This is a genomic window from Corynebacterium sp. c7Ub_26 (assembly GCF_053760365.1).
In genome coordinates this window covers 115,344-173,014 of sequence record NZ_JBSNBL010000001.1, presented here as the reverse complement: position 1 = coordinate 173,014, position 57,671 = coordinate 115,344, and the positions used below count along the sequence as shown (strand labels likewise).

Sequence of the window (57,671 nt, the reverse complement as noted above, 5' to 3'; positions counted from 1 at the left end):
GGATAAGACGCGAGGGTACTCGCGCTCCGGGCGCATCGACAACGATGACTGCGTCGCCGCCCCATCACTGTTTTCGGTAGCACCGGAATCCGCGCTCTCAGAGGACTCATGATCGCTTCCATCGTGCGAACTCAACGCAATATCATCGGTAGCAATCTCCTCCAAAAACCGAGAGCGCGTATCTGCATCGCTATCAACTTTTCCATCATCCGAAACATGAGGCCCTACAGCTGTCACCAACAAGGAGCGTCGTGCACGTGTCACTGCCACGAGGAACAGACGGCGTTCTTCGGCCAAACGATCGTCATAACGGCCACGTCTATTCCCGGGCAGGCCCGGTTCAACATCACTATCCACCAAGTCAATAAATTCTTCTTGGCGGAAAATAGTGCCTGTTTCAGACAGCGACGGCCATACGTCTTCCTGCAGCCCAGCAACGACGACGGTATCCCATTCTTTTCCTACAGTGGCGTGGGCCGGGGACACGACGACGGCGTCGCGCACGGGACCACGTCGATCACGAGCACCCGTCGGTAATTCTTGATCACGCATGAACTGCAAGAACGTGGTGATTGTGCTGGATGGGTGGCGTTCAACATAGTCGCCGGCAGCGTCGAATAAGGACATGACAGCATCGAGATGCCGATCGGCCATCGACCCTACAGCACCACCACGTAACGATTGATCAACCAACGCATCCGACAAGCCCGCGGCATTCCACACTTCCCACAGGATTGTCTCAATGCTCTCACCGTTGCGATAAGCCATCTGACCAGCTTCAATGACACTGCGTACCCGCATGATCAGATCTTTTTCACGGGCAGTGAGGTTCTTCGTGAGATCGGCAAGCTCACCACCTAAAAGAATGAACCGCAAAGCATCAATCGCGCGGAAAACTGGGGCGCCGTCACCTTCATCGTCGGTCGTAATCGCCGCTGCCAACTTCGACGCAGCTACGGGATCATCGAACTCTAATCTCATGAAACCCCGACGAAGCCCGCGCAAAATACGGCGGAATGTTACTGGATCACCACCACCGATGGGGCTGAGCACCATTCGTTCTAGCTCGTCGTTCGTGAGGTTCGTATCAACAGCACCCCGGACAACGAGAAGAAGTGCTCGAACCATCGGTTGCTCAGACAGGACGATCTCAGTTGGATCATCGGCTACTGGCACACCTGCGGACAGCAATCCCCGCCTGATTGGAGCAGCCTGACTCTTTGACCGAACAATAACGGCGATGCCTTTCCACGGAACATTATCGACAAGGTGAGCACGCCGAACACGGTCCACCACCGCGGCAACCTCTGCTGACGGTGATGTGAGAATGCGGATATCAGCCTCGCCGCTGTCGGTAACGTCATTTGCAGAGTTCGTGGCAACCTGCTGCCGGATTTGCTTCGCCCAATTTACGCTTTCGAGGCGGCCTATCGTATCGGCTACGCCAGCAGCCAGTTCCGCCACCGGAGGTGCCATTCGTTTCGTCCCCGGCAAGTGGATAGTCTTTTCTTTGTCCACTAGGTTCTTCGCGTACTTCGTGCTGCCACCACGGAATCCAAACACTGATCCTGATTCCGCGCTAGCGACCAACGTGAGCCGCGCACGAGATCGGAAGCGTTCCACCAGAGCCGAGGACAGAGGATCGAAAAACTGGGAATCGTCGATAAGGATGACATCGAAGTTCAGCGGCTCCGATAATTCCTCATCATTGTCAAGTGCGTCGACGGCGGCGCGGATCAATTCTGAGGCATTAAGAGCATTCGCCCCCATAAGGCGAGCCGTGGAGCGATAATCATTGTAAAAGTCGGCGGCGGCAATCCATTCCTCACGAGAAAATCTCTGGCCATACTCACGAAGTTTCTCGGACGTAACCCCACGCTCAGTCACACGCAGCAAAAAGTCGCGCAGCTGACGGGCAAACCCCAGAGTTGTCAGAGCAGGTTTCAACTTGTCCGGCCATATATCCGAGCCCTGTTCCGCCTGTTCACGGAGCAGGTCTTGGACCATTGCATCGTGTTCCGCGCCCGTCAATAAACGCAGCTTCGGTGCTCCGGGGTTGCGCGCCGCTTGGTCTCGCAATACGGCGAATGCAAACGAGTGCACTGACCGGGCGATCGATCCGGAAAAGACTCTTTCTACCGCGTTATCTTTATCAAACTCTTGTTCGATTGCACTTAAAAGCCACCGATTAGTTTCAGCAGCAGCCTCTTTCGACGCAGTGAGAAACAAGATGGAATCCGGATCTGTGCCGGCCATAATCTCTGCCCGGGCAACATCCCGTAAAAACGACGAACGACCAGAACCAGGCCCACCCTGGACTACAAAAGTGCCTGATGAGGAGCCTGCAGAGCTAATAAGATCAGACGCTTGCCCTTGCCAATGGAAGTCAGCATGGACGGGAGCTTCTTTAGTCAGATGAATGTGGAGGGGACTGCGTGAGGGGGTCGATGTCAACATAGTGCTAATTATTGCACTTGGTTAGGACACGCTAGCTCGGTTTCTGTTCACATCTCCCAAAAACACACTGCGCAACCGTTGCCCTACGACGTGCGCGCCCCAGAACCGCGACGCGCACGGACGACCTCAACCATGCGCCCCAGCCCCACGAGTGAGCTCTCCTTAGCATCGGGATGCAGCGCGTGGACGAACAACCGATAGAGCACCGCGCGAACCATCATTTCGTCGAAGTCCGGCAGGTGTGACCACCGCGCTGCTAAACCATCGTCGGCATTTCCCCAGGCCATACCGTCGACGACGGTCAAAGCAACGGGCCATGCATGCGGGTGAAACACCGGCGGGATCTCAGTCACGACGGCCGGCGAGGACCCATCGAACACGGTCGTCCCGACCATGTCGGAAGACACCACACGGTTGGGAGCCTGCACTTCGTCGCGCAAAGCCGCCACCGACGACGCCAGCTCCAAGGCTTGGGCAACGGTGGAACTCGCCACTGCGGAGACGTCGAGACCCGGCGCGATCACCTGCGATGGATCCTCGGAAAACGCCGCCTGATCTGCTGCGGCGAAGAGGTGTTGCGTTGTCCACGGGCGTTCGTCGAGGTCGATCTGCGGAAGTGGGTTCTCGCTGAAGCGGTCGTTTCCGCCCACCCCCATCGCCTGGTCGATCGATTCCGACAGAAGGAGCGATGCGGCGGCGATTTCATCAAATCGAGGAGCGGGATGCCCCTGTACCCATGTGTCCGCGTGCCACCCTCCGAGAATGTAGCGTCCATCAGACGAGCTCAGCGGGCGAACAACGCCGATCCCCGATGGCTTCAGTTTGTGGCGCATCTTCGCCGACCAAATTGCCGTATCCGCGTGATGTGCGCGTCGAAGAACGGCAGATTGGACTTTCCACCCGTACCCCCATTCGCGCCCCAAGAGTTCGGGGGTTCCGCGATCTGCCCGGAAGCCCATCAGGATGGGGTCCGACGGTGGGGCCATGTCATGAAGTGGTGTCGGCTCCGCTGAAGTCATGGGTTCCATCCTTAAGTACGTTCTGTCCCTTACGCACTACGATTTCGACGCTTGCGGGTACGGCCATGCATTGTATTTACAGGCTTTATTGTCCTCGGGGTACACCTGGGCGGATTCTTTATCCAGCTTATGCAATGGGTTATTGGCCAACCCCAGTGTCTGCTGCATCATGATAGGCGCCAATCCACCATCGTCTTCACATGCTTTGTGGTGAGCGTAGCCAATTCCGTGCCCGACCTCGTGGTTGATCATGTACTCGCGATACGACCCCAGATCCCCATTAAAAGCCCCGGAACCACGAACCCACCGGGCTTCATTGAGAACAACACGATTACCTGCAGCAGTAAAACAGCTGGTTTCTATTTTGATGCTATCCCCACAGGCCTGGCGGGCGGTTTCCGGACTGGAAATCTGGATGCGCAAATCGGGCGTCTGGGTGGGGTCATCGATATCGATGTGCTCAAACGCGATGTTCTTATCGTGTGTCCAGCTCCGCGGATCAGAAAGAGTGCTATCAATCATCGTCGAGACCGCATCGTCCCCGCCGTAGCTATTCGTATCGAGCCCTTTTTCAGCCTCAATAACAAATTTCACGCGCTTGGTTTTGCCCTCGCCGACCTTCATCCCCGGCCTACCAATCGCGCGATACGTCCCCTCACCGGCCTCGGTGTACGGGCCACCCTTGGGCAACTCCTTCTGCAGACCTTTTTCCAACTCCGGCGACGATGGAACCGGATTATCACCCAACCCATGCGGGCCATCGCCTTGCGCTCCATCACCATCACCCTGGCTAAATGGGGAGTCTTGCACTGTCGACGCCCGAAATGGATTCCCCACCCCTGTCGTCGCAGCAACAACCAGCCACACGACAAGCACGGTGACGACGGGAATAACCAGCGCACCCCACCCCCATCGACGGGCAAGCATCACTGGCGTGGGTTCCGCAGGCGTGGCCGCCCCCGACCGAGGTTTCTTCCTCAACGGGGTACGGGTCATCGGCGCAGGACCATCGGGGTCGACAGCAGAGTTATTGACGTGGCCGGCATGGGCACGGTCACGGTGCACGTCGATGTTGTGGCTCATTCGATAATGACTCTTTGGAGATACCTCGTGGGGCGGAAAGGCGAAGGCAGCAGACGGATACTAAACGGGCGGTATTAAAACACGATTGCTAAAACAGCTGGCGCGTGTTTTACGCGAAGCCGACGGGGCGAGCCGACTCAGAACCGATCTCTACGTAAGCAATTGCGGCACGGCGAATCAAATGGGTGTGTCCTTTGGCATCGTCGATGCTCAACACGGCGCTGGTATCCGTCGGCTCGGACAAGGCGTCGTTAATTTTGGTGGTGATTTCTTCTTTCTTCCCCTTGGCATTAATGACCAGCTCACGGGGGTTATCTGTAAAACCAATCTTGATTTCCATCATCCATCCTTATCATCAACGTCGGGTTGTCTCTATGCCGCCTATAGCCTCACCATGATGGCTATATGACGGCACCATAACGGCTATTTTTCGGCAGATGCGAACACGCCTCACCAGCCCAGCACCGGCCATTGTAGGCACCACGATAGGATAACCACCATGACGGACAAGCAGCGTTCGCAGCAAGCACGTACATCATCGCGACGGCGGAGAGCTGTCCGGCGTTCATCACGCTCGGCAGCGCCTCAGACGGCATCGCCTAATCAAGGGACGAACAATACCACTCCCGGGGCCACCTTCGCTCCCAAAGACGCGACTGCCTCCACAAATGCGCCCGCCGATGATCATGCGGCCGCTTCCGACACGGCATCACAGCCCGCCGACTCCGCACAATCCGGAACACCGACGTTTGAGGAACTCGGCGTCGCGGCAGAAATCGTCGACGCCCTGGCCGAACACGGTATCACGCACACATTCGCCATCCAGGAGCTCACTCTCCCGCTGGCCCTCGATGGCAAAGACCTCATCGGACAAGCCCGAACCGGTATGGGGAAAACGCTGGCATACGGAGTGCCGCTGCTCGACCGTATTTTTGACGATGCTGCCATCCCAGAGCTCGACGGAACGCCCCGAGCATTAGTCGTCGCCCCCACCCGCGAGCTGGCCTATCAGGTCTCCGATGACCTCACCCTGGCCGCGAAACACTTAGCCAATTTCAATGATGAGCATCGTTCGTTGCGCGTGACCACGATTTGCGGCGGCCACCCCTTTGAGAAACAGATTACGCAGCTCCGTGAGGGAACCGACTGCATCGTCGGCACGCCCGGTCGGCTGCTGGATTTGTGTAAGAACCGTGAGCTCGACCTCTCCCACGTCGCCGTTCTGGTGCTCGACGAAGCCGACGAAATGCTAGACCTCGGGTTCCTCCCCGATATCGAGAAAATCCTGCAGCAGGTGCCTGAGAAGCGCCAAACCATGCTCTTCTCGGCGACGATGCCGGCACCAATCATGGCGTTGGCCAGGACGTTCATGAACAAGCCCGTTCATATCCGCGCTGAGGGTACGGATGATTCGACGACGCACGCCACCACGAAACAGGTGGCGTTTAAGAACCACAAGCTCAACAAGTTGGCCACCTTGTCCGCCATTCTGCAAGCGCACAATCGCGGCCGGACCATCATTTTCACGCGCACCAAACGCTCCGCCGCCGACGTGGCCGACGACCTCGCCCAGCGCGGTTTCCTCGTTGGCGCGGTCCATGGGGATATGGCGCAACCCGCGCGGGAAAAGTCCCTCGACGCGTTCCGTAGCAAGAAGATTGAAGTTCTCGTCGCGACGGATGTTGCCGCCCGCGGTATCGACGTGGACGACGTCACCCACGTCATTAACTATCAGGTGCCCGACGACGCCATGACTTACGTGCATCGCATCGGCAGAACTGGCCGCGCCGGACACACCGGCACCGCGGTGACCCTCGTCGGATGGGATGAGGTCACCAAATGGAAAGTCATTGACGACGAACTCGACCTCAACGTCGGGGAACTCGATGAATGGTTTTCGACGTCACCCGAGTTGCGTGAGGCGCTAAATATCCCCGACGACGTGGACGAACGTGTCGGAGAATCCCGCCCGGTCTATGGTGGCGCCAAGGTGCTCAGCCCGCAGAGGAAGAGTGCGAATAGAGCCTCGCGCCCGCGTCGTGATGACCGGCGCCAAGGCGATCCCCACCGACGGTCGGAGTCGCGGTCGCGTCGTTCACGGTCCGGATCGCGGTCGCATTCTCGCTCGCGGTCCCAGCGTCGTAAGTAACGATCCCGGCGTCGGATCCCAACGTCGTAAACAACAGTGAAGCCCAATGAGGGCGGTGCTGACAACACACGTAAGGTCAAAGTGTATGAAGAGATTCAGGCCCCGGGTTCCTGCGGAACGTTCCACGCGCACTGACCGGATTGCAGTAGCTGTTATCACGCTCATCGTGGTCGTGTGGGTCCTCGGCGTGTGGGTGACATCTGAGGCGCGCCATTCTCACCTTTCCACCGCAGATGGCACGCCCCAAGCTGAGGATCAGCTCACGAGTGTGCCCGCTGACCTGTACCAAACGTGGACTCACGAGATTTCCGGGCCTGCCCCCGAAGGCCCAGTTGTCAGTGGCCCGACGGTTCTGGCGACGGGGGAGAAAAAAGTGGAAGGCCTGGACCCAGCTACAGGGTCGGTCCGGTGGTCATACACCCGCGACCAGGACCTGTGCGGGGTAACAGCATCATTTTCCCAGTTCATTCCCGTCTTCAAGGGCCCTGCGGGCTGCGGTGAAGTCAGCTCTCTCGACGACGCGACCGGCGAATACTCACACAGCCGCGAGTCGGCCAACTCAAGCCCCGTGTCGATGGTTCGCTCCAACGATAACGTCGGCGTCGTCACGCCTACCCGGATGGAATTGTGGCGTAATGATCTCGTGCGCACAGTTGAATTCGGCGATGTCGAAGACCAAGCCGAGCCTGAAATGCAGCCCTTCCCCCACTGCACAATTCGTTCCGCGTTGACCCGGTCCGATTTGTTCGCCGTCCTCGAAAACTGCCCTGACGACAAAGACAGCGACGGCCATGCCATGCTTCGGCTGATGAAGGCTGTACCGGACGATTCTCGCAAGCCCGAGATGATTAAGTCGTACAACTTGGGTGCCGACACCGCGCAGATCGTTGCCATCAGCGAAAACAAGGTTGCTGTATATGTGGCTGCGAGTGAACCCCGCATTGACGTCGTGGACAAGAAAGGCCACGTCACGTCATCGCAGCGAGTGAAACCGTCACCTCTGATCGACGCCCATACGCGTGCGAATGCGGATGCGGCTGAGAAGGGTGATACTCAGAATACGTTCGAGCCCGCCATTAACGATGGTCCACACAACATGTTCTGGTGGGATGGAGAGCGGCTCTACGCCTTTGACCCCGATGACCTTTCCGTCCAGTTCGTTGTGGCCGATGCGCTGGGGACTGGGGATGTCGTCGGCGATAATCATCTCTTGGTGCCCGTTAAGGGAGGCATTAGCGTCGTCGATACTAAGAAGGGCGAGGCGGGTAAAACGATCCCCGTCGAGAGGACTTCCCGCGGTGATGCCGTGTCTACCGGTGGGGATGACTCCACAGCCATTGCCGACGCTGTGAGCTTGCGCGTTGCGGGCAAAACCATCGTCGAGCGGCAGGGAAATAACCTGGTGGGATATCGTTCCTAGGGCGCGGATTAATGCAGGCTAGTGGCGGTCTATTGGCCGTACCGTGATGCCGCCCACGACACTGCGGCGGGATTAAAAATCAGCCCGAGTCCGACCAAGGACACAAGAAGCGTTGGAGTGCCCAGGTCCGGCCGGGACGAGGAAAACATGTACCAGGCCACCGGCAGCAGAAGCATATTCAACATCGCCACCGGAGCGCGCCCCCACCGCTTACCACGCGTCAAGGCCCATCCAGCCGCAGCAACAGCGCCGAAAATGATGACGAACCACAATGCCGTTCCGTAACCACTGCCCCAGCTGGCGAGCACTCCCTCAACCTTCGCGTCGCCATCGCCGTGTCCCCGGGCCGTCTGAATGACCATCACGATCGCGGCAATCAGCCCCACAGCACCTTCTATCAGGCCGACGTAACCCGCCCACTTCACGGTCGACGGGAGCGTCAATTCTGCCTCTCGGGCGTCGTGCTGATGGTCGTGCGCTGGCTGAACATCCTCGCGGGGCTGTTTTGGCGACGGCCGCTGGTCAGACCTCCGCCGCACACCACGATTGACCGAACGCTTCTTACGGGAACTAGACACACGCTCACTGTAGCAACCCCGGCACCGACGACGCCCCACGCGCGGGTTCGTCGTCGTCAATAGCCGTCGGCAATGAAACCGCAACCAGGCTGATTACCGTGCTGCAACCACATCAGGCGGAACATCGGACTGAAAGATGGGCATATACGACCCTACCACCCCCATAGCTACCCTGTGTTTACCTTGAATTTCTGTGATATTCACCTGAATATCCAGCGCTTTTAAGGTGACACTCTGTCGCTTTTTAGGCTTAAGGAAGCTATTGCAAACAATCCAAATAATGCTAGAGGTTGACGGCTGACTGTCAAAAACAGTTCCTATGACGTTGGACACATTTTACCCCCGAACCCTAGAAATGCTGGCCAAGCCGTGCCATAGTTTCCAAGTACGCACATCAGCGAGACAAACGTTTCTGCTGACGAGGGTGCTGTTTCGAGGACTAGTTTCCGGATTTCCCCCGATCGTCCTCACCTAATCCACTTTCGACGCCATGGCAATGGCTGCTTTTGGCGTGCCTGCCGGCCGGAGCATCGGTCGAGTTAGCGATAACCGGACATAGCACCCGCCACCCCCACCGCACGTAACAAGGAGAATTTCATGGATTGGCGCCACAAAGCCGTTTGTCGTGACGAAGACCCCGAGCTTTTCTTCCCCGTCGGAAACTCCGGCCCCGCACTGGCACAGATCGCTCGTGCAAAAGTTGTCTGCAACCGCTGCCCAGTGACCTCGCAGTGCCTCGCCTGGGCCATCGAGACCGGCCAGGACGCCGGCGTCTGGGGTGGCATGAGCGAAGACGAACGACGCACTCTGAAGCGCCGCCGCAACCGCAACAACTCCCGTCGTCGCGCTACGGTCTAAGCTCCGTTAGCTCACTGACGACGGCTCAGCGCGCGTGGGTTCATCAGGCGATCCGTGGTACATAACTGAAGCCCGGGATCAGACCGCGTTAGCTATCACAATGACCATTCGATAAAATCACCTTCCTATGGCGTCGTGACCGCCCGCGCGTGGCTCGGCCCTATGAAAAGACACGACGTGCACTGCACGTCCACTGCCCCAATCAAGTAAAGGAGAGCCGCGATGAGCAAACGTGGACGCAAGCGCAAGGACCGCCGCAAGAAGAAGGCTAACCACGGCAAGCGGCCCAGCGCATAAAACACCTCGCGTGAAACATCTAGTGCAGCTGCCGAATAGCTGACACAACTCATAACAAAAAGGGTGAACCTACCATGAGGTTCACCCTTTTCTCGTCTATAAATATCGTCGACACTCCCCGTGACGGACGAGCAGCACAACCCACTCACTCGTAGCGAATTTGCTCCGTGATCGCCACGTGAATCCGGGCACGCAACTCGCGTGACGCAGGCTCTGAACAGCTACGACGGAGAAGACTACGCACGGTTTGCTCAATCCCGTAGGCCTCAAAATACTCCGGGCAGCTATTCACCCTCTCCATCAGCGCCTGACGGCGCTCCGGATTACACGGTTCGTCCAAAAGATCATTCAACTCGTCGATAATGTCGTGACAACAACTATCGAGTGCATACCCACCGGCAGATGCTGAGGAGTCTGACGCGCCAGGCTCCTCATCCTTGGGTTCATTCCCGCAATGATGAGTCATGGGGTCGTTCCTTTCATACACGTGACGGTACTTATTCTTGACGGTACTTTTCGGATTTATTTATGTGTTTCAGCAGATCCAGCAGTTTGGACGCCGCCTATGCCACGTTCCGAGGCCACTTCCTTTAACGCTTCCCGCAGCTTTTTTCTTCCGCGGTGAAGGCGACTCATCACCGTTCCCACCGGAGTACCCATCACATGAGCGATCTCCTTATACGGCATCCCCTCAACGTCGGCGTAGTAAACAACCATCCGATTGTCCTCGGGAAGATCCATGAGAGCATCGCGGATGCGATCGTCGGGAATGTTTTTTAGTGCTTCGACCTCGGTTGACTCCAGACCCGTCGAGTCATGCTCCGCGTTGGCAGCCAATTGCCAATCGGTGATCTCATCAGTCGGCGATTCCGTCGGCCGGCGCTGGGCCTTGCGATAATCATTGATGTACGCATTCGTCATAATGCGGTACATCCAGGCCTTCAAATTCGTGCCTTCTTTAAAGGACCCGAAATTGCGATACGCCTTCATATAGGTTTCTTGAACAAGGTCTTCCGCGTCCGGTGGATTTCGTGTCATCCGCAGCGCACCCGCATAGAGCTGGTCCAACAGCGGCATTGCTTGCTCTTCAAAATCGGCTTGATTAGCCACAGAGAACCTCCTCACGACGTGCACCTTGAAGACTCTCTTCTGTGCTTAGACTCGCGAACGAGCAGCGTCGGCACGCAACGCGGTTGCCAGCGGGACGGCCCGATTGGTTATCCCCAATCACCAGCCGAGTTCCCGACATCGATCGACACAAAACAGTCGCAACATTCGCAGTCATCGTTCTTCATCGTAACCGACATGATCGTAATCGACATGCCCCCACCGTGTATTTACTTTCGGTGACGGTGTACAAATAGCAGCCACGAGTGGCAAGAAGGGTCATGGGAAAGCAGCGTCCGGGAAGAAAACAGGCCGAGCCGCGACTCCCGCATTGCAAGTGTGCGCAGATGCCGGCGTCGATCATGAGGTTCGGGAATTCGACCATCACACCACTAATTACGGCGAAGAAGCCGCCGAGATGCTGGCGAGTGAAGGAATCGAAGCCGACCAGATTTTCAAAACCCTGCTCATCGACCTCGCTGCCGGGAAAGAACCCAAGCCCGACCTGGCGGTAGCGGTGGTCCCCGTCACCGGGAGGCTATCTCTCAAACACGCTGCCGTGGCTTTGAAGGAACGCGGATACGGGCACGGGAAAGCCAGCATGGCGAAGCCCAAGGATGCAGAGCGCAGCAGCGGATATATCACCGGCGGGATCTCTCCGCTCGGCCAAAAGCATCGCCTTCCTACCGTTATCGACGAAACCGCCCTTCTGTGCGACACCATGTACGTCTCTGGGGGCAAGCGCGGCCTCAATATCGGCTTATCCCCGCAAGACCTTATTTCACTCACCGACGCCACAACCGCCGACATACTCGAAGGTCACTAGGTGTGCTGCTGGGGCCCCGCCATTTTCGGCCTCACACGGAACCAACCCCCGCCATGACGCACTTCTATGCAGTCCCCCGCCGATAATGCAACAATGACAACCGTGAAAGCGCAGTCACCCGACACCCCACTGTGGGAGGCCCCCACTCCCCGACACCCTGTCACCGCCACCGTGACCATCCCCGGTTCCAAATCCATGACGAACCGGGCGCTCATTCTCGCGGCATTGGCGTCGGGCCCGTCCACCATCACAGGTGCGCTGCGCAGCAGGGACACTGACCTCATGATCGCGGCTTTGCGGGCCATGGGGGTCAGTATCGAGGAGAGCGATTCGTCGGCAGACTCATCGTCGGGCTCGTCGTTCGCTCCGTCGTCAACAGACAATAATTCCCGACGAACACCACCGGCATCGTTTTCTCTCCTCGTCACGCCGACGCCTCAGCTGCACGGAGCAACCGTCGACTGCGGACTTGCTGGAACAGTTATGCGCTTCCTACCTCCCGTCGCGGCTCTTGCCGACGGGCCAGTTCTTATCGACGGCGACCCGCACGCGCGCAAACGCCCGCTGAAAACCATGGCCAACGCGCTGCGTCAATTAGGCGCCACCGTCGAAGGCGACTCGCTGCCACTACGGATTGAGGGGGCGTCGTCGGATGCGCACTCAACGACCGAGAATCCGCACGCATCACACCTCGGCACTACTGAGGGACCGCGCGGGGGAGCTATACGCATTGATGCGTCATCAAGCTCGCAATTTATATCGGGCCTACTGCTCTCGGCGGCGCGCTTCACTCACGGGATTATGGTGACGCACACAGGGGCCACGCTCCCCTCGCAGCCGCATATCGAGATGACCATCGACATGCTGCGGGACGCGGGTATTGACGTCACGATGCCGGAACCCCACACGTGGCAGGTCGCGCCTGGGGATATTCAGCCGAACCGGTGGGTTATCGAGCCCGACCTGTCCAACGCCACCCCTTTTATGGCTGCCGCCGCGGTCACGGGTGGGCGCGTCGTGATCCCGAACTGGCCGACCAAAACAACTCAACCGGGAGACCAATTCCGCACCATCCTGGAGAACATGGGGGCTCATTGTGATCTCGTCAGCCACGACCTCGTCGTCACTGGTCCTGATGCGCCCGCAGACCGCCGCTCATCCGGTACCGGCCTGACCGGAATCACGATGGACCTTCACGACATCGGCGAACTCACCCCCACCATCGCAGCCCTCGCTGCCCTCGCGGACACCCCCTCCCACCTGTACGGAATCGCGCATCTCCGCGGACACGAAACCGACCGCCTTCACGCCCTGGCCACCAACATCAAGGCACTCGGCGGCCAGGTCGAGGAAACCGACGACGGCCTCATCATCACCCCGGCCCCACTTCACGGCGGCACCTGGCCCACCTACGACGATCACCGCATGGCCACAGCCGGCGCCGTCATCGGTTTGGCCGTGCCCAGGGTTCGCGTCGAAAATATTGGGACTACTTCGAAAACCTTCCCCGATTTTGCACGGACATGGCTGACAGCCACGAATTCTGCAGAAGGCGGCCATGAATGAGCGCACGACGACGCCCCTCACGCGACTGGGATGAAAGCGATGTCCACATTCGCCCAGGAAAAGGCTCCCGGCCCCGCACGAAAGACCGCCCCTCCCACAAGAATGCGCAGTGGGGCATGGTCATCACCAAAGACCGCGGACGATGGGGAGTTGTCCTGGACGACAAGCCCGACGACGCACGCGCCATCGTGTGCATGCGTGCCCGCGAACTCGGCCGAACCCCCATCGTCGTCGGCGACCGTGTGGGCGTGGTCGGCGACACGTCGGGGAACCCCGGGACGCTCGCGCGCATCGTGAAACTGGCCGACCGGCGCTCCATCCTCCGGCGCACTGCGGACGACAACGACCCCTACGAACGCATCGTCGTCGCCAATGCCGATCAGCTGCTCATCGTCTCGTCCGTCGCGGATCCTCCGCCCCGCGCGGGATTCGTGGAGCGCGCCCTCGTGGCCGCTTTCGCCGGCGGCATCTCCCCCATCCTGTGCCTCACCAAGAGCGACCTCACCAATCCCGCGCCCTTTGCGCACGAATTCGAGGATCTCGACATCCGCATCGTCATCGCCGGACAAGAGGACGACATTACCGACGTCCGACGCCTGACGCGCGGGCATGTCACGGCACTCATCGGGCACTCGGGCGTCGGCAAATCGACCCTGGTCAACCGCCTCGTCCCGGATGCTGACCGAGCTACCGGGGAAGTCTCCGGCGTCGGCAAGGGAAAACACACGTCCACGCAATCGGTGGCCCTCCGCTTGCCGACGGGCGCCACACCCGCCCCGTCGGACGAACCAAGCGATGCCGGGTGGATCATTGACACCCCAGGAATTCGTTCCTTCGGCCTGGCCCACGTGGATCCCGATACGGTCATTGCCGCGTTCGAGGACCTCGCCGAGCTCATCACCGACTGTCCGCGGGGGTGCACCCACATGGGGCCGCCCGCCGACCCCGAGTGCGCGCTCGACACCGCCACCGGCGCAACCGCGCGGCGCGTCCACGCGATTCGGTCCGTCTTAGAGACCCTGCGATCCAATGACGAGTGGGACCTCAATCGGGATGTCTCGTAGTCGCCGCCTCGCCGTCCTCAGTCTGTGCGTTGCCGGGGTGTCTGCGCTCACCGGAGTATCCGCAGCACTCCTGACCATCCTTTTCCTGGCCGTCGAGAAACTCTCTTTCGGTGCCGACGAATCCACCGCGACAATTCCTACCGACGCCACCTCCCCCGGCCGAATTCTGACCGTGTACATCGCATCGGGCATCGTCGGAAGTATTGCGTGGTGGGCCCTTCAACGCTGGGGACGTCCGCAACCATCAGTGCCGCAGTCGCTCGACGGACAACCATCCCCGGTACCCGAGACCAGCACGAATGTTGCCCTCCAGGTGGCGCAAGTCGGCACCGGCGCGTCCGTGGGTCGGGAGAACGCACCGCGCGTCGCTGGTGCATTATGGGCCGACCGCGTTGCCGCATGGGCGCGCATGTCTCCCGAACTCCGGCGACTGCTTATTGCGTCGGCCGCAGGGGCGGGACTTGCCGCCGCCTATCACGTTCCCTTGGCGGGTATCGCGTTCGCCATCGAATTGTGCGGGGTGGGCATCCGACTTCACAAAGTCATCGTCGTGAGTGCGACCTGCGTGATCGCGACCGTCATATCCGCTCTTATCGAGCCCACCGGGCAGCAATACAGCGCGCCGCGAGTGACCTGTTCATGGACAACCTTGCTGTTCGCCATCGTGGTTGGCGTGATCATCGGCCCTTTGGGCAGCGCGTTCCGTCGCCTTGCTCGGTGGTGTCAGCACTGGGCCACCCACGACGCCCGCATCCTGTACCGCATGCCCGCCGGGTTCGCCCTGGCCGGCATCGCAGCAATGAGCCTCCCCGCTCTTGCCGGCAACGGAAAATACGCGGCGGTATCCGCGTTCGACGCCTCGATAGGGTGGAAAGCTCTTGCGTTGTTGTGTGCGCTCAACATCCTCGTCACGCTCATCAGCCTCGCTAGCGGAGCATTCGGCGGAATCCTGACCCCGAGCTTCTCTATCGGCGTGATGGCGGGGGCATTAGCGGGCGTTGCTCTCGCAGGGGTCATGGGCACCGTCGGAAATACAGGAAGCACGACAACCGTCCTCACTGAAAATGTCCACGGAACACCAATCCTCGCATGCGCGGTCCTCGGAGGGGCAGCCTTCCTCGCCACCGCGCAACGCGCTCCCCTTTTCGCCCTCCTCATCACCGTGGAATTCACCGGGCAAGGGCTCTCCAGCATTCCTGCCATCGCCGTCGCGGTGATCGTCGCAAGTCTGCCCCTGATCTACCCCACATTGAGTAAAAAATGTCGCGGGGCAGGCACCTTTTCTTTCTTGACACGCCAGTGAACCCTTAACCTATTTTCATGTGGTGGCGCAGGGTGGTGAACAACTGGCAACAGAGAAACACGCGCGCCACCGACTCGTCGGGCGAACATCCCCTTCGTACCCGCTTGCGGTCGTACTCCATCGCGTCGGCCGGCGATGATGACATCTCGCAATTCCCGCCCGTACCCACCTCCAGCGTGTCACGGTCCCCCATCGGACTCGTCGCCGTCTACGCCACCATCATCGGGATTATCGTGGGCGCGTTCATCGCCGGAGTGGCCCAACTGATCTTGTTCACCGAGCGGTTGGTGTACGGCTCCGACCATCAACACGAGATATCTCCCCTCGATTCGCTCGGCCCCACTATCAATCTGCTCATTCACCTCGTGGCCGTCGGATTCATCTCCGGGGTGGGGTGGGCCGTTTTGCACTGGCGATCCACCCGGCGCGTCTCTATCCCCCAAGCCATGCAGGGCACCACCATGCCCGTCGGCTCCACGCTCTCTAGCTCATTGCTGCAGATCATCAGCGTTTCTGCGGGCGTTCCCATCGGCCGCGAGCAGGCTCCCCGTCAGATCGGCGCCCTCATCGCCTCCGCGTTCTCTCGACTGTGGGAGGTAGACCGACGGACCCTCCGCCTCCTCGTTGCGTCGGCCGCCGGGGCAGGCATGGCGGCGTCATTCCACCTCCCCTTGGCCGGTGCGTTGTTCACCATCGAGCTGCTCCTAGTGTCCGCCTCCGTGCGAGCAGTCGTGACGACGATGACCTGCTCGGTGGTCGCGACGACGGTCTCGGGGCTCCTGGGCGCACCGCGAGTCACCTATAACGCGGCACAGTTGAACGAAAGCGCACTGACTTTGCTCTGCGCTATTGTCGTTGGCTCGATAGCTGGCCTGGCCGGCGACTATTTCGCGCGCCTTGCTCATCGGGCATCTGCGCGGCCCGTGTCCGCACGCTGGCAGTCGCTAGCCACGACAGGCGTGATGGCGATCGTCGGGGTTCTGTCCCTCTTTTTCCTGGGCTCCAGCGGTAATGGTGCGTACTCCGCCAACCTGGCGCTCACCGCGCGGGTGACACTCGGCGGGGCCATCGCGGTCTTCGTCATCCGCCTGGCGGTGACCTGCGCAAGCTTCTGGGCGGGCGCGGTCGGAGGGATTCTGACGCCCTCCTTCGCCTTGGGCGCACTGCTCGGCTGCGTGTTGGGCTACGCGGGGCAATGGATGTTCCCCAGCGTCGACCCGCGTGCGTGCGCACTGTTGGGAGCGGCCGCATTCCTCTCGACGACGATGGCCGCCCCGCTATTTGGGCTGTTCGCAGCCGTCGAGTTCACCAATCAGGGTGCCGACGGTTACCTCGCGATGTTCGTCGCTGTCATTGCTGCAGCACTCGCTGTCCGCGCCACCCAGAAGGGCCAGAATTGGCTATTCCGGCGCACGGTCACACCCAATAAGGCCGGCGTCGCCACTGCTCAGCATGGTCCGTTTGCCGACGATATGCGGTCGCAAAAGGCTGCTCGGCCGTCCCGAAGCACTCACACCACAGAGCCGGGCTGGCATCGGGTTGAAAAGGTGACGGAAGACAGCGCCCAGGATCAGGGCACGCACTCTCCGTCGGCAAGTTCTACAAAAGCTGGACCACCATCGGCAGCTCCTGGGGGTCGTACCACGCAAGATCGTGATCCTCGCAGTTAGCCAGGAGATGCTCCGCGTCGTCGTCGCCCAGGTCGGCTTCATCGATGACGCGTAGCGCCTGCGCTGTATCCTCTTCAGCCTGTTTGACGTCGATATGAATGGACGCAAGATCGTCGGCAGATAATGTCGGTGGATCCAACCGGACCGTTGATTCGCCCGACGTCGGGTCCGGAGTCACTGTGGACTCATCTACCTCGAAAGTGAAGATGACACGGCGGTGAGGAAAGCGGTCCTCGTCCCCCACCGAGAGAAGCCGCAAGGAGGCCCGGCCTGCATCTAAATACGCCTGATAGCCCAGCTCTTCGTCGTCACCCGAGGTGAAGTACTCGCGCAAAGCCGGGGTCACGGCAAAGGCGACACCGCTACGTACCGGCATAGATTTGTTCTCCGCCAGTTCCTGCAACGTACTGAACGTGGCCGGCACGTAAATCCGCATTGTTGCCAACCTAGAAGTCACCATCCAGACCGAACAAGCCCGTCACCTGCACAACCGTCCGGTCAAACTGCTGGTACAGCACCCCGACCATCCCGGATTCGACGGCGCCCTTGACATTCTCGATCGAATCGTCCACCAGAACACAATCATTCAGTGGAAGTTCAATGGCGTCGGCGGCTGCCTGGAAAACTTCCTCCGACGGCTTATCCGCCCCGACTTCGCCGGAAAGGACGACGGCATCGACAGTGCCGGAGCGTTCCCACTCGCGAATGGGATCTGCTTGGGGTCCGCCGGGATCATTCGACAAAATAGCAGTGGCCACGCCATTTGCTTTCGCTGCTTGGAGCAGGGCGCGCCACCGGTCCGCGTCCTCCTCGGACACGTCTAAAACGCCACAATAATCCACAATCAAACCTCTCATGTCGCACTATCGTAACCGAACTTCGGGTTCGATGCCCTGTCTCAGTGTGGGCGTGGCATATATCGCGCCGGATGGAACCGTCAGCGCATTTTTACGTCGAATCAAGTATGAACACCGCAACCACCATGAACTCAGCAGCTGAAGAAGCGATAGCCACCGAGTCGAATGCCATTGCTCCCCCTTCGGCCCGACCCTTCATTGAACCGGACTTGCTAAAACCGATCCCGGGGTTCACCTTGTTGCATCACGTCACCAGCCGCGCAGTTCTGGATGCCAGCGAACACCCCAATGATCACGTAGACACCAACAAGTACGTGGCCACCAACGAATACGTGGGGAATCCCCCAGCACAAGCCGCTCTTCTCGGCCCAACGCCGTCAGAGACCAGCTACTCACCGATTCCTCTGGCAACCCCCACGGCCGTGATCCGAAGACTCGTCACCATCGCGCTAGAGACCGCGAGTGGCCACCGGCCACCATCCAAACTATCCCCCGACGATTTCGCCCCCGTTGTTCGGCAATCACTCACAACGCTATCCCGACTGAGCACCAGCCCGCATGCACCCATCGTGGCGGGGCGGCTCATCATGGTTCACTGCTCGACGAACGAGGCAGAAGGAGAGCGCCCCCGCTTTGTTGAATTCTGCGGAACGTGGCAAGCACGAGGCCCGCGGTCGCACCAGCCAGGACGAGTGCGAATACTGGCTGGTAAAGCAGCAAAAACCCGAACGTCCTACCGAATAACGACGCTGCGGTTCATGTGAACGTCCGGGCCCTCCACGCGGGAAAACCCTCCACGCGGGAGGGCAATCAGTTACCGGGCGTGACGTCCGCTCTTGCGCTGAGCCCGAGCAGCCGCACGACGCTCACGGCGGTTCTTCGGCTGAGCCTCCGCGTCACCCTCGTTCACTGCCGACGCAGAACCGGTCTCATCCGGCCCGGAGTAGCTCATCTGCACTTCCTGGCGCTCGCCCGCGAAGTCCGTCGCATCGACTTCGCCGTCACCATTAACGTCGGCATTTTGCTGCATCTTGTTCGCTTCGATCTGCTGGCGAACCATGAACAGCTGCCGGACGGCCTCTTCCTTGATGCCATCCTCCATCTTGCGGAACATGTCGCCACCCTCGCGCTGATACTCCACAAGGGGATCGCGCTGGGCCATCGCGCGCAAACCGATACCTTCTTTGAGGTAATCCATCTCGTAGAGGTGCTCGCGCCACTTCTGGTCCACGACGTTCAATAGGGTGTAGCGCTCGAGGTTACGCATCTGCTCGTCGCCACCGATGGCCTCGACAACCTTCTCGAGGTCCTCGTACTGGGCCAACGCGTCATCAATCAATGCCCGGCGCAGATCTTCAACAGGAAGCTCCCCGGCCGGACCGTACTCCGACGAATCGATAAGAGACTGCCAGCTCATCGTCGGCCCATAGAGGCTCTCCAGGGCGTTCCACAATGCACCCAGGTCCCAATCCTCGACGTACCCGTCGGCGGTCTCCGCGTAGACGTACGCGGAAATGGTGTCGTCGATCATGGCGCGAACCTGGTCGCGCAAATCCAGGCCCTCGAGAATCTGACGACGCTCTGCGTAGATAACTTTGCGCTGCGAGTTCATGACCTCGTCGTACTTCAAGACGTTCTTGCGCATCTCGAAGTTCTGGCTTTCGACCTGCGTCTGCGCGCTCTTGATGGCGTTGGTCACCATCTTCGCCTCGATCGGGACATCGTCCGGCACGTTGAGGCGATTCATCATGGCTTCCATGGACGGCCCAACGAAGCGGGTCATCAGCTCGTCGCGCATCGACAGGTAGAACCGCGTTTCACCGGGGTCCCCCTGACGCGCACAACGACCGCGCAACTGGTTATCAATGCGGCGAGACTCGTGACGTTCCGTGCCCAGCACGTACAGGCCACCGGCCTCGCACACCTCTTTCGCTTCCTTCTTCGAGGCATCGCGAACGCGGGCGATCTCCTCATCCCACGCCTGCTCGTACTCTTCGGGGGTCTCCACCGGGTCGAGCCCGCGCTGACGCAAGTTAATGTCCGCGATGATGTCCGGGTTACCGCCGAGCACGATGTCCGTACCACGACCAGCCATGTTCGTCGCGACGGTGACCGCGCCCAAGCGACCGGCCTGCGCAACAACCTGCGCCTCTTCCTCGTGGTGCTTCGCGTTCAGCACACTGTGCCGCACACCCTTCGACTGCAGCAGGTGCGACAGGTACTCGGAGCGCTCAACAGAGGTCGTACCGACCAGCACCGGCTGCCCCTTCTGCACGCGCTCTTCGATGTCGTCGGCCACGGCGCGGAACTTCGCTTCCTGCGTCTTGTAGACCAGGTCACTCTTGTCGATACGCTGGTTGGGCCGGTTGGTCGGGATCTGGTTCACGTCGAGCTTGTAGATCTGGTGCAGCTCGGACGCTTCGGTCTCCGCGGTACCGGTCATGCCAGCCAGTTTGTCGTACAGACGGAAGTAATTCTGCAGCGTAATCGTCGCCAAGGTCTGGTTTTCGGCCTGGATCTCTACGCCTTCTTTGGCCTCGATGGCCTGGTGCATGCCCTCATTGTAGCGGCGGCCTGACAGCACACGGCCGGTGAACTCGTCGACAATAAGGACCTCGCCATTGCGGACGATGTAGTCCTTATCGCGAACAAACAGTTCCTTCGCCTTAATGGCGTTGTTCAAGTACCCCACTAATTGCGAATTCTGCGGCGCGTACAGGTTGTCGATACCCAGCTGATCCTCAACCAGCTCGACACCTTCCTCGCGAATACCGACGGTGCGCTTGCGCTCATCCACTTCGTAGTGAATATCGCGGGTCATCCGGGGCACAATCCGCGCGAACGCCGTGTACCACTCCGACGTTCCCTCTGCGGGGCCGGAGATAATCAGTGGCGTACGTGCTTCGTCGATAAGAATGGAGTCAACCTCGTCGACGATGGCGTAATGGTGACCACGCTGCACCAACTCGTCCAAGGAGTGGGCCATATTGTCGCGCAAGTAGTCGAAACCAAACTCATTATTGGTGCCATAAGTAATGTCCGCGTTATAGGCCTGGCGGCGTTCCTCCGGGGTCATGCCGGAGAGAATGACATCAACTTTCAGGCCCAAGAAACGGTGAACACGGCCCATCCACTCCGAGTCACGTTTAGCCAGGTAGTCATTCACCGTCACGACGTGCGCGCCTTTGCCCTCCAGGGCATTCAGGTATGCGGGAAGCACACAGGTCAAGGTCTTACCTTCACCGGTTTTCATCTCGGCGACGGAACCGAAGTGTAAGGACGCCGCGCCCATCACCTGCACGGGGAAGTGCTTTTGTCCCAGAACTCGCCACGACGCTTCACGAGCGGTGGCGAAGGCCTCCAAGAGCAGGTCGTTGACCGTTTCGCCATCCTTGAGGCGCTGTTTGAATTCATCGGTCTTCGCGGCCAATTCCGCGTCACTCAACGCTGCATAATCATCTTCAAGGGCGATGACGCGGTCTGCGATGTTCTTCAGCCTTTTGACGGCGCGTCCTTCGCCAACACGGAGGATCGAGGAGAGTCCAAGCACAGGGAATGGTCCTTTAACAACTGTCGATTATGGATGGATAACGCTACCAGCGAGTGTATGCCCCACCAGGTGAGCATAGATAACACGGGCAGTCTACTCGGTTGGCAGTATACGGTGTTGGCCACTAACGGGTGAACCACGCCAATTTATCTGGTGGCTTATCTGCCAACTTGTCTTGGGCCACACATAGGAAAACCGGCCCCACGAAGGAGCCGGAGTGAGCGCTTCGTCAACGCTGCACGGCAGGCTGTACAGCAATAATGCTACCGCCGTGCAGTGTTTCCACTACGCAGAGACGTTACTTGTCTGCGTCGGCAGATTCTGCCGCAGCCTCTTCCTCAGAGCCGAGGGTAATCAGACCGTAGTCAAAAGCGTGACGACGGTACACAACCGACGGCTTGTTGTTTTCCTTATTCACGAACAGGAAGAAGTCGTGCCCAACCAATTCCATCTCGCTGAGTGCTTCGTCGACACTGATCGGTGTCGACGGGTGAGTCTTGCGACGAACAATCTTGCCCGGCTCGAAGTCCGCTGCGTAGGGATCAACGTCGTACTTGCCAGGCTGCTCTGTCTTCTGCTCATCCTTGGCGTCTTGCACCAGTTGGGCCGTCGCCTCGCCCACGGAGATCGGTGTGCGGTGGCCAGAACGGCTAATCTGCCGGCGCACTTTCACCTTCCGGAGGCTACGTTCCATGCGGCCAATTGCACTTTCCAATGCCGCATAGAAGCTATCTTCCTTTGCTTCCGCCCGAGCGATATGACCTTTGCCAGACGCCGTGATCTGAATGCGATCAGCGCGGTCAGCGCGGCGCGGGTTAGGTTCATGCAGCAGCTCGACGTGGAAGGAGGTCAACGTAGGATCCAGGCGTTCAATTTTGGCCAATTTCGCGTTAACCCTATCGGCGAAGTGATCGGGAATGTCAACGTTACGGCCAGTGAGGTGTACCTGGGCTTGTGGTGTGACAGCCTCATCTTTCTCAGCAGGTGTGGTCACGAGCTCTACCTCCAAAACTAGGGGCGCCAGTGTCGCACGGACTGAATCGCAATAGCCTTATAGGACTTTTATCCAGCTCTTTTCCTGCGGCACTGTGTATGGCGCCGGTTCCACGGCAACCCAATGGTTGCCTTCAAGGACACTTTCAAGACTACCTGGACGAGCTCGAACTCGGGGGTGGGGGTACCCACAATCACGGCCTTGAGGAGCACTAAACGGACATTATCAAGGGGGTTTAGTGGGCTACGCGCTACACAACGCTACCCCCATCACCGGATGCCACCCATGCGCGCGAAGAACGAGCACCGATTCCGCGCATGTCGATCCGGTTGTGACGACATCGTCCACGAGGATCACGCGGGGCGAATGAGGACCGGTCTGCCCCATGTTTGCCCGCGTATTCCTGGTGTGCCGCTCCCACTCACGGGTATCGACGGTCACTGCGCCGGACAGATTCTCCCGCCGGGCGGTGGCGGACAGTCCGACCTGATCTCGCTTGGTCCCTCTGCTTCGCAACACGGGGGCGACGCTGATATCGCCAGATATTCCCTGGGCGCTGTCCTGGCACCACCGTGTCACCAGGTCGCCTCCCCTTTGGCGCGACGCACGACGTGTCGTCGGCGCAGGCACGAGCACCCACGGCCCCACCCTCGGATCAGGCAGGTACCCGTTAGCCCACAGCCAGCGGAATGTGCCCACCATCAGCGCGCCGCACACATCCCGTGCATCGCGTCGGCCACGCTCCTTCGCGCCCAAGAGCACCTGGCGATGCACTCCTCCATAGGGCCCGCTCACCACGATGGGAATTCCGGGGTCCAGGCGTGGCGTCGTGAAGAAGGGAGGATCCTGCTGGCACAGGCGCTCGCACCGAATGCACAACCCCGACGGTTCCCCCGGCACCGTGGGATGCCCGCATCCCGGACAATCCACGGGGAGGAGAAGATCCATTGTCGCGCGCGCGACCGAGCCAATCGTCCACCGCACTGGCATCATCCCCCGCCGCTTCGTCGCCTGCGTTTCCCCCGCGTCGTGCTCCAGTCGCGCTACCGGGAAACGATCGGCTGGGCGCGAATGCCTTGCAGGCCTGGCACTTCACGCCAGTTCTGCGTCGCCGTATCCGACGAGTTGTTCCGTTCCAGCTGCAGCACAGACCGCGAATCGGTGATATAGAGCTCGTTGCGCGTGGATGCCACGGCCGACACCGGTGCCTGCACGTTGTTCGAGGTCAACCTGGTTGCGTCGGAGCCGTCCGGTTGAACACTCCATATCGGCGCATCCTGCGACTGCGTGCCGATTAAGAGCGAACCATCAGGTTGCCAATCCAAGCTCGTCGCGGTGTCGCCCACAAAAACCTCACCCAGCTCGCGGGGAGACATGATGCGGCTCTTACCGCCCTCGCCCGGCGCGATAATCGCGGTGAACACGCGGCCACCGATGATCATGGCCGCCCGAACACCGTCGTTGGCGACGCGGAATTCACTGATCTTGTGGTCGTTATTCTCGTCGTCGCCGTCGTCGTCGCTACGAAGTTGGGCTCGGAGAGCGTCGTTATCCACGATGTATTCATTCTTGACGCTCCCGGACCCGGATTTGCTGTCCATCCCGGTTTGGTATTCGACGCGGTGGATTTCCTTACCATCGGCGACGGTCCAGGCCACTGTGCCGTCTTCTGACCACGACGGCCGGGTGAGCGTCCGACCACGCACAATGGGTTGAGCCGCCCCATCGGCTTCCTCCAGGCTATTCCGGGTGTCGGCGTCAGTATCCATCACGTGCCCGATGCGCAAAACACTACTGCCACTGCCTGACTGGCCACGTCTTTCGTCATCATCCCCGGTGTTGTCGCGTTCCACGACTGCAGCTAGACCACCATTCGGCGTGATCCCGGCAGAGAGAATCTTGCCGTCACGCCCGAATGGGCCACGATCACCAGTGGCGCCCGAAGCCGAGATCGTCTCGAGGCTTCCGTCCGCAACGGCGTGAAGGGTGTTCATCTCCGGCGGTTCGGGGTTGAGGTCTGAAACGTCGGACGCGCTCAGCGACTTGTGCGCCTGGTCCAGAAGGGGCGCTCCGTCCGCCATGAGGGTAAACGGTCCGCGAACATCGGCGTGAATGAGCGTCCACACTACTTGTCCCGCGATCTTTTGGCGATCGTCGCTACTAACTTGCGACAGCCCCTTGATATCGACGGTAGACCCGCCGACTTTGTCGCTCTTCGCGGTGATCGACGTTCCCGCAGGTAGAGCGGTACCAATGCCGGGCGCGAGTTCCTGACGCGGCCCACTGGCAAGGAGCGACATGAGGCTCGACTCAATCGTGTCTTGCTGGGAATAGATCCACCGTCGGTCGGATACCAAGTATCGCCCAGTGTGGTCCAAGAAGTACACCGAGTAGGCCCGATAGGTCTGTTCGAAGTCGACGCTCTGCAGGATGATGCCCTCAGGTACCGACGAGATCCTCCATTCCCCGTTCACCTTCTTTAGTTTGAATTGTGACCGGTAGGAGCCGCTCCGTGGGGTGAACGTCCCCCCATCACCCAGGACGCCAATTGTGGAGCCCGACACATCGAATGTCGCTTCATCATCCAACGGTTGACCCGACGAATTAATGTTGAGCTGCTGGACGATGAACGCATCATTGCCGTCTTTCCATGCATCTGACGACTTGCTGGTCAGGAATGCGCGAGCAGCCTTGTGGCTATGCGACGGGTGAGCTGAGGCGGAGAAAAAGCCGCGGAGCACTTCGTCGGGGGCGTCGCCCTTTTGGGGCCCGGGAACAGTTGTCCCCGACTCCCCCGGCGCGTAGGAATGGATAGCTTTCGGATCGCTATGGCTGGGCAAGGTGGCACACCCTGACAATGACGAGGCCACCCCGAGGCAGAGTGCAGTGCTGACGGCGATCACACGGCCGCGTCGCGACGAGGGCCACGGTTTGTTCATCATTGGTCCTCCTCAGCATCGGTGTGAGCGGTTTCGGTATGGGCGTCAGCATTGCCGGGCGTGTCGACGGGCAGCGATCCAGATGGTTCGGGATCGAAGTCGTCCATTTCGGCGGCCGCGCGGAGTTCTTCTTCGCTGATTTCCTCTAACTCCGTACCGTAATAATCATCCTCAGCAGGATAATCATCCCCACGGCCGTCGGCACCTGCACTACCGACAGCTTTCTCGCTGGCGGCAGCACTATTTTCGACGTCACCACCGGTGGCGGAGTCGCCAGCGGATCCGGAATGTACCGTCGGCCACTCTTCACTCGGGGCGATTTCGCCTGAGGCGACTTCGTCCGCAGTTACGGTTGGTTGTGCAGATTCGGCTGATGGTGCGCTCTCAGCAACCGAAGCACTAACCTCCCTCGGCTGATCTAAATCCGAGCTTTCTGCATGAGCATTCTGTGTGGATCCGCTCAAAGACGACTCCGCCGACGGGGCGAATAACGCCTGTTGGCCATCCGATGGCACTCCGCGTTCATCGGCCACACCAGCGTCGGCAGCGCTAGCACCAACCCCAGCCGCACCGACATCACTCAACTCGCCACCAACGTAAGCGTCGCCGGCAGCGTGAACATCATCACCAGCTGAGACGTAATCACCAGCACTCGCCTCGTCGCCGTCGGCAGGCTCAATGACAGCGTGATCAACAGCGCCATACGTCTTCACGGCCAGCTCCGGATAGGCCGCTAAGGTCGCGTCGGCCTTCTCCCCCACTGCGAGATCCAAGGCAGCATCATTCGCCGTAACCGGAACGTCGGGGTCGATCGGGAGGGTCAGCCGGAAACAGGAACCGACCTTAATTTCACCAATGGCGTCAAGCTTCCCGCCATGCAAGGCAGCATTCTCGCGGGCAATGGCCAGGCCCAGCCCGGTGCCCCCACGGTGGCGCACGCGGGAGGGATCGGCACGCCAAAAGCGGTTGAACACGAGGTCTTCTTCGCCCGCTTTCAGCCCGACACCGTGGTCCAACACGATGATCGACACCGCCCGATCATTGCGTCGAACAGCGATATCGACGGGCTTCCCCTCGGCATGGTCCAGCGCGTTCTCAATGAGATTGCGGAAAATACGTTTGACCCGTCGAGTATCAATGGGCATAAACAGCGGCTCACTGGGCACATGGAACCGAACAAGGACGTTGAGTTTCTTCGCCAGCTGAACGTTCAGCAACCAGGCATCATGCAACGCGCCCAGCAAATCCACCTGCTCGAGAGACAACTCCTCAACACCCGAATCGTGACGGGAAATATCCAGAAGGTCGCTGAGCAGCCCCTCGAAACGCCCCAATTCCTTATTCATTAACGACGACGCACGACGCATTACAGGGTCAAGGTTGTCGGCGTTGTCTTCGATGATGTCCGCAGCCATCCGAACCGTTGTCAAGGGTGATCTTAATTCATGAGACACATCCGAGGTGAACTGTTTTTGCAGGTCACCGTACTCTTCGAGCTGTTTAATCTGCTTAGATAACGAGTCCGCCATGGAGTTAAAACTCGTGGCCAGACGCGCCATCTCGTCGCGGCCATTCACCGCCATGCGCTCACTCAAGTGCCCTTGAGAAAACCGTTCAGCAGTCCGGCTGGCCGTGCGAACAGGGGTCGTGACCTGCTGCGCGAATGTCCAGACGATGCCGACCAACACGACAAGCAGGATAATCCCGCCACTGGATATCAGCCCGCGCATCAGCGCCAAGGTTGACTCATCATTATCCATTGGCAAGATCAGGTACAGCTCTAATCCCTGCACATCAGAGGACACCGGCGAACCAATAATCAGAGCTTTATACCGACTTCCATCGGGGCGTCGCAGCGTATCGAACTGGTACGCGACCTGATTGTCGTGAATAAAATTCCTGAGGCTTTTCGGTATCTGAACGTTATCGGGAGAAACGACGTCCTCGCCATTGATATCCGGCGCAATCAGAACCGGCTCATAAGCCGAATTGACCGGGCCTGATGACGAATCCGATGCCTCGGATCCCCCACCGCACTCGGTCAAAGCAGTTCTGGCCGCGTTGATACGAACCTGAATCGAGTTCGAGGTGTCCGACGCATCAATCTGCTGCTCAACAGCTCGTCCGGCCCTATCGATACCGTCTTGGGCAGCCTCCACTTTGGCTTGGGTGAGCCGCGTCGTCATGAAAGAAATAAGCGCGAAGCCCAAGATGAAAAGAACGATCGCCGACGCAATAAACATCCGCCCCACGGTTTTTACCTGGGCGGATGTCTGCCACTTGTCGATGATTCGACGCCACAAACGCCGGATGCTCAGTGGCCAGCGGCTGTGGCCGTCTGAGTCGTTATCACGCAGCGAAGGGCGGACAAGTGCACTAAGCCCCTCTTGATTTTTCGGATCAAAGAGGGGATGTCGTAATCGTCCCGGACGGGACTCTGGATTTCCGCTACTCACCGATCTTGTAACCCACTCCTCGGACGGCCTGGATCAGCTTCGGATTCTTGTGATCCTTCTCGACCTTGAGCCGCAAGCGGTTGATATGAACATTCAACACACGGGTGTCCGTAGGCTGCTTGTATCCCCACACTTCCCGCAGCAATTCCTCACGCGTGAGCACTTGCTTCGGCCGGCTAGCCAACTGGGTAAGCAGATCGAACTCGATGGGGGTAAGTGGAATCTCTTTCCCATCGCGCTTCACGATGTGCCCCGGAACGTCGATAACCAAATCACCGACGTGGATGGTGTCCCCCGTGGCCTGCTCACGACGCCGCAACTGCGCACGAACGCGCGCCACCAGCTCTTTCGGCTTAAACGGCTTATTGATGTAATCATCCGCGCCGGACTCCAAGCCCAGGACAACGTCGACAGTGTCGGTCCGAGCACTCAACATCACGATGGGCACCCCTGACGACTTCCGGATAGCCCGGCACACGTCCACCCCGTTCATACTGGGCAGCATGACGTCGAGCAAAATGAGATCAGGATCCTCGTTGGATGCGGCGGTCACGGCCTCTGCACCATCACCCACCACGACCGTATCGAACCCTTCACCTTGAAGGACGATCATGAGCATTTCCGCAATGGCCGGGTCATCGTCGACAACGAGGATTTTTGTCTTCATATTTCTATATTCTGGCATATGGCTGTGACACAGTCGCAGCAACTTACGATAGCTCCGGGTATTACCCTTCATCAGATCCTGATAAAAGGAGTGTACGGTGCGGTTTAGCATCAAAATGCGGGCGAGCGCGCGGGTCTCGTCATCACCCAGCACCAGCGACGGTGCATCCTGTGATCACACTGAATCACGTGATCGTGCTGATCGACATATTTCTGGTGCGGAGCGCATCGTGTCCGCATCGGACATTATGCGTACGGTGTCTGAGTTGGAGCACCGAGCCTGGACACACTCGAATGGGCGACCCGATGATGTTGTGGTCAGTGTCCACCGCGTCGACGAGGGCGAGATCACACATATTCCCGCTCTCACCCGAGAGACGCGCCATACACAAACTGTCGACGACGCTCACCGCACGATCACGGAGATTCTTCGCGACGCGGGAATTCCGGCCGCGGAGCACGCGCTTAACGCGCTGACACGTATCCGGGGGATGCGTGGCGCGATGCTCCTTGACGCCGATACCGGGGCGCGCCGGGATACGAAAGATATCCGTGGTGTTCGTGTGACGGCGTTGGATAATGACATGTCGACGGGGGCCGACGCTGCCGAAGAAATGTCGTCCTCGGCGGCGGCGAAACCGTATTACTGTGAGGCGCTGACCCTAGCGTCGAAAGTGCAGTACCACCCCGCCGTGTGCGCGGAACTGTGCATTTCTGATGACCCCGATTACACAACTGGATATGTGAGCACACCTGGGCGCTACGTGCGGATTGAGAATATCAAAACCTCGGGCAGCCCCCAGGGCGGGCGTGTTTTTCTTGTGCGGGGAACTGATGACGAGATTGCCGACTGCATCGATTACCTCGAGAACACTGCGGTCATTGTGCACGGTATCCCTTGGCCACCGCAGGATACACACTCGCTACAGGATGCTCATTCACCGCACAGCGATACATCCGACGCCACCCCTACGATCGACCTCACAACGTTCGCCGAAAAATCCCTCACCACGTGGGAAAACCGGGGGTTGCGACGCTATCCGCTGGAATTCTCGTCGGCACCCACGCCACACACCACAGTGTCCGGAGCCGAGACAGTGCTCTTCTCCTCCAGCAACTATTTGGGGCTCAGCGAACATCCCGATGTCATCGCTGCCGCGACAGAGGCCCTTAAGCAATATGGCGCCGGAACTGGTGGTAGCCGTCTGACCACGGGAAACTTCACCATCCACACCAGTGCGGAGCGAACTCTGGCCGAGTTCACCGGGTATGACGACGCCGTCCTTTTCGGCACCGGGTATCAAGCAAATGGCGCGATTCTGGCCACCCTGGCTACTGATATTCCCGAGACCCCCGGCACCGCCCCCACCAACACAGCCGGAATGACCATTTTCTCCGACGAGCTCAATCACGCGAGCCTGATTGATGGAATCCGAATGGCTACCCGGGGCAACGCCGAGGTACACATTTACCCTCACAAGGACATGGAGCACCTCGCGAACGCACTCGCCCAGTGCGCAAGCCCCAGGACACTCATCGTGTCGGATGGCGTGTTTTCCATGAACGGCGATATAGCCCCGTTCCCCAGCATCATGCAACTGGCCCAAGCTCATGGTTCGTGGGTTCTTATCGACGATGCGCATGGCACGGGAACGCTGGGGCGAACTGGTCGCGGCATCGTCGAGTATTGGAGCGACGCACGACAACAGGATGGTGGCGCGGATTGTTCGCCCGACGCGGATACCTTGCCCGGCGCGGATACCTTGCCCGGCGCGGAATTGCCGGATGACTCTGATTTGCGCCCGGACCTGCTCGTCGTCACCGCGTCCAAGGCCCTTGGATCGGAGGGCGCTGCTGTGTGTTGTTCCACCCCTGTGGCTGAGTTCTTGCGGAACCGCGCGCGAGGCTATGTATTTTCCACGTCTTCAGCGCCGGCCTCGGTGGCGGCGACACAAGCTGCGGTGAGGACAATTCTGCGCGAGCCCGAACGTGTCCACCAACTGCAGAATAATTCCCTTTACCTGCGCAATCAGCTACGCGAACACGGTATCCCACTGGTCGACGGAACAAGCGACAGCACCCCCATCATCCCGATTTTTATTGGCGACGAAGCCGATGCCGTTCGCATTGCCCAAGGGCTATCCGACCGCGGATTCCACGTCCCCGGGATTCGGTATCCCACGGTCCCTCGCGGTCGGGCGATCCTCCGCGTGACGACGATGGCCACTCACACGCGAGACGATCTTGATCACTTAATCGCCGCTCTGCGCGACCTGATGTCTCAGTGAGCGTGATGTCGCAGGATGGCATCGACAACTTCGGTTGCCTGCCGGGTGACTTCACCGGGTTTCACAACGACCCATGGAGACTGCCACTGATCGCGTGCTAAGGCTTCATACGCTGCAGCTGTCCGTCGCTGCAGATCACTATCCTTCTCAAACGCGTCGCGAGCGCGGGACGCATCCTCGCCCTCGCGGGCCACGGCTCGCTCAGAAGCCAGGCGCGGTGGCGTCGATAAGAAAATATGGAGATCCGGAACCGGAATACCTAGCCGTTCGAACTCGAGCTCGGCAATCCACGACACCGTGGGATTGTCCTGCGACGGCGATTGCCCATCCCACCCCGACCGCGCTGCGGTGTATGCAGCATTGGATGCGACGAAACGGTCAATGAGCACGAAATATCCGTCCTCCGACAACTCGGCGATGTCATCGGCGATCTCCGCGCGATCAAGGGCAAACAACGTAGCCATCCCGCACGCCGAATCGACGAGATCCCCCATCCCCCCATACAGCGCGGACTGGGCCAACTGGGCATGGACAGAATCGTTATAGCGGGGAAAAGACACCAGCGCGACGGGCTTTTCCCTCTCCACCAGCTCTTTTTCTATGGCCGTGACCAAAGTGTTCTTGCCCGCGCCGTCGATGCCCTCACACGCAACAATCATGCACCGAGCCTACCGCGCGGCTAGGACATGGCCGGCAATGAGGCCGATGCCGACCTACACCCGACCAAGAATGTCGAGCGCAGCATTAGCCGCCTGGACCGAGGAATTATCAACTTCATCAAGGTGCACGGACGTCTCAGACTCCCCAATGACGTCGGTCACGGACCGCACTGAGATAAACGGCGTCTCATGAAGAACCGCCGTCTGCGCGAGAGCCGAAGATTCCATATCAACGACGGACGCGTCCGGAAAAATCTCGCGGATCGCGGCAGCCTCGGGGATGCCGACAAAGCGATCCACGCTGACGAAGCCGAGCGCTTTGGCTTCCATGGCATCTGCAGCTGCTAACAGGTCGCGGTCACCCGGGTAACCCGCGGTAAGGCCCGGCACCTGACCGCGCTCGTAGCCGAATGCCGTGAGGTCGAAGTCGCCCGGGACAACTTTCTCGCTTACCACGACGTCACCAATTGAGGCACGACCAGGTACAACACCGGCTGTGCCGATGGACATCACGCAGCCGATCTCGCCGGGCTCGGCGGATTGGCTCGCTGCGCCATTCGCGGATCCGTCGTTACTAGTTCCGTCGCTCACTACGGACGGCCCTAAACACAACCCAACAGTGGCCGCGTGCGCCGCGTTCACCAGCCCAATACCGCTGAGAAGCAGCAGGATGGTCTTGCCACCATGACGGCCCACTACAGCGTCGTGAATACCGGGAAGGTGGACGCTGTGAGCGTCGTCCAAGCGCGCTTTCAGCGGCTCGAATTCCTCCGGCATTGCCGCAATGAGCAGGGCTACGGATGAATCAGATTCGCTATAGGTACGCCCCGGGCGTGGAACGTCGGACATGACCGATGGTTCGTCACCGCTCACGCAAAAACCTGATTCCACTCATCGCTGTGGGCATCGAACTCTGCCAGCTCTTTCTTGGCACCGTCGAGATCATGGTGCTCCGCCCAACCGCACGACTTAATTCCCGCGCCGGGCACGGAATCCCACTTCTCGATATCCGCGATAGCCTTCTTGACAGCGTCGGCAACTTCGTCCCAGGTGGGGCCGTCGGCAGTCGTATCTACGGTCAAGTAAAAGCCGGTCTGGCACCCCATTGGGCCGAAGTCAATGACTCCCTTTAAGTGGTCGCGGAGCGCCTCGGCCATGCTGTGCTCGATCGCGTGCATCGTTGACATCTCGATGTGCGACTTGTTCGGCTGGCGGAACCGTAGGTCGTACTTAACGATCGTGTGGCCATCAGCGATCTCGTAATCGGATGCGCGCCGGATGTAAGGCGCAGCCACCTGCGTGTGGTCTAATTCAAAGCTTTCAACGTTCTTTGGCACAGTGTTCACTCCTATCATGGTGGGTAGATATCAAGTTACCGTTGTGTTTCGGAACACCTATTGAAGTAATTTTCATCACATTATAGATCATGTGATGTCCCATTGATGGCTCTCTATCCACGCTGCAATCCAGGCTATCACTGCTTTGCCCTGACCTTCGTGGCCTGATGGTGCAATAACGCGGCCGGCCGACGCTACCCACATAAACCAGCACGTCCGTAGCTATTTTGTAACTCTTTTGTTATTCTCTTCCGCAGTTATTGATGCGAGTACCAATTCCCGCGGAAACAAGGGATGACGGCCGTCACTCAAGGGAGGCCACGGATTGACCAACAACAATCCAACCACGGGGAATAATTCCGAGTCCGAGCGACGCGACGACTCTCCACGCACGAATTCCTCGTCACAATCGACGCCGTCATCACGCTCAGCATCATCGGCATCATCTTCATCATCGTCACCAATTGCCGACGGTTCCTCGCTCTCTGGTTCCAGCGACGGAGCTCAAACAGTGTCGTCGGAACGCGTCGTCTATAACGGCACCCCGCCGTCACGAGGCCGCCTCCCCATTTACACTTTCGTCGGAACTGGCCTGGTTTTCGCGTGTGCGATCGGAGTAGGCGTCTGGAAGCTCTCCTCACCCGAGACAGCTTCGTCGACCACGAAGCACCCCACCACCGTCGAGACAGAGTCGGTGTCTTCAAATGACAAGACTAACGACGTTGAAGCCGCTGGTTCACAGGGGTCGAACGGTGGTGGCACGTCCAACTCTGGTCAGGGGAATAAAAACTCCGGGAACGCTGAGAGCAATGGTTACACGCAGTCAGATAACCAGTCCGGCAACGGTGTTACCAGCGGCGATAAGAATAACCGCAGCTCGAGCGGAAATAGCTCCACCGGAAACGACTCGAACGAAAATAGCTCCCAAGGGAACGATTCACAATCCCACGAGCAGTCGAACGCCAACACTCAGTGGGACGAGGACCCCATCTTGCCTCCCGGTACCAAGCGGGGCGAGACACACCTCGGTGCGCTCGGCATCCCGCGCGACAACGGCAACACCGCAATAGGGCAGCACAGTGGCACATCTGATGCCGGCGAGTCCACGGACGATTCGGATAGCGCGCCGGGGATTGGGCTTTGGTTTACCAAGACGCCAGAGAGCCTGCAACGCGTCCTGAGCAGTAGTCAGGTGCAGCAAGCTCGGGAAATTATCGACAATTCGGTCGCGCAGGCACAGTCCGAAGCTGTCCCCATGCATCGAAACAAAGATGGAGTGTGGGTAGCCGACGACAACGACGAGAAACCCACCCCGAGCAGCGAGACCCCCAACCCCTCGGAGGCACACAGCGTCCACCCGTCTAGTGGTGCGAAGCCCACCGATTCTGCGGATTCCCCCGGGTCATCGCAAGCGCCGGCGCCATCCGAACCATCTGCTCAGCCGTCGCAAGAACCCACTCCGACGGATACACAGAATGGCACGAATTCTCGAGGTGGAGCAGCCCAACCGACAACGACCCACCCGAGTGCAATACATGAGGGCAACCAGGGTGGAGCGCCGACGCAGGAGCCCACTGGCACCGTTCCGCACACTACCGCCGTTACCGGGCCGAACAGCGCCGACGACGATTCTAGCGAGTAGTAGCCGGGGACGGCGCTTCTCACGGGCGGCCCGGCGAATAGTCGCTCCGACTAACCTGCGACCGTCGCAACGAAAACTTCAGCGAGTTCATCGCTGGTATTCGTCATGAGAGTGCTTTCTGCATCGTCGGGGATCCACGCAGCCTGGCTGGGGGTGAGATCCAGCGGTCCAAAACCATCACCGCGAATGTGGTCATCACCCTCCGACGCTGGTGCGTCATCAGCCGACGGTTGCGAAACATGAACAGTGCCGCGCGTACACAGAACAATCGCAGGCCCAACCAATTCCTCCGACAATGACTTCCCATCGCTGGCCACACTCGATACTGCAACCGACTGACCCGAATTCAACTCCCAGCGCTGCAGACGGAACTCAGGCGCCGGCGTCGGATAAAAAACACCCTGCACAGAGGACTGCGAGCCTGCGGACTCACCCGAGGCCGAGCCGCCGGTCGTTAATTGATTCGGAGTAATCACCGGATCCGGCAGAGGATCGAACGAGAGCACGCGAACCAACTCGGGAACATCAATATGCTTCGAGGTCAACCCACCGCGCAGTACATTATCCGAGTTCGCCATGATCTCCACGCCGAACCCGTGAACATAGGCGTGCAGCTGGCCCGCGTTGAGGTAAATCCCCTCCCCCGGCTCAAGACGAATGTGGTTCAGCAACAACGCGCAAAGGACGCCAGGATCGGACGGGTAGCGGTCGGCCAGCTCGATCAGATGGTCGGCAACCATCGCGAACTCCGTCTTACCGCTGTCACGGTAGGCCCGAGCCCCCTCCACAACGGCAGCGATCAACGTTTTGCGCTGGTCAGAGGGAAGAGTAATCCACGTCGTGACCAGGCTGCGCAACCCTTCAGAGGGAAGAATCCCGGAGATCAGCACACGATAGCGCTCTAATTCCGGGACGGACAACGCGTCGAAAAGCTTAAGAGTCTGCTCAATCGGGCGGAAGCCGCACATCGCGTCGAACTGAGTGAGCGCCACGATCAATTCGGGTTTGTGATTATCATCGCGGTAATTCCGCTCCAACGCATCGCGCGCGATACCCAGGGTGTCCTCCCGGGCACACCCCTCTTCCGCCTGTTCCTTCGTCGGATGAGCCTGCAAACTCAACGGTTTATCCGCCGCGAGCAACTTGAGCAGGAACGGCAACCGACCCTCGTAGGCTCGGGACATGCCAGCGCCCAGGGCACTGACGGAGTCCGACGCGATGAGAACATCCAGGGGTTCGCCATCCACTGTTGCCGGGGCTCCCGGGTGGGCACCAAACCACATTTCCGCCTCAGGGTGATCCGACGGCGTTGGCCGGCCAGCCATCTGCGCTATCGCCGTGCGCGACCCCCACGGATACGTACGAATTGCCCCAGTGAGCGGCTGAACCATCTAAACCTCCATTAAAAATATCTATCGTGCAGCGTGACGTACTGGTCAAAACAATGTGCTGGCCACAAAACTTATGCAGACAAGCTACCTACACCGCCATCACTCCTGAGCAACAACATAGGCAGCAGCGGCCGCGCACCGCGCAGCCAATACACAGATGTACGCGACCGCGGAGTGAAGATCCGACGCCGTCAGATCCACCACCGTCACCGGCCGCACATCAAAATACCTCTCGAGTCTACTGAGCTCCTGCTCGGAAGGATATGCCCGCGACATCCCCGCATCAGGCTCCTCATTCCTCCCCCGGACCGAATATCCCCCGAGACCCGGCACTACCACGGCAGCCAGCGGCTGGACCGCGGGAGCATCCAAGAATGGATCATAAAAAATTGACTTATCGACGTCACTACTGGCGCTGCCCGACCCGGTACCCGTTTCTCCCGACGAGTCGATGGCCGTATCCATCGACGTCCCCCGGTGAAGGTCCGAATAAAACCGAGCAAGCTCAGCGGTATCGGCGGTAGCAGCGACAATCCCATGATGAAGAAGCCGCATCGCGGCGAACGAAGCAACATGCCGAGTAGCACCATCGCCTGCAATGACCACTCGATGATCCTTCATACGCAACCCCAGCTGACGTGCAGGATTCACGGACTCATCGCGCTCGGGACCACTAGCTTCCATCTCACGATCGACGGCGTCTGCCGCATAATCCAACACGCCTTGAATCGGCAGCTGGCCGACGAGACCACATCCGCCCGTCACGGTGGCAATATACCGACCCCATGAATCTCCCGTGACACCCGGAATGTCCGGGACAACAAGGCCATACCCTGTGCCTGCCTCCGCAACAGGTCCCGACGTCGGTGCAGCCACCATAACCATCGCCCCGACCTGCCGGCACCGCACCACAGCTTCCTCCGCTTCACGGTCCGCAGGATCCGGCGTCAGGACAATCACGCAGTCCATTGCTCCCACGTACCGAGGCAGACGGTCCACCACCACGATGGGGACCGACGGATCCGGAATCAGCGCGACCGCGGCACGGGCAGCGTGAACTGCGGTATCCGAACACGCCACAATCACGACGCCGCGGGCAACGTCGGGAATACTTTTCGCGAAGGAACGGAGATCCTCAGAGGAATCGTCGGTCGTGTCGTCGGCAATACCGAAAAAGTCGGAGCGCAGGCTTTCTGTGCTGGGGCCGTCGGGCGTGCTCTCTATCGTCGGGCGGTCAAGGACTGACATAACGTCAGATAGTGACCGAGCGACGGCGCGGATGCGCGCGCCTTCTTGAGCTACCGTTACAAGCGTTTCGCGGGGGTACACAACGGCCTATTCTAGGCGCGAATAACCGCTAAAACATCCGAGGTGAGGGCATCGACGGCCTCACGGGTCTTAGCCTCTGCGTTCAACCTGAGGAGCGGTTCCGTGTTCGAGGCACGCACATTGAACCACTCACCGTTCCCGAGTTCGACGGTGAGGCCGTCGAGTTCATCCATGCTCTCGGCGCGGTCGGCGTACGCGGCGCGGACCGCCTCAACCCGCTCCCACTGGGCCTCGGCAGAGTCCAGACGCGAGTTGATCTCGCCGGAAGCCTCGTACCGCGAGTAGTGGTCCATCAGCTCCGACAGGGGCTTATCCTGCGATCCCAGCGCGGCGAGCACGTGGAGTGCCGCCAACATTCCGGAGTCGGCGTTGAAGAACTCGGTGAAGTAATAGTGAGCGGAGTGCTCGCCACCGAAAATGGCGCCCGTCTCTGCCATCGTCGCCTTGATGAAGGAATGGCCGACGCGGGTACGCACTGGTTTCCCACCGTTCTCCGTGATCATTTCGGGGACGGTGTGGGAGGTGATCAGGTTGTGGATGATGGTCGCGCCGGGCTTCTGGCTCAAGTAGCGCTCGGCGATGAGTGCGCAGATCGCGGACGGAGTGACAGGGTTGCCCTTTTCGTCGACCACGAAGCACCGATCGGCGTCGCCGTCGAAGGCCAGTCCGATGTCGGCCTTCTGATCAACCACGAATTTCTGGAGGTCCACAAGGTTCTTCGGCTCCAGGGGGTTGGCCACGTGGTTCGGGAATGTTCCGTCGAGCTCGAAATACAGAGGTCGAATATCCAGAGGAAGGCCACCCAGAACGGCGGGGACGGTGTACCCACCCATTCCGTTGCCGGCATCCACCGCGACAACGAGGGGACGCGAGGAAGTCAGGTCGACGAGGCTATTGAGGAACTTCGCGTAGCCGGGCAACACATCTTTGTCCGTGGACTCGCCACGGTCACCGTCATAAGCCGGAACGCCCTGCACGAGGTCATCTTTGATCTCAGCCAAACCGGTCTGCTCCCCCACCGGCCGAGCTCCCGCGCGGCACATCTTGATGCCGTTGTACTGGGACGGGTTGTGAGAGGCGGTGAACATTGCTCCCGCCCACTTCATGCTCCCGGATGCGTAGTACAGCTCATCGGTCGAGCACAGATGGACCTTGACGACGTCGAGCCCCTGATCCATAACTCCCTCGGCGAAAGCGTCGGACAGCGATGGTGAGCTTTCCCGCATATCGTGCCCGACGGCGACTGTGGATTCCCCCTCCGACCGGAGCAGACGAGCAAACGCGGCGCCGACCTCTTTCACAAAAGCTTCATCGATGTGCTCCCCGACGACCCCCCGGACGTCGTAAGCCTTGATAACGGAGTCAACAAATGAGCGATCGCGCGCAGGCACGGGAATCCTTTCGTCTGAATAATGTTCGCAGTTATCTTACACGGGCTTGACTTATCGATGTCACCTATCGCCATCCGGATCCGGGTCCGGAACGGCGTGGAGATGGCCGCGCTTACGCCCCGGAATGTTATGCAACGACGGGTGCCGAACTTCCGACGAGTCCTGTGTCCGCGACCACCCCTGGGCGGGCTCATGTGGTTCTGAGTGGTTCGACGCTCCCCGTCGCATCGTCCTTGCCGACGGTTCCTGCTCGGTCCCGGCGCGGTGGGATTCAGCCCGGTTATGGGGTGCGACGTGTGACGCGTGGTGGTTATCCGGCCGCCGGTGACGGCCCGTTTGGCCCGTCGTGATGACGGACCTCCCGTAGGAGGACTCCACGGCGGGTTCTTCCCCGCGGCCACGCCACATGCGACGACGACTCTCCCGCTCCTTCGCTGCTTGGAGAAGGGGGGATTCGATCTCCCACTCGGCGTCATCGTCGGAGTCGGTATCGCCGTCGTTGTTGTAGGCGTCGGCTGCGTGGCCGTCGGGTGCGGACCTCATGCTTGACGGTTCCGTCGAGAATGTTCTTTTCTCGTTGTGATGGCGTGTGGCCTCACCGCGGTGTCCGTTTAAGCGCGAAATAGTGTCTTGAATATCGGCAACTGCGCCCTGGGTTGCGTCGGCATGACGAGCGCCAGAACCAGCACCAAACCGAGCACCGGGACCAGCAACAGAACCGGCGTCGAAATGCGCGTCGCCACTGTGAGTGTCATTGACGCTATCCAAGAGCGCTGTCATATCGTCGACACCATCGACGTCGAGCTCGTCGCGAATAACTGTCCACCCCTCGGGCGGGCGGAACTGCGCGGAATGGCGCGCACACAAATCCCAACTGTGGGGATTGTCGTCTAAGGAGAGGGGGCCGACGATGACTGTTTCCTCCGCGTGCGAATACACCAAGGTCGCAGCTGCGGGTCGGCCGCAACCAGGGCGGCAGCACAGTCGCTTCTTATTCACGCACTTTTCGTTCACGTCGCATTAGTCTAGCTGCCCATGTCCTCAACGCCGACGGCGTGGATGATTCATCCTGTCGACGGCGCCCATTAGGGTTGGTGGCATGGATTATTCCCGCCGAGCTGAGCGCCACGGTCGTGGCATACGTGGGCCTATCTTGCCCCCCGAAGTTCCGCGGTGGACCAGCCGCCCGGCAGAATTCGACCAGGCCGTTTTAGATGCCTACGCCCCGATCCACGAACAATGGTCGGAAGAATTAGAACACCTGGACATCGCATTAGACACCGTGCCACGAATGCGCTCCCGTCAATTGACGACGGTGTGGCCCGACGAAGTGGTGGCCGACGGCGCAGTCCCCCTGGGCCGGCTGATACCTGCCGGTGTCGACGATGATGGCCGTCCGACGCGCCCCCGGATTGTTGTTTTCCGACGCCCCATTGAAATGCGCACACAAAATATGACCGAGCGCTCGGAATTGCTCCACTACATTATCGGGAAGCTGGTGGCGACGTATTTGAACGTCGAGCCACGCATGATCGATCCAGATCTGGAATGAGCCGGCCGCTTTACCCGATCTGCCTCTTCAAACGACGACGCTCACGTTCGGATAACCCACCCCAAATACCGAAGCGTTCATCGTGCTCGAGGGCGTATTCAAGGCACTCATCACGAACCGCGCAGGCTTTACAAATACGTTTTGCCTCGCGGGTTGAACCACCCTTTTCAGGAAAGAAAGCCTCAGGGTCTGTTTCTGCGCAGAGAGCTTGTTCTTGCCACTCTTGCTCCACAGAATCGAAAAGGATATCAAAGTCCTCGGCAAGGTCGGACGAGTAGGAGGCATCGCCAGGCTGGTCCGGCTGTGTAACTTCCTCTCCCATGAGCGCATGGAGGGTAGCGCGAGGGAAGTGCGCGGATGAATCAGCCATGCCTCTCCTTTTTGGTTAAACGACGTGGTCGCGCCGGGGTGGATGGCTACTGGCACGCGTCGCGGTATTCACATCAAGGGTCATTCATGCGGTCAACGGGCCGGCAAGCTAGCACTACATCTTGTGGGGTCTTATGTTGTGCAGGCCGGCAAGCTTCTCGCACACTTTCCGCCTGATATGCACCATTCGCCCTGATAGGGAGTCAAATACGCCTGGAAAAACCAGGCATTACCACTCCCGCAAGGACAAACCAAGCACATTTTCCGTGTCGGCGGAAAGTCTTTCTACAGGACGATTACACACGTGTAATTCGAATACGTCAAGCCCCGTCACCTGCGTAAACACGCCACATAAACCCCTTTAGTCACATCTGTCACACAGGTTACATAGGGGCGCTGACCCTTTTTCGGAGAAAACACGACATACCCTCATACTTAACCTGCATACCACTAGATGTTGTGGTCTACAGGTTCGGAATGGTTAATATACGTTTCCTTACCAATTTTTCATCAATGGGTGGGATAGATCCTTCCCGCGGAGGCTAAACGTCGGTAGAAAACCTAATTCCGCTATCGGGGATATTCACTCCGGGCCACACGCGGACACCGTCGATCAGTTCACACCGCGCACCGATCACTGCCCCCTCGCCGATCACCGCGTCGCGAAGAACAGCACGGGCACCAATCCGGGCACCCGCAGCAACGATGCAGCGTTCCAAGGTTGCGCCAGCCTCCACTTCGACACCGTCGAAAAGAACCGTCGTATCTAAGCGGGAGCCGCCGCCGACTTCACAACCGCGGCCCACGTAGGTGCCACCGAGCAAGAGCGCGCCTCCGCCGATCTGCGCCGACGAGTCCACCAGGGCTTCCCCAGTCTTCCCCACCAAAATCGGCGAATACGCAATACCGCGCACCAAGTCCGAACTACCGCGGACGAAGTCAGCCGGCGTACCCATATCACGCCAGTAGGCCTGATCGACGTGGCCATACACGCGTAGTCCGTCGTCAAGTAGTTTCGGGAACACCTCCCGCTCAACAGACACAACACGGTTCTCTGGGATGCGGCCAATAATCTCGTGCTTAAAGACGTAGCAGCCGGCGTTGATCTGGTCCGTCGGCGGATCCATCGTCTTCTCTAAGAACGCCGTCACCCGGCCGTCCTCATTCGTCGGCACGCAACCAAAAGCACGCGGATCGGGAACGCGCACCAGGTGCATCGTGACGTCCGCATCCTTCGTCGCATGGGTTCCTAACACTGCGCGAAGGTCCGTGCCGCCCAACACGTCACCGTTAAAAACGAGGGCGTTATCGTGGCGGAGCGATGGCAGCACGTTACGAATACCGCCGCCCGTGCCCAGGGCCTCCTCCTCCACGACATACTCGATCTCGAGGCCCAGGTCCGAGCCGTCACCAAAGTGCTCCTGGAACACTTCTGCTTTGAACGACGTCCCCAGCACGACGTGGGTCATCCCGGCCGCTTTGATCCGGCCCAGCAGATGCTGAAGAAAAGGCACCCCCGCCGTCGGCATCATTGGCTTCGGTACAGAATTCGTCAAAGGACGCAGGCGCGTCCCTTTACCCCCCACAAGAATGACGGCATCCGTGTTCTCCGCGAGATGCGCACCGACTTCTAGCTGCTGTTGATCTGCAGAATCCTGTGCCCATCCTTGGGCACCCCTGAAATCAACGACCATTTTTTCATGCCTTTCTAGACGTGCGTGACTCCAAGCCGGGTCAACGGCCTGTGTCACCGCTATCAATGGACGCGCGAAAAGTGGCCGACGCGCGTGCGTACAACGATTCGCGATTAAACTACCACTCCCCTAGGACAAAACTGTGCTCCCGCGCCTAGGGGCGACGACGTGCCCCGTGCTTCCGTCGAGTCCCCCGCACATTCACGACGTTTTAGCTCTGATGCCCTTTGGTATGACTATCCAGCCCAGCCAGGGCGACGAAAATTCCCATTCGCGCTTTCAATCCGCACCACAGCGCAACACGCAACGGCAGCCACCGCAGCCCCGGGTGCCGATCCGCCTGGAACCGGTAGGCGCTGTCATGATGGGCGGGAAGCATCGTTGATTTGTGCTTATTCGCGGAATGGCCCTGCGCGTGAGTCACCGTCGCCTCGGGAGTGAAGATGTTTTGCCAACCCGCGTGCGTCATGCGATCGCCCAGGTCAACGTCTTCCATATACATGAAGTACCGCTCGTCGAACCCGCCGATGGATTCAAACGCACCCCACCGGACTAACAAGCAGGAACCAGACACCCAACCTGCCTCGCGTTCACGGTCAAGGTCAGCGCCACGTCGATACTTCTTTGACCAGGGGTTATTCTTCCAAATCGGCCCCAACAGAGCGTGTCCAATACCGCTAATAACTTCCGGTACTTCCCGCGCGGACGGATACACACTGCCGTCGGGTTCCACAATTTTCGGCCCTACCGCTCCGGCCCGTGGGTGGCGATGCGCAGCCTCAATCATGCGGTCAATCGACCCCGGCGAGAACTCCACATCGGGGTTCACAATCACAAAGAATTCGCTGTCCACCGCGTTGTCGTGGCCCCGCCGTCGGGCCAACAGACGAGCCGCAATGTTCACCGCGGTTCCGTACCCCACATTTCCGCCCGTGCGGAGCAGCTCCACATTGGGCGCGACAGCTGCTTCCGGAGCGCCGTCGGTCGATCCATTATCAGCCATCACGACGACGAAATCCCGGCTGGTCGCGTCGGCAAGAGAATCGAGGAAACGACGGAGGTGATCCCCTGGCGAATAGGTCACGGTCACGATGGCTAGCGGAGCTCGATCCCCCTTGAGCTGGTGTTCTGCTGGTGACTCTGCCTGTTTATCGCTCACAGGTTCCATACTGTACTCGATCCCGCGATGAATCAGCACACACCGGTGACAGCGCGATGGACACCATCCTCCCAGGCCGGCAGCGGTGTCAGCCCCAGCGCGATCCACGACGAATTATCGAGAACAGACCAGTGAGGACGCGTCGCCGCCGTCGGATAATCCTGGGTCGAGATCGGGATGACACGATCCGGATCTGCCCCGACCTCTGCGAATACTCGACGCGCCACGTCCCACCAGGTGCACGCGCCCGCACCCGCGCAATGTACGACGCTCTCGGGGGCAAGGATCGCGGGGAAACTGATCGTTGCCGACGAGGCGCCCGAGAGCTCCCACAGGCCACGGGCAAGGTCAAACACGTTGGTGGGGCTTCCCCACTGATCATTAACGACGCGGACGTGGGGGCTATCGTCGCCGCGGGACTGCTGCTCCAGGCGCATCATGGTGGAGACAAAATCGTGGTGGTCAGGCAAGGCCGAGCCTGAATAAACCCACGCGGTTCGGACAATGACGGAGGGCACGTCGGTATTCTCGAATGCCGCCTGAACAGCGCGGTCGCCGGCTAACTTGGTACGGCCATAGACCGACTGCGGATGAGTGGGGGTGTCGACGCGTAGCGGTGCGTGTCCGCCGACGAAGGGCTCCGACGTTTCTGTCTGATTGGCTGACTCGTCGCCCCCATCCGGTTCTGTGGCGTCGTTCTGGCCGTAGACATAATCCGTCGAGATGTGGATAAACGGTATTTCTGCCTGCGCGGCCGCCTGCGCTAAATACGCGGTCCCATCAGTGTTGACGGCACGTGCAGCGTCCTGGTGAGCAGGGTCTTCGGCGCGGTCCACGGCGGTGTAGGCGGCGGCGTTAATGATCAAGTCGGGCTGTTCCGAATCCAGAACATCATGAATAACGTCCTGGTTGGTGATGTCCAAATCCGCCCGCCCCAAACATGAGATGCGCCCACTCCGTACCGGTGCCGGAGCAGTCATTGCTAACGCGGTTCCTAGTTGGCCTCGCCCTCCGGCGATGAGGATATTCACGGTCTTTACTCTCCTTGTGCCTGTGTACACGGGGCCGGGTCGCACCACCGACGTTTGCCACCCATATGTACTCCCATGTGTGCTCCGTCATAACAGTCATGACGTTCGACATGCCAAACGGTTATCGCGTCTCGCATAAACTACAGCGTAAGCTGTATATTCTCGAAAAGCTTCACGGTCATGCCGCCTTAATGTGTAGGCATAGCTATCGACCAAAGGAAATTTTTTGTATGGGTAGGACTGACGATTCTCGAGGCCAGGGCCCGAAGGGGCACTACTGGCGCGGTGACGACTCACATGGACGCTCGTCGCACGAACGCAGCGGCGACGCATCACGGCGGAGTTCCTATCGCCACGAGTCGCCATCCGGAGCCGGGGCCAACGACGCCACCAGCGAACAGTCTGGTGCTGGGCGTCGCGGCTACAACGGATCTACCCGCTATTCCGCCTCACGTCATAACCCTGATGACCACTCTGGTCACGAGAATCTGCGCGACCGCACCCCTCGCGAGCGCGGCAATCACCGCCATCGGTCCACCGACGCGTACCGACGCAGGAACACCTACGCGGAATCCTCCCGCCCATCGCGCGAGAGAAACCGTCCGGCGAATCGTGCCGCCGGAGCCCGCGTCATTCAGGCGCCACCGAACGCACGCCCCAGCCACAAACAGGTCGGGTCACGTGCGGTCAAGTCGCTTCTAGTGGTCATGGCGTTGGTCTGCGTCATACTGCCCGCCGTCGGCTATAAAGCAATCGGCGGGTTGGGCAATGAGATGGCCTCCGCCGGGAACCTCAAGCTGGGCGAAAAGGGCAAAGCGAAGGATGGCGCCACCGATATCCTCCTCGTCGGCGCGGATTCACGCACCGATGCCAAGGGCAACCCCCTCACGGAGGAAGAGGCGAATATGCTCCGCGCCGGGGATGACGTCGCAACCCTCAATACCGACACGATCGTGCTGATCCGCGTGCCCAATGATGGGTCGTCGGCAACGGCCATTTCCATTCCCCGCGATTCCTACATTCATACGAAAGACTTGGGGAACACGAAGATCAACGCGGTGTTCGGATCGACCAAGTTTGAGAAGGAGAAGGAGCTCCAGGAAGAGGGGAAGGATAAGGACGACATAGATAAGGAGTCCACTGAAGCTGGGCGTTCCGCACTGATCGATGCCGTGGCGAACCTCACGGGGATTACGGTCGATCACTACGCTGAGATCGGGCTTCTGGGGTTTGTGCTGCTCACCAACGCTGTCGGTGGAGTGGAGGTCTGTCTGAACAACGACGTTGACGACGACTTCTCCGGGGCGCACTTCAAGAAGGGCGTACAAACGCTTGATGGCGCGGATGCTCTATCCTTCGTCCGCCAGCGCCACGGCCTTCCTCGTGGCGACCTTGACCGCATCGCGCGGCAGCAGGCGTTCATGGCGTCGTTGGCTCACAAGATTCTCTCGACGGGCACGCTGACGAGCACGTCGAAAATCTCGAAACTCTCCGAGGCCGTTGAGCGGTCGGTGGTGTTGGACAACGACTGGGATGTCATGAGCTTTGCGACGCAGATGCAGGACGTTGCCGGCGGACATGTGTCCTTCCAAACCATTCCGACGACCAGCCTGGATGGAACGGGCGACAATGGCGAATCGATCGTTACCGTTGATCCCGACCAGGTGAAGGCGTTCGTCGCGAAGACCGTCGGCGAGGAGCCGCCGAAGAAGAGCGAGGATAGCCACAATGATTCGAGCGAATCGCCTTCCGAGAGCTCAACTGAAGAACCGGTCGAGCGGGACTTCATGGCCTCGCAATACACGGTGACGGTGACGAATGGTTCGTCCGTCACGGGCCTGGCCAGCCGGGTCTCGAAGATCGCGACCAGCGGGGGCTACGCGAAAGGGACCACAGCGAATGACACCGAGGGCAGCTCGCAGACCAGCGTCGTGAAGGCTGCCGATCCCGATTCGCACCCGGCGAAGTTCCTGGCTCAGAAGCTGCATCTCAAGGTGGAGCAGGACTCGTCGCTCTCGGATAACGAGATCAACGTGTACCTGACTAACGACTACAACGGTCCGGGCAAGACCGAGGATTCTCTGCAAAAGTACCTTGATGGAGAAGAGTCCGACGACAGCACCAACGCGGATGCGAACGCTGGGGCTGGGAGTGCCGGCGATGCCGGACCTGGTGAGAAGGGTGAGACCAATACTCAGCCTGGCGAGTCGCCGAAATTTGATGCTGGTGACAGCCCCAAGTGCGTGAATTAACGGGTGTGTGCCGGCGGGGCTAGAACAACCGATCCCCTGCCCCGCCCTGCAAACGACGCCCGACCTAACGACGCAACACTAGAAATGGAGCACCGATGGACCTGCTGAGAGCTGCGCTGAAGCACGACCCCAGTGCGCCACGCCTGACTGTCTACGTGGATTCCCCCGACACACGGAAATCGTCCCGTATGGAGTTCAGCACCATCACCCTGGATAGTTGGGCGTCCAAGCTTGGGAATTATTTCCTCGACGAAGCCATGATGAAGCCCGGTGACTCGGTGGCCGTGACCATGCCGACCCGGTGGCAGACCGCCGCGGTTATCCTCGGGGCAGTTCGAGCTGGCATCACACTTATCGACGACGAGAACGCTGCCGATGCAGAGACCAATGGTCTTGTTGCGTTTGTTGAATCTCTTTTTGCGCCATCGGACGAGGACGCAAGTAGCGCGGAACCTTCAGAGGATGCCGGCCTTCAGACTGACAACCCCTTCTTGCGCTACACCGACAGCATGACGGCATATTCTGGCGCCCCGGTTTATCTCTGCACCGACGACCCCTTCGGACGCTCAGTCGAAGACACTGGGGTTGACCTGGACGAACTCGACGTCGAGGAACCGGTGGATCTTTTTGGCGAGGCCCGACTGTGCCCCGATGCGTTTATGGGCAACGACTCGGCAGCGGACGATCCTGACCACATCGTTCTCCACGACTGCAACGGAACGCTAACCGTCGGCGAGCTCTATGACGCTGGTCAGCGCTGGTACGAGGCGCAACTTCACGACAATGATGCGGTAGCGGACGACAGCGAGACCACACCTCAGCCACACCGTGCACTTCTGGGCGCGTGGCCAACCATCCGCGACTTCTTGATCGTCGCCGTCGGGACCTGGATGAATAGTGGCTCACTCGTCATTTATTCCGATGAAACCAACCGGAATGACGGCCGATACAGCGATATTGCGGAGACAGAAAAAGCAGCTACCAGTGATTATCCGCAATAAGGGCACAATCCGCGGGGAACTAACCGGCACAGGAACCAGAGACCAAACGTCACTGCATGACAAAAGCGGATGCCTTGTCGGCACCCGCTTCATCTAAAACTACCAAGCAGAATTTACTTGGAGTGGCACTTGGTCAGGAAAGCCAGCTTCCCACCGGTGCGGCCAACTTTCTGCAAGCCACTGCTCTTTGCTGATTCAATCTTAGCCTTACGCTCTGCACGTGCAGCTTTCTTCTCTGCCTTGCGTGCGCGACGGGATTCCTTCTTGGAAACTTCCTTGTGCTTCGTGCGCGGAGCCGCAGCGATGTTCAGCAAACCACCGACGATAGCGGTGTTCAGCGCGAAGCTCAGAGCCTGGGTGTTCTTCTTCTCTGGTTCACTTTCCTCCCAGAAGCGGTGGCCGGCGTAAGTCGTCGGCACGAGGGAGCCCACCAAGCCCAGTGCTGCAAGGCGCGGGAAAATGCCGAGGCCCAAGGCGGTTCCCAAGCCCATCATCGAAACACCGTTTGCTTGAACAAGAAGGTTGGAGGAAACCGGGAGTTCCTTAATTCCCAGCTTGTCAGCGGCCTGCTCAACAACACCGGACAGCTGTTCGGAGTTGTCCAAGGCGTTCTTTCCGCCGACGATAAAAACAGGGGCGATGGCCGCGCGGCCAATAAAACGCAGAAGCTTAGACATAAGTGTTCACCTCATGAGTCGGATTGGTTCAGTAATGATTCTGGTGAAGGTCAGTTGTCGATTGTAGGCGCATTCAGGACATTAATCACCATCCACGCGCCTGTAGTGAGGTTTTCTTCACAAACGTGGCCGCACTGCGGACGCCCACATTGCGACGCCCCACACTATTAACGGAACAAATTTTTCACGTAGTACATTCCTACCGCGGCATATTCCCTCAACAAGCTATGGTTCTGCACGCTGCGCGGATTCGTCGCCCCCACAACCTCAACATCGCACTCACGAAAGAGCTCGGCGCGACGCAACCGCTCCACGATCATGTCAATGCGTATGCAGTGGAAATCGGTGCTCACCACCACGAGCGATTGCGGTTCCCGGCCCAACCGCTCAGTCATAATCGCGTGAGCTTGTCGGAGGTTTTCCTCCGTCGTTGTCGAGGTGTCTTCAACCACAATGTGTTGCGGCTGCATGCCTTGTTCGCGCGCATATTCCGCCATCGCCTCCGCCTCGGGGCGCGGCTCATCATTTCCCCGGCCACCGCAGAGAACCAAAACTGGTTCGTGCTCGGGGCCCTCGTCGCGGGAGCTTTCCGACGGATGTACGCGCTCAGTTTCACGCCAGACTTCTATTCCCTTGTCGACGCGATACGCCAAGACGCGGGATACCCGACCTTGAATGAGCCCGGCGCCGCAGACGATGATCCCCTCCGGAACGCCTGCAAGATGCTGGCCAGGACTACCATGCTGACCCAAACGATGGGACCGAGGCGTTGACCGATGGCGCCGCACGACACGCACAAAACACACGAACCCAACACCCAGAGCGACGAACACCAGCGAGTACCCGCCGGCAACGACCCTGACGAGTGGATGCACACCACTCGGCATCAGCGCAATCCATGCGACCGGAATGACGGTGGACGTCCACCACGCTGTCGCCGTCACCGCAGCCAGGTGGATAGGCCCCCGGCCGTCAGGTGTGCGAAGGGCTCGGCCCATCTTCCGCGCTGTCCACGCCCCCACCGCGCCGGTCACGGCGAGCCCCGCGGGAAGTAAGCGCCGCGTTCCCGCGTCGATAAGAAAAGAGAGTGACCAACCGATCACCCCAGCTCCGGTCAGGGCAATCGCGGCTGCAGGAGTGCGCGCGGTCTTCTTCACTGGCAGCTCACTTTCTGGCAGCTCACTCCGCGCCAGACATGAGCTTCTGGCGGAGCGCAAGGTCCTTCTTCAGGACGCTGGTCTCCATATCTTCCTGGTACTTCACCATTTTCGTGATTAGCGACGGATCCCCTGCCGACAGAATCCGCACGGCCAGGAGGCCCGCATTTTTAGCGCCGCCGACGCTGACCGTGGCGACGGGAACGCCGCTGGGCATCTGGACGATGGAGAGGAGGGAATCAATGCCTTCCAAATTGTCCAGCGGACGGGGAACGCCGACGACGGGGAGCGGCGTCGCTGCCGCCACCATGCCCGGCAAGTGGGCTGCCCCGCCAGCTCCGGCGATGATGCACGAGATGCCACGCTTGTGGGCCTGACGTGCGTAATCAAGCATGCGCTGAGGGGTTCGGTGAGCTGAAACCACACCGACCTCGAAGGGGACCCCGAACTCCTGAAGAATATCGGCGGCTGGCTTCATCGTTGGCCAGTCTGAATCCGACCCCATGATGAGGCCTACCTTGGGCCCGCGGGGCTGCGAATCAGCGCTAGCCTGTCCCGCGCTGGCCGAATCTGTCTGTCCACTGTTGTCAGTCATGTCAATTGTCCTCTCTTGTCCGGAACTTTTATTGCCTAGCTGCGCCGAACCTAGTCAGTAGTCTCCGGCCAACGTCCATGAACCAAGAAATAGGCCGCTTCCTGGGCCTTCTTCCGCACATCATCGGGAGACACAGCATTCGACTGTTCGCTGGAGGAGCCAGCTGAGCTAGACGGGTCCCCGGAATCCGACACCAACGATGCCGAGATGTTCACGTGCCCTATCTTCCGCCCAGGCCAGAACCCCTTGCCATAGAAATGGATTTTTGCCTCCGGGAACCGCTTCCACACATGAACCATGCGCTCTGACCAGGCCATATCGGGATCCTCGCCCCCACCCAGTACATTGGCCATCACCGTGCAGTCAGCAGTCATCGCGGTGCTTCCGAGCGGCATATCCGCCACCGCCCGCAGATGCTGCTCAAACTGGCTGGTCACACACCCGTCCTGCGTCCAGTGGCCGGTGTTGTGCGGCCGCATCGCCAGCTCGTTGACAACCACGGCTGGATAGCCGTCCACGTCCGTCGTCTCGAAAAGCTCAACGGCCATCACGCCGGTCACGCCGAGTTCCGTCGCAATGCGCGTGGCAATCCGCTGAGCTTCGTCGCGAAGAGAAGGCTCCAACCCCGGCGCGGGAGCAATAGCCAACCAGCAAATTCCGTCTTTTTGCACCGATTCGACGACGGGCCACAGCGCGGTCTCGCCCGACGGCGTGCGCGCAATCATCGCGGAGAGTTCGCGGACCAGGTGAACTTTGCGCTCGGCCATCGCGGGGGTGCCGTCGTCAATGAGGATAGCGACGAGGTCCGCACACTCATCCTCTGATTCGGGGAACCAGACGCCATGTCCGTCATACCCGCCACGGCACGCTTTGATGCATACGTCCCCATCCATGACGTGCCAGAACTGGCGCGCGTCATCGACCGACTCCATCGCCATGAAGGGAGGGACGGGGAGGCCCATCTCGCGGAGTTTCTTCCGCTGGGCCAGCTTGTCCTGGGCGTAGAGCAGCGCGTCGGGGCCGGGCTCCACATTCACCCCTTCGGATTGCAATGTTCGCAAATGCTCCGGGGGTACGTGCTCATGATCGAAAGTGACAGCGGTCGCCCCCGATGCCACGCGATGCAAGTCGTCGAGATTGGTGTAATCACCAATGACCACGTCGGGAATGATCTGGGCGGCGGATGCTGAGGTATCTGAGGCGAGCAACCGCAAGGACTGCCCTAATTCCGCCGCGGCAGGCTGCATCATGCGGGCCAGTTGCCCGTCGCCGATGACAGCGATCGTGGGCTGGCCTCCGATATGCGAGTCCGACGCGACCCGATCTGCCTTATCTTGATCTGTCTTGTCTACGGTATCTTCCGATCTAGCACTCACCCGGTTAAGTATAGGGGCCGCTACCAGCGGTGTCGCAGGCGTCTGGTGGTCACGCGTTTTACTCTGCGTACTTTTGCAACATTCGGGACCATCAAGGGGGGCATGCGGTAGACGTCGAAAATAAGGGTTGATCGACGGCGGTGCAGCCCAGTGACCTGGTCTAATGGGATATCGACAATATCGTCTTTAGCGAACCTGGTGACGACGCGATAGTTCGTGACGACGAGGCGATTGCGCCACCACTTCATCACCGGGCGGGCGAAGAACCAAGCCATGGCGACGACCCAGGCTATGAGGAGGAACTGGCGCAGTCCGCCGAAGCCACCGTCGACGAAGGAGCCGGCGGCACCATCGATCATTCCGATGATTCCCCACATGATTCCGCTGATGAGGATTGTTTCTAGGACTGGGAAGACGAGCGTGCCCCGTTTGGAATGGACGTCAACGAGAACTCTTTCGTCATCGGCAATGCGGTATTCGGGGAAGCCGCCGTTAAAGGGTGGGGGTGGTTCCAACGAATCATCATCGAAGGGCTCGCCACCGTCATCCTGGCCCCACAGGTCGGAGCCTCCGTAACCTCTGCGGCCATCGCGTTCATCGAGGTCATCCGTCGGTCGGTACGCATGGCTTCGGATGGCCACAGTGGGGCACCTCCCTTCTCAGCATGATCGTCGACAAAACTACCAGTTTTACCAATTGTCACATGATTAACGTCAGTATCCCAGCGTTACTCCTGCAACATCATAGTGGGCGACGGGACACAGCCTCGCGAACACAGGCTCACGAGTAGCGCAGATGCGTGATATCACCAGCAGCCACCGTGTGAATTTGCCCCCGAGCATCACGAATGAGCAATTCACCCGCGTCGCTAATATCTACCGCCGTGCCGGTCAGCTTGCCACCATTAGGTAATCCGGCGCTGACTGACTCGTTGAGAGTTGCGGACACCGACTTGTAATCGTCGATAAACGACGATGCCGATCCGCCAGCATTCCGCCACTGCCGCTGCCTCTTGAGCAGCGAGCCCAAAACGGCGATGGTAACCTCCGTTCGATCGACATGCTCCCCTTCCAAGGCAAACGAGGTCGCGTTATCAATGGGCAGTTCCGCCTTCGTGAGATCAATATTGAGCCCGAACCCGACGACCACCGTGGGATTATCAGACATACTGACCGCTTCGGCGAGGATTCCACACATCTTGTCCCCGCGCACCAAAATGTCGTTCGGCCACTTCACGCGGGCATCAATGCCATACGAGCGAACCGTATCGGCCACCGCCACCCCAGTCAGAAGTGGGAGCAATCCGAGTTTTGTCGGCGGCACTTCCGGGCGGAGCAGCACACTCAACGTGACCTGGCTGTGCCGCGGCGCGCTCCAGGCTCGCCCCAAACGGCCGCGTCCGGACACCTGTTCTTCCGCAATCAGAACAGAGAGATCCGGGAGCGTACTGGCCGCCGCATGAAGATCAGTGTTGGTCGATCCCGTTGACTCAACGATCGCGACATCGTTCCACCCCTGTTCGCGCAGAGCCTTCACTACACGCTCGTGATCTAACGGTGGCCTTACCCCCGCATTTTCACTTTCATTATCATTTGGCGACGTTGTGTCGGTGCGATTGTCTTGCTCGCCGGAGCTTCCTTGCGAACCCTCAGACCACTTTCCTGGGGGCACTTGCGCACCTTTCGCCGACGCATTACCCGCACCGGACCACTTACCGGGAGGAACTTGTGCCCCCTTCGCCGACGGATCGCCACCGTCGGACCACTTCCCCGGCGGAACCTGCGCACCCTCCGCAGACGGATCGCCACCCGGGCCCTGCGCGTCCCGTCGGTCGTCGTCTGTGTCGTCGTTATTCCTGTGCTTATCGTCGTGAGTCATGTTTCTTATTCTTCACCATAAGGATTGAGAACCATAAGTATTGATGACGCAGTGAGGTCGCCCAGCAACCGTCGAGAGCACACACCAGCACCACATGCCTCTTTCCGTCGCTTTCCCTCTTTATGGGGGACTCATCCGGGGGAATTGCAGACGTTTCAGTCTGTTCCTGTTGGTATTTGGGCCTAGACTTAACCACATGACAGCCGCCACACTCACCGCGGATACAACCGCACAAGACATCCACACCACCGCCGGCAAGTTGGCCGATCTACGGTCGCGTCTCGCAGAGACTCAGATGCCTATGGGCCAAGCGTCCATCGACAAGATTCACGACCGGGGCAAGCTTTCCGCCCGCGAACGCATCGAATATCTCCTTGACGACGGTTCCTTCGTCGAAGTTGATTCCCTGGCCCGGCACCGGTCCACGAACTTCGGGCTCGACGCTAAACGCCCTCTCACCGACGGTGTTGTCACGGGCTACGGAACGATCGATGGCCGCAAGGTCTGTGTGTTCTCGCAAGACGTCGCCATTTTCGGTGGTGCGCTCGGCGAAGTGTACGGCGAAAAAATCGTCAAGATCATGGACTTGGCCATTAAGATCGGGGTGCCGCTGATCGGCATCAATGAAGGTGCTGGTGCCCGTATTCAAGAGAGCGTTGTGTCCCTGGGCCTGAACTCCAAGATCTTCTTCCGCAACACCCGCGCATCGGGCGTTATCCCGCAGATCTCCCTGATTATGGGTGCGTGCGCAGGTGGCCACGTGTACTCGCCAGCGCTGACCGACTTCATCATCATGGTGGATAAGACCTCCAAGATGTTCATTACCGGCCCGGACGTCATCAAGACCGTGACCGGCGAGGAAATCACCCAGGAGGAACTCGGTGGTGCTTCAACCCACATGAGCTCCTCGGGTACATCCCACTACACCGCGGAAAACGACGAAGACGCCCTGGATTTCGTGCAAGAGCTCATCAGCTACCTGCCACAAAACAACCGGGCCGAAACGCCTCGTGTCCCTGCCGATCCATTCGAGGGTTCCATTGAGGACAATGTCACCGATGCGGACCGCGAACTGGACACAATCATCCCGGACTCCCCCAACCAGCCGTATGACATGAAAGATGTCATCACCCATATCTCCGACGATGAGGAGTTCCTGGAGATCCAGGAAGGTTACGCCGAAAACGTCGTCATCGGTTTTGGCCGGGTCGAGGGACGTGCCGTCGGGTTCGTCGCCAATCAGCCCATGCAATACGCAGGGTGTTTGGACATTAAGGCCTCTGAGAAAGCCGCACGATTTGTTCGTACCTGCGACGCTTTCAACATTCCGATCATTGAGCTTGTCGACGTTCCAGGGTTCCTGCCTGGCACGAACCAAGAGTTCGACGGCATTATCCGTCGCGGTGCTAAGTTGCTGTACGCCTACGCCGAGGCCACCGTTCCGAAGATCACGGTGATCACGCGTAAGGGCTACGGCGGAGCGTACTGCGTCATGGGGTCCAAGGACATGGGCGCGGATATTTCGCTCGCATGGCCCACCGCCCAGATTGCCGTGATGGGTGCTGCCGGTGCCGTCGGATTCGTCTACCGCAAGGAACTGAAGAAAGCGGCTAAAGAAGGCAAGGACGTTGCTGCTTTGCAGAAGTCGTATGAACAGGAGTACGAAGACACCCTGGTCAACCCCTATGTTGCGGCCGAGCGCGGCTTCGTCGACGCCGTTATTCCGCCGAGCGAAACTCGCGGTCAGATCATCGAAGGCTTGCGCCTGCTGGACCGCAAGGTGGAGAGCGTCCCAGCAAAGAAGCACGGAAACATTCCGCTGTAACCACCGTGGCCGAGGGGCGACCACCTTCCCCGCCCCTCCGTCGTTAGCAACCGTTATTAACGACGACTATTAACGACGACGGCCTCCACGGGAGAAACAGCGAGAAATGGAGTTTACATGTCTGACGGCTCACACGTGGACGACACCACAACCAGCGCTGGCGACACGGGCGCACCCGGTGACGGAACAGCGACCGAGAAGAAGCCTGTGTTCCTCAAAGTGATCAAGGGAAATCCCACCGCGCCTCAAGTGGCAGCCCTGACGGCTTTGTTTGCAGGTATGTCAGCTAATGAGGGCGACGACGGCGAACCCGAGACACTGAACAACTGGGGACGCTTCGACGAGAAGTTCACGAACACGCACACGTCGAATGCCGGTAGCTTCCCCAACCTGAGGTTCTACTAAGCCCGCTGATCTCATGGTTCCGCGTGTTTTAATGGGACCATGATCATTCTGGCGTCCTCCTCCCCCTCGCGGTTATCCGTCCTCCGCTCTGCTGGCGTCGAGCCGGCCATCGAACCGCCCGAGGTCGACGAGGGCGCCATTTTGCGCACTGTGCGCGGCAAATCCCCCGAGGACCAAGTCTGCGCCCTCGCCCACGCAAAAGCCACGGCTATTGCGTCGAGACACCTCACATCGGTCCACCCCGAAGGCGATAATCTCACGCCCCGGGTGGTTATTGGTGCCGATTCGATGCTGTACCTGGATGGCGAACTTCAAGGCAAACCCCACACCGTCGAGGCAACAATCCGCCGTTGGACTAACCAGCGCGGGAAAACCGCGCGACTCATTACCGGGCACTGCATTATCAACCTTGACACCACGGCGACAGATGAGGACACCTTCGTGCGCGCGGCCTCCACGACAGTGCATTATGCACATGCTTCCGACGCCGATATCCGCGCGTACGCAAATTCCGGAGAGCCCTTGAACTGTGCCGGTGCGTTCACACTGGAGGCTATGGGCGGGTGGTTCATCGACCGCATCGAGGGGGATCCGTCGTCTGTCATTGGTCTCTCACTTCCCCTTGTGCGGGAGGCGCTATACAGCTTCGGGTACGAGGTTTCCGAGTTCTGGAACCGCTCTGAGCACGCGAATTAAGCCCGCCATCACTGGGAATCACACCCGGTGGTTACGTCGGCTCGGCAGGTGAGGAATATTAAATAAACCCTTATTGACGCCCCAGCCCTTCCACCCTATATTTATTAATTGCTTTAATTTTTCATCATGTAGGTAGGGCTAACACATGTGGACGCAATCACGCAGAGGGATACATGCGGGTCCACGAACCCTCGTGCGGTAATCCGTCACCAAGGAGAAGACAATGACTTCAGTTACCGCTGATACATCCACACCATCACCATCGCCACAATCGGCGCCAACGGTCGACGCCGAGAGCTACTCGAACAAGCGGAAGGCCAGCCAAGCCGCACTCAAACAGCTCATCAAGCCAGTTCAGAGTCGGCTGCTGGTGTGCAGGATCCTGGCTGTCGCGTCGTGCATCGTCGCCGTGGCCCCTTATGTCGCACTCACTCATATTGGAGACCTTCTTCTTAACGACGGCAGCCATGACGACATCAAACGCAGCGCCATCATCCTTGTCTACGCCTTCCTGACGCAGGCGTTCTTGTACACGCTTGCGCTGGCTATTTCGCACTTCGCTGATTTGCGGTTGCGCGACAGGATCCAAAGCGACATGGTGAAAACCCTGGCGCGGGCGCCCTTATCGTGGTTCAGCGACACCTCAACCGGCAAAGTGCGCAAAGCAATTAACGACGACGTCAAACAAGTGCATACGCTCATCGCCCACGCCCCCGTGGAACAAACTGCCGCGGTCGCCGGGCCACTAGTTCTTCTGGCGTACGCGTTCATCGTCGACTGGAGGCTTGGTCTCCTCTCCATCGCCACGTTCCCCTTTTACGGCGCGCTGCAAGCGCTCACCATGCGAGGCATGGGCACCAAAACCGCCGAAATGGACGACAAACTGGGCGATATTTCCTCCGCCGCAGTCGAACTGACCGAGGGCATCTACGTCGTCAAGAACTTCGGACGAACCGGAGAAACGCATGCCCGATTTACTCAGGCATGCAAGGACTTTGCCTCCTTCTACTGGGAATGGTGCGGGCCGCTCATCCGCGCCTCGGCTCTGTCGCTTTCGTTCATCTCGGTCTCGACGCTCATGGCCATCAACGTGGGATTCGGGCTGCTG

At 59.5% G+C, this 57,671-nt stretch carries 52 protein-coding genes (2 of these 52 cut by a window edge); 19 read left to right on the top strand and 33 right to left on the bottom strand.

The genetic code is table 11. The annotated features are described in order from the left end of the window. The 4 genes from ACWORE_RS00765 to ACWORE_RS00750 form a co-directional block, all read right to left on the bottom strand. Window positions 1-2,457 carry the 5' portion of a PD-(D/E)XK nuclease family protein gene (locus tag ACWORE_RS00765; RefSeq protein WP_455302066.1) on the bottom strand. Its footprint begins 1,089 nt before the window's first position, so only the first 2,457 of its 3,546 coding nucleotides appear in the window; the start codon lies at window positions 2,455-2,457; its stop codon lies off the left edge, out of view. An 83-nt stretch (window positions 2,458-2,540) separates the two neighbouring features. Next, complete coding sequence (locus ACWORE_RS00760; protein ID WP_406604918.1) at window positions 2,541-3,476, bottom strand: TIGR02569 family protein; 936 nt, start codon at window positions 3,474-3,476, stop codon at window positions 2,541-2,543. Between the two features lie 36 nt (window positions 3,477-3,512). Further along, window positions 3,513-4,559 carry a DUF3152 domain-containing protein gene (locus tag ACWORE_RS00755; protein WP_455302064.1) on the bottom strand — a complete coding sequence of 349 codons (1,047 nt, stop codon included), beginning with the start codon at window positions 4,557-4,559 and terminating at the stop codon, window positions 3,513-3,515. 109 nt (window positions 4,560-4,668) lie between these two features. Continuing rightward, window positions 4,669-4,902, bottom strand: coding sequence for a DUF3107 domain-containing protein (locus ACWORE_RS00750; RefSeq protein WP_455302062.1), 234 nt, complete (start codon window positions 4,900-4,902; stop codon window positions 4,669-4,671). Window positions 4,903-5,058: 156 nt separating this feature from the next. On the opposite strand from ACWORE_RS00750, the gene ACWORE_RS00745 reads away from it, so the two are divergent. Together ACWORE_RS00745 and ACWORE_RS00740 are read left to right on the top strand one after the other, a co-directional pair. Then, window positions 5,059-6,708, top strand: a complete 1,650-nt coding sequence (locus ACWORE_RS00745) for a DEAD/DEAH box helicase (RefSeq protein ID WP_455302060.1) — start codon at window positions 5,059-5,061, stop codon at window positions 6,706-6,708. An 85-nt stretch (window positions 6,709-6,793) separates the two neighbouring features. After that, window positions 6,794-8,128: an Rv3212 family protein gene (locus tag ACWORE_RS00740; RefSeq protein ID WP_455302058.1), complete on the top strand. Its 1,335-nt coding sequence runs from the start codon at window positions 6,794-6,796 to the stop codon at window positions 8,126-8,128. Between the two features lie 29 nt (window positions 8,129-8,157). On the opposite strand, the gene ACWORE_RS00735 is transcribed toward ACWORE_RS00740, so the two are convergent. Next, a complete protein-coding gene (locus ACWORE_RS00735; protein ID WP_406604923.1) occupies window positions 8,158-8,706 on the bottom strand; it encodes a hypothetical protein in 549 nt (182 codons plus the stop codon). 597 nt (window positions 8,707-9,303) lie between these two features. Between ACWORE_RS00735 and ACWORE_RS00730 the strand changes: the two genes are divergently transcribed. Beyond that, window positions 9,304-9,564 (top strand): WhiB family transcriptional regulator, encoded by a 261-nt coding sequence (locus tag ACWORE_RS00730; protein ID WP_046202645.1) that lies wholly within the window; start codon window positions 9,304-9,306, stop codon window positions 9,562-9,564. A 222-nt stretch (window positions 9,565-9,786) separates the two neighbouring features. Next, window positions 9,787-9,861 (top strand): 50S ribosomal protein bL37, encoded by a 75-nt coding sequence (locus tag ACWORE_RS00725; protein WP_012732104.1) that lies wholly within the window; start codon window positions 9,787-9,789, stop codon window positions 9,859-9,861. A gap of 145 nt (window positions 9,862-10,006) precedes the next feature. Here ACWORE_RS00725 and ACWORE_RS00720 read toward each other — a convergent pair whose 3' ends face one another. From ACWORE_RS00720 to ACWORE_RS00710, 3 genes are read right to left on the bottom strand one after another with little or no spacing between them, the layout of a single operon-like run. Then, entirely contained in the window at window positions 10,007-10,327 is a 321-nt protein-coding gene (locus ACWORE_RS00720; protein WP_052722176.1) for a hypothetical protein, read from the bottom strand. Between the two features lie 56 nt (window positions 10,328-10,383). Beyond that, complete coding sequence (locus ACWORE_RS00715) at window positions 10,384-10,971, bottom strand: sigma-70 family RNA polymerase sigma factor (RefSeq protein WP_412728550.1); 588 nt, start codon at window positions 10,969-10,971, stop codon at window positions 10,384-10,386. Continuing rightward, window positions 10,964-11,146, bottom strand: coding sequence for a hypothetical protein (locus ACWORE_RS00710; RefSeq protein ID WP_296136360.1), 183 nt, complete (start codon window positions 11,144-11,146; stop codon window positions 10,964-10,966). The genes ACWORE_RS00715 and ACWORE_RS00710 overlap by 8 nt, the downstream gene beginning before the upstream one ends. Before the next feature lie 75 nt (window positions 11,147-11,221). Here ACWORE_RS00710 and ACWORE_RS00705 point away from each other — a divergent pair, with 75 nt between their 5' ends. The 5 genes from ACWORE_RS00705 (at window position 11,222) to ACWORE_RS00685 (ending at window position 17,397) form a co-directional block, all read left to right on the top strand. After that, the gene (locus tag ACWORE_RS00705; RefSeq protein ID WP_455302567.1) at window positions 11,222-11,794 is read left to right on the top strand and encodes an aminoacyl-tRNA deacylase; all 573 of its coding nucleotides are present in this window, start codon (window positions 11,222-11,224) and stop codon (window positions 11,792-11,794) included. A gap of 93 nt (window positions 11,795-11,887) precedes the next feature. Beyond that, complete coding sequence (locus ACWORE_RS00700; protein ID WP_455302056.1) at window positions 11,888-13,360, top strand: 3-phosphoshikimate 1-carboxyvinyltransferase; 1,473 nt, start codon at window positions 11,888-11,890, stop codon at window positions 13,358-13,360. Then, complete coding sequence (rsgA, locus tag ACWORE_RS00695) at window positions 13,357-14,424, top strand: ribosome small subunit-dependent GTPase A (RefSeq protein ID WP_455302054.1); 1,068 nt, start codon at window positions 13,357-13,359, stop codon at window positions 14,422-14,424. The genes ACWORE_RS00700 and rsgA overlap by 4 nt, the downstream gene beginning before the upstream one ends. Next, the gene (locus ACWORE_RS00690) at window positions 14,414-15,727 is read left to right on the top strand and encodes a chloride channel protein (protein WP_455302052.1); all 1,314 of its coding nucleotides are present in this window, start codon (window positions 14,414-14,416) and stop codon (window positions 15,725-15,727) included. Before rsgA ends, ACWORE_RS00690 begins: the two co-directional genes overlap by 11 nt. Before the next feature lie 17 nt (window positions 15,728-15,744). Further along, the gene (locus ACWORE_RS00685; RefSeq protein ID WP_455302050.1) at window positions 15,745-17,397 is read left to right on the top strand and encodes a chloride channel protein; all 1,653 of its coding nucleotides are present in this window, start codon (window positions 15,745-15,747) and stop codon (window positions 17,395-17,397) included. Here the strand turns inward: ACWORE_RS00685 and ACWORE_RS00680 are convergent. After that, the gene (locus tag ACWORE_RS00680) at window positions 17,327-17,833 is read right to left on the bottom strand and encodes a DUF6912 family protein (protein WP_455302048.1); all 507 of its coding nucleotides are present in this window, start codon (window positions 17,831-17,833) and stop codon (window positions 17,327-17,329) included. The genes ACWORE_RS00685 and ACWORE_RS00680 overlap by 71 nt on opposite strands. 10 nt (window positions 17,834-17,843) lie before the next feature. Continuing rightward, a complete protein-coding gene (locus ACWORE_RS00675) occupies window positions 17,844-18,254 on the bottom strand; it encodes an HAD family hydrolase (protein WP_041628875.1) in 411 nt (136 codons plus the stop codon). A 71-nt stretch (window positions 18,255-18,325) separates the two neighbouring features. On the opposite strand from ACWORE_RS00675, the gene ACWORE_RS00670 reads away from it, so the two are divergent. Beyond that, the gene (locus ACWORE_RS00670) at window positions 18,326-19,018 is read left to right on the top strand and encodes a hypothetical protein (RefSeq protein WP_455302046.1); all 693 of its coding nucleotides are present in this window, start codon (window positions 18,326-18,328) and stop codon (window positions 19,016-19,018) included. A 50-nt stretch (window positions 19,019-19,068) separates the two neighbouring features. On the opposite strand, the gene secA is transcribed toward ACWORE_RS00670, so the two are convergent. From secA to mtrA, 6 genes are all read right to left on the bottom strand, one after another. Beyond that, window positions 19,069-21,804: a preprotein translocase subunit SecA gene (gene secA, locus ACWORE_RS00665; protein WP_046205107.1), complete on the bottom strand. Its 2,736-nt coding sequence runs from the start codon at window positions 21,802-21,804 to the stop codon at window positions 19,069-19,071. A 298-nt stretch (window positions 21,805-22,102) separates the two neighbouring features. After that, entirely contained in the window at window positions 22,103-22,798 is a 696-nt protein-coding gene (gene hpf / locus ACWORE_RS00660; protein ID WP_046202652.1) for a ribosome hibernation-promoting factor, HPF/YfiA family, read from the bottom strand. 243 nt (window positions 22,799-23,041) lie between these two features. Then, a complete protein-coding gene (locus ACWORE_RS00655; RefSeq protein ID WP_455302043.1) occupies window positions 23,042-23,782 on the bottom strand; it encodes a ComF family protein in 741 nt (246 codons plus the stop codon). Window positions 23,783-23,841: 59 nt separating this feature from the next. Continuing rightward, window positions 23,842-25,740, bottom strand: coding sequence for an MtrAB system accessory lipoprotein LpqB (lpqB, locus tag ACWORE_RS00650; RefSeq protein WP_455302041.1), 1,899 nt, complete (start codon window positions 25,738-25,740; stop codon window positions 23,842-23,844). Beyond that, window positions 25,737-28,193: an MtrAB system histidine kinase MtrB gene (mtrB, locus tag ACWORE_RS00645; protein ID WP_455302040.1), complete on the bottom strand. Its 2,457-nt coding sequence runs from the start codon at window positions 28,191-28,193 to the stop codon at window positions 25,737-25,739. The genes lpqB and mtrB overlap by 4 nt, the downstream gene beginning before the upstream one ends. Next, a complete protein-coding gene (mtrA, locus tag ACWORE_RS00640; protein WP_406604936.1) occupies window positions 28,186-28,860 on the bottom strand; it encodes an MtrAB system response regulator MtrA in 675 nt (224 codons plus the stop codon). Before mtrA ends, mtrB begins: the two co-directional genes overlap by 8 nt. Window positions 28,861-28,957: 97 nt before the next feature. Here mtrA and ACWORE_RS00635 point away from each other — a divergent pair, with 97 nt between their 5' ends. Next, the gene (locus ACWORE_RS00635; protein ID WP_455302038.1) at window positions 28,958-31,147 is read left to right on the top strand and encodes a 6-carboxyhexanoate--CoA ligase; all 2,190 of its coding nucleotides are present in this window, start codon (window positions 28,958-28,960) and stop codon (window positions 31,145-31,147) included. Here ACWORE_RS00635 and ACWORE_RS00630 read toward each other — a convergent pair. The 3 genes from ACWORE_RS00630 to ACWORE_RS00620 are packed head-to-tail and all read right to left on the bottom strand — an operon-like array spanning window position 31,141 to window position 33,143. Next, window positions 31,141-31,806, bottom strand: a complete 666-nt coding sequence (locus ACWORE_RS00630) for a dTMP kinase (protein WP_296136398.1) — start codon at window positions 31,804-31,806, stop codon at window positions 31,141-31,143. The two genes, ACWORE_RS00635 and ACWORE_RS00630, sit on opposite strands and share 7 nt — an antisense overlap. A 54-nt stretch (window positions 31,807-31,860) precedes the next feature. Then, window positions 31,861-32,679, bottom strand: coding sequence for a 5'-methylthioadenosine/S-adenosylhomocysteine nucleosidase (mtnN, locus tag ACWORE_RS00625; protein ID WP_406604939.1), 819 nt, complete (start codon window positions 32,677-32,679; stop codon window positions 31,861-31,863). Then, window positions 32,676-33,143 carry an S-ribosylhomocysteine lyase gene (locus tag ACWORE_RS00620; protein WP_296136404.1) on the bottom strand — a complete coding sequence of 156 codons (468 nt, stop codon included), beginning with the start codon at window positions 33,141-33,143 and terminating at the stop codon, window positions 32,676-32,678. The genes mtnN and ACWORE_RS00620 overlap by 4 nt, the downstream gene beginning before the upstream one ends. A 325-nt stretch (window positions 33,144-33,468) precedes the next feature. On the opposite strand from ACWORE_RS00620, the gene ACWORE_RS00615 reads away from it, so the two are divergent. After that, window positions 33,469-34,785, top strand: coding sequence for a hypothetical protein (locus ACWORE_RS00615; protein WP_455302036.1), 1,317 nt, complete (start codon window positions 33,469-33,471; stop codon window positions 34,783-34,785). 50 nt (window positions 34,786-34,835) lie between these two features. Here ACWORE_RS00615 and manA read toward each other — a convergent pair whose 3' ends face one another. The 4 genes from manA to ACWORE_RS00595 all read right to left on the bottom strand — a co-directional run bounded on the left by manA (window position 34,836) and on the right by ACWORE_RS00595 (window position 39,910). Then, window positions 34,836-36,176 (bottom strand): mannose-6-phosphate isomerase, class I, encoded by a 1,341-nt coding sequence (gene manA / locus ACWORE_RS00610; RefSeq protein ID WP_455302034.1) that lies wholly within the window; start codon window positions 36,174-36,176, stop codon window positions 34,836-34,838. A gap of 99 nt (window positions 36,177-36,275) precedes the next feature. After that, window positions 36,276-37,505 (bottom strand): hypothetical protein, encoded by a 1,230-nt coding sequence (locus tag ACWORE_RS00605; protein ID WP_455302032.1) that lies wholly within the window; start codon window positions 37,503-37,505, stop codon window positions 36,276-36,278. A gap of 11 nt (window positions 37,506-37,516) precedes the next feature. Further along, on the bottom strand, window positions 37,517-38,896 hold the full coding sequence (locus tag ACWORE_RS00600) for a phosphomannomutase/phosphoglucomutase (protein WP_296136413.1): 1,380 nt from the start codon (window positions 38,894-38,896) through the stop codon (window positions 37,517-37,519). 60 nt (window positions 38,897-38,956) lie between these two features. Further along, window positions 38,957-39,910 (bottom strand): DUF3499 family protein, encoded by a 954-nt coding sequence (locus ACWORE_RS00595; protein WP_455302030.1) that lies wholly within the window; start codon window positions 39,908-39,910, stop codon window positions 38,957-38,959. 85 nt (window positions 39,911-39,995) lie between these two features. On the opposite strand from ACWORE_RS00595, the gene ACWORE_RS00590 reads away from it, so the two are divergent. Further along, window positions 39,996-40,448 (top strand): metallopeptidase family protein, encoded by a 453-nt coding sequence (locus tag ACWORE_RS00590; RefSeq protein WP_012732132.1) that lies wholly within the window; start codon window positions 39,996-39,998, stop codon window positions 40,446-40,448. A gap of 10 nt (window positions 40,449-40,458) precedes the next feature. Here ACWORE_RS00590 and ACWORE_RS00585 read toward each other — a convergent pair whose 3' ends face one another. The 4 genes from ACWORE_RS00585 to rfbD form a co-directional block, all read right to left on the bottom strand. Next, complete coding sequence (locus ACWORE_RS00585; protein ID WP_046202810.1) at window positions 40,459-40,770, bottom strand: WhiB family transcriptional regulator; 312 nt, start codon at window positions 40,768-40,770, stop codon at window positions 40,459-40,461. A gap of 589 nt (window positions 40,771-41,359) precedes the next feature. Continuing rightward, window positions 41,360-42,511 carry a mannose-1-phosphate guanylyltransferase gene (locus tag ACWORE_RS00580; protein WP_406604945.1) on the bottom strand — a complete coding sequence of 384 codons (1,152 nt, stop codon included), beginning with the start codon at window positions 42,509-42,511 and terminating at the stop codon, window positions 41,360-41,362. Between the two features lie 211 nt (window positions 42,512-42,722). Continuing rightward, window positions 42,723-43,679, bottom strand: coding sequence for a glycosyltransferase family 2 protein (locus tag ACWORE_RS00575; RefSeq protein WP_455302028.1), 957 nt, complete (start codon window positions 43,677-43,679; stop codon window positions 42,723-42,725). A 23-nt stretch (window positions 43,680-43,702) separates the two neighbouring features. After that, a complete protein-coding gene (rfbD, locus tag ACWORE_RS00570) occupies window positions 43,703-44,701 on the bottom strand; it encodes a dTDP-4-dehydrorhamnose reductase (RefSeq protein ID WP_455302026.1) in 999 nt (332 codons plus the stop codon). A 230-nt stretch (window positions 44,702-44,931) separates the two neighbouring features. Here rfbD and ACWORE_RS00565 point away from each other — a divergent pair, with 230 nt between their 5' ends. Both ACWORE_RS00565 and ACWORE_RS00560 read left to right on the top strand, forming a co-directional pair. Next, entirely contained in the window at window positions 44,932-46,953 is a 2,022-nt protein-coding gene (locus tag ACWORE_RS00565; RefSeq protein WP_455302024.1) for an LCP family glycopolymer transferase, read from the top strand. Between the two features lie 95 nt (window positions 46,954-47,048). Beyond that, a complete protein-coding gene (locus ACWORE_RS00560) occupies window positions 47,049-47,954 on the top strand; it encodes a TIGR03089 family protein (RefSeq protein WP_455302022.1) in 906 nt (301 codons plus the stop codon). A 113-nt stretch (window positions 47,955-48,067) separates the two neighbouring features. On the opposite strand, the gene ACWORE_RS00555 is transcribed toward ACWORE_RS00560, so the two are convergent. The 6 genes from ACWORE_RS00555 to ACWORE_RS00530 all read right to left on the bottom strand — a co-directional run bounded on the left by ACWORE_RS00555 (window position 48,068) and on the right by ACWORE_RS00530 (window position 53,637). Beyond that, a complete protein-coding gene (locus ACWORE_RS00555; protein ID WP_221923066.1) occupies window positions 48,068-48,631 on the bottom strand; it encodes a DoxX family protein in 564 nt (187 codons plus the stop codon). Between the two features lie 167 nt (window positions 48,632-48,798). Further along, window positions 48,799-49,788, bottom strand: a complete 990-nt coding sequence (locus ACWORE_RS00550) for a YdcF family protein (RefSeq protein ID WP_455302020.1) — start codon at window positions 49,786-49,788, stop codon at window positions 48,799-48,801. 22 nt (window positions 49,789-49,810) lie between these two features. Beyond that, a complete protein-coding gene (gene purE, locus ACWORE_RS00545; protein WP_455302019.1) occupies window positions 49,811-50,383 on the bottom strand; it encodes a 5-(carboxyamino)imidazole ribonucleotide mutase in 573 nt (190 codons plus the stop codon). A 50-nt stretch (window positions 50,384-50,433) separates the two neighbouring features. After that, a complete protein-coding gene (locus ACWORE_RS00540) occupies window positions 50,434-51,759 on the bottom strand; it encodes a 5-(carboxyamino)imidazole ribonucleotide synthase (protein WP_455302017.1) in 1,326 nt (441 codons plus the stop codon). 20 nt (window positions 51,760-51,779) lie between these two features. Continuing rightward, complete coding sequence (locus ACWORE_RS00535; RefSeq protein WP_455302015.1) at window positions 51,780-52,400, bottom strand: hypothetical protein; 621 nt, start codon at window positions 52,398-52,400, stop codon at window positions 51,780-51,782. Between the two features lie 139 nt (window positions 52,401-52,539). Then, entirely contained in the window at window positions 52,540-53,637 is a 1,098-nt protein-coding gene (locus ACWORE_RS00530; protein WP_455302013.1) for a biotin--[acetyl-CoA-carboxylase] ligase, read from the bottom strand. Window positions 53,638-53,833: 196 nt separating this feature from the next. Here ACWORE_RS00530 and ACWORE_RS00525 point away from each other — a divergent pair, with 196 nt between their 5' ends. The 4 genes from ACWORE_RS00525 to ACWORE_RS00510 all read left to right on the top strand — a co-directional run. Next, complete coding sequence (locus ACWORE_RS00525; protein ID WP_455302011.1) at window positions 53,834-55,462, top strand: acyl-CoA carboxylase subunit beta; 1,629 nt, start codon at window positions 53,834-53,836, stop codon at window positions 55,460-55,462. 117 nt (window positions 55,463-55,579) lie between these two features. Next, on the top strand, window positions 55,580-55,867 hold the full coding sequence (locus tag ACWORE_RS00520; protein ID WP_296136444.1) for an acyl-CoA carboxylase subunit epsilon: 288 nt from the start codon (window positions 55,580-55,582) through the stop codon (window positions 55,865-55,867). 39 nt (window positions 55,868-55,906) lie between these two features. Next, the gene (locus tag ACWORE_RS00515; protein ID WP_406604953.1) at window positions 55,907-56,563 is read left to right on the top strand and encodes a Maf family protein; all 657 of its coding nucleotides are present in this window, start codon (window positions 55,907-55,909) and stop codon (window positions 56,561-56,563) included. Window positions 56,564-56,786: 223 nt separating this feature from the next. Next, window positions 56,787-57,671 carry the beginning of an ABC transporter ATP-binding protein gene (locus ACWORE_RS00510; RefSeq protein WP_296136449.1) on the top strand. The gene runs 969 nt beyond the window's last position, so only the first 885 of its 1,854 coding nucleotides appear in the window; its start codon is at window positions 56,787-56,789; the stop codon falls past the right edge of the window.

Bases quoted from the DNA above. Each gene is read 5' to 3' on its own strand.
- ACWORE_RS00515 (WP_406604953.1), top strand. From the start codon at position 55,907: ATGATCATTCTGGCGTCCTCCTCCCCCTCGCGGTTATCCGTCCTCCGC.
- ACWORE_RS00680 (WP_455302048.1), bottom strand. From the start codon at position 17,833: ATGCGGATTTACGTGCCGGCCACGTTCAGTACGTTGCAGGAACTGGCG.
- ACWORE_RS00580 (WP_406604945.1), bottom strand. From the start codon at position 42,511: ATGGTCGTTGATTTCAGGGGTGCCCAAGGATGGGCACAGGATTCTGCA.
- ACWORE_RS00710 (WP_296136360.1), bottom strand. From the start codon at position 11,146: ATGACTGCGAATGTTGCGACTGTTTTGTGTCGATCGATGTCGGGAACT.
- ACWORE_RS00675 (WP_041628875.1), bottom strand. From the start codon at position 18,254: ATGAGAGGTTTGATTGTGGATTATTGTGGCGTTTTAGACGTGTCCGAG.
- ACWORE_RS00530 (WP_455302013.1), bottom strand. From the start codon at position 53,637: ATGACTCACGACGATAAGCACAGGAATAACGACGACACAGACGACGAC.
- ACWORE_RS00750 (WP_455302062.1), bottom strand. From the start codon at position 4,902: ATGATGGAAATCAAGATTGGTTTTACAGATAACCCCCGTGAGCTGGTC.
- manA (WP_455302034.1), bottom strand. From the start codon at position 36,176: ATGGTTCAGCCGCTCACTGGGGCAATTCGTACGTATCCGTGGGGGTCG.
- ACWORE_RS00690 (WP_455302052.1), top strand. From the start codon at position 14,414: ATGTCTCGTAGTCGCCGCCTCGCCGTCCTCAGTCTGTGCGTTGCCGGG.
- ACWORE_RS00760 (WP_406604918.1), bottom strand. From the start codon at position 3,476: ATGACTTCAGCGGAGCCGACACCACTTCATGACATGGCCCCACCGTCG.
- ACWORE_RS00520 (WP_296136444.1), top strand. From the start codon at position 55,580: ATGTCTGACGGCTCACACGTGGACGACACCACAACCAGCGCTGGCGAC.
- lpqB (WP_455302041.1), bottom strand. From the start codon at position 25,740: ATGATGAACAAACCGTGGCCCTCGTCGCGACGCGGCCGTGTGATCGCC.
- ACWORE_RS00575 (WP_455302028.1), bottom strand. From the start codon at position 43,679: ATGGAACCTGTGAGCGATAAACAGGCAGAGTCACCAGCAGAACACCAG.
- ACWORE_RS00720 (WP_052722176.1), bottom strand. From the start codon at position 10,327: ATGACTCATCATTGCGGGAATGAACCCAAGGATGAGGAGCCTGGCGCG.
- rsgA (WP_455302054.1), top strand. From the start codon at position 13,357: ATGAGCGCACGACGACGCCCCTCACGCGACTGGGATGAAAGCGATGTC.
- ACWORE_RS00685 (WP_455302050.1), top strand. From the start codon at position 15,745: ATGTGGTGGCGCAGGGTGGTGAACAACTGGCAACAGAGAAACACGCGC.
- ACWORE_RS00555 (WP_221923066.1), bottom strand. From the start codon at position 48,631: ATGTCTAAGCTTCTGCGTTTTATTGGCCGCGCGGCCATCGCCCCTGTT.
- ACWORE_RS00590 (WP_012732132.1), top strand. From the start codon at position 39,996: ATGGATTATTCCCGCCGAGCTGAGCGCCACGGTCGTGGCATACGTGGG.
- purE (WP_455302019.1), bottom strand. From the start codon at position 50,383: ATGACTGACAACAGTGGACAGACAGATTCGGCCAGCGCGGGACAGGCT.
- ACWORE_RS00525 (WP_455302011.1), top strand. From the start codon at position 53,834: ATGACAGCCGCCACACTCACCGCGGATACAACCGCACAAGACATCCAC.
- ACWORE_RS00670 (WP_455302046.1), top strand. From the start codon at position 18,326: ATGGAACCGTCAGCGCATTTTTACGTCGAATCAAGTATGAACACCGCA.
- ACWORE_RS00730 (WP_046202645.1), top strand. From the start codon at position 9,304: ATGGATTGGCGCCACAAAGCCGTTTGTCGTGACGAAGACCCCGAGCTT.
- ACWORE_RS00755 (WP_455302064.1), bottom strand. From the start codon at position 4,559: ATGAGCCACAACATCGACGTGCACCGTGACCGTGCCCATGCCGGCCAC.
- ACWORE_RS00560 (WP_455302022.1), top strand. From the start codon at position 47,049: ATGGACCTGCTGAGAGCTGCGCTGAAGCACGACCCCAGTGCGCCACGC.
- ACWORE_RS00745 (WP_455302060.1), top strand. From the start codon at position 5,059: ATGACGGACAAGCAGCGTTCGCAGCAAGCACGTACATCATCGCGACGG.
- mtrA (WP_406604936.1), bottom strand. From the start codon at position 28,860: ATGAAGACAAAAATCCTCGTTGTCGACGATGACCCGGCCATTGCGGAA.
- ACWORE_RS00700 (WP_455302056.1), top strand. From the start codon at position 11,888: ATGACAACCGTGAAAGCGCAGTCACCCGACACCCCACTGTGGGAGGCC.
- ACWORE_RS00740 (WP_455302058.1), top strand. From the start codon at position 6,794: ATGAAGAGATTCAGGCCCCGGGTTCCTGCGGAACGTTCCACGCGCACT.
- ACWORE_RS00565 (WP_455302024.1), top strand. From the start codon at position 44,932: ATGGGTAGGACTGACGATTCTCGAGGCCAGGGCCCGAAGGGGCACTAC.
- ACWORE_RS00585 (WP_046202810.1), bottom strand. From the start codon at position 40,770: ATGGGAGAGGAAGTTACACAGCCGGACCAGCCTGGCGATGCCTCCTAC.
- ACWORE_RS00630 (WP_296136398.1), bottom strand. From the start codon at position 31,806: ATGATTGTTGCGTGTGAGGGCATCGACGGCGCGGGCAAGAACACTTTG.